Origin of the sequence: Granulicella arctica, from assembly GCF_025685605.1 — a bacterium.
GTDB lineage: Bacteria > Acidobacteriota > Terriglobia > Terriglobales > Acidobacteriaceae > Edaphobacter > Edaphobacter arcticus.
In genome coordinates, this window is the sequence record NZ_JAGTUT010000001.1 from 115,037 (window position 1) to 172,707 (window position 57,671).

General features: G+C 54.7%; 47 protein-coding genes, 1 tRNA gene and 1 pseudogene (1 of these 49 cut by a window edge). 30 read left to right on the plus strand and 19 right to left on the minus strand.

The annotated features are described in order from the left end of the window. Positions 1-2,857, plus strand: partial view of a glycosyl hydrolase gene (locus OHL20_RS00485; protein WP_263381257.1) — the 3' portion only. The gene continues 659 nt to the left of window position 1, outside the view; only the last 2,857 of its 3,516 coding nucleotides appear in the window; its start codon lies off the left edge, out of view; the stop codon is at positions 2,855-2,857. Between the two features lie 62 nt (positions 2,858-2,919). Beyond that, positions 2,920-3,906 (plus strand): amidohydrolase family protein, encoded by a 987-nt coding sequence (locus OHL20_RS00490; protein ID WP_263381258.1) that lies wholly within the window; start codon positions 2,920-2,922, stop codon positions 3,904-3,906. A gap of 32 nt (positions 3,907-3,938) precedes the next feature. Here OHL20_RS00490 and OHL20_RS00495 read toward each other — a convergent pair whose 3' ends face one another. Together OHL20_RS00495 and OHL20_RS00500 are read right to left on the minus strand one after the other, a co-directional pair. Further along, complete coding sequence (locus tag OHL20_RS00495; RefSeq protein WP_263381259.1) at positions 3,939-4,571, minus strand: class D sortase; 633 nt, start codon at positions 4,569-4,571, stop codon at positions 3,939-3,941. 2 nt (positions 4,572-4,573) lie between these two features. Next, positions 4,574-5,290 carry a hypothetical protein gene (locus tag OHL20_RS00500; RefSeq protein WP_263381260.1) on the minus strand — a complete coding sequence of 239 codons (717 nt, stop codon included), beginning with the start codon at positions 5,288-5,290 and terminating at the stop codon, positions 4,574-4,576. Between the two features lie 428 nt (positions 5,291-5,718). Between OHL20_RS00500 and OHL20_RS00505 the strand changes: the two genes are divergently transcribed. From OHL20_RS00505 to OHL20_RS00550, 12 genes are all read left to right on the plus strand, one after another. Beyond that, on the plus strand, positions 5,719-7,179 hold the full coding sequence (locus OHL20_RS00505; protein ID WP_263381261.1) for an exopolysaccharide biosynthesis polyprenyl glycosylphosphotransferase: 1,461 nt from the start codon (positions 5,719-5,721) through the stop codon (positions 7,177-7,179). A gap of 53 nt (positions 7,180-7,232) precedes the next feature. Then, positions 7,233-8,321: an NAD-dependent epimerase/dehydratase family protein gene (locus tag OHL20_RS00510; protein ID WP_263381262.1), complete on the plus strand. Its 1,089-nt coding sequence runs from the start codon at positions 7,233-7,235 to the stop codon at positions 8,319-8,321. Further along, entirely contained in the window at positions 8,318-9,118 is an 801-nt protein-coding gene (locus OHL20_RS00515) for a WecB/TagA/CpsF family glycosyltransferase (protein ID WP_263381263.1), read from the plus strand. Before OHL20_RS00510 ends, OHL20_RS00515 begins: the two co-directional genes overlap by 4 nt. Positions 9,119-9,312: 194 nt before the next feature. Beyond that, positions 9,313-9,522: a helix-turn-helix domain-containing protein gene (locus tag OHL20_RS25095; protein WP_396272518.1), complete on the plus strand. Its 210-nt coding sequence runs from the start codon at positions 9,313-9,315 to the stop codon at positions 9,520-9,522. A gap of 75 nt (positions 9,523-9,597) precedes the next feature. Continuing rightward, positions 9,598-11,058: a UDP-glucose dehydrogenase family protein gene (locus OHL20_RS00520; protein WP_263381264.1), complete on the plus strand. Its 1,461-nt coding sequence runs from the start codon at positions 9,598-9,600 to the stop codon at positions 11,056-11,058. Between the two features lie 93 nt (positions 11,059-11,151). Beyond that, entirely contained in the window at positions 11,152-14,352 is a 3,201-nt protein-coding gene (locus OHL20_RS00525; protein ID WP_263381265.1) for a polysaccharide biosynthesis tyrosine autokinase, read from the plus strand. Between the two features lie 111 nt (positions 14,353-14,463). After that, positions 14,464-15,693 (plus strand): O-antigen ligase family protein, encoded by a 1,230-nt coding sequence (locus tag OHL20_RS00530; RefSeq protein WP_263381266.1) that lies wholly within the window; start codon positions 14,464-14,466, stop codon positions 15,691-15,693. A 77-nt stretch (positions 15,694-15,770) separates the two neighbouring features. Then, the gene (locus OHL20_RS00535) at positions 15,771-17,048 is read left to right on the plus strand and encodes an MATE family efflux transporter (RefSeq protein WP_263381267.1); all 1,278 of its coding nucleotides are present in this window, start codon (positions 15,771-15,773) and stop codon (positions 17,046-17,048) included. A 20-nt stretch (positions 17,049-17,068) separates the two neighbouring features. Continuing rightward, positions 17,069-18,010: a glycosyltransferase family 2 protein gene (locus OHL20_RS25100; RefSeq protein WP_396272520.1), complete on the plus strand. Its 942-nt coding sequence runs from the start codon at positions 17,069-17,071 to the stop codon at positions 18,008-18,010. Between the two features lie 70 nt (positions 18,011-18,080). Further along, a complete protein-coding gene (locus OHL20_RS00540) occupies positions 18,081-19,268 on the plus strand; it encodes a glycosyltransferase family 4 protein (protein WP_263381268.1) in 1,188 nt (395 codons plus the stop codon). A gap of 935 nt (positions 19,269-20,203) precedes the next feature. Then, positions 20,204-20,356 carry a hypothetical protein gene (locus OHL20_RS00545; RefSeq protein ID WP_263381269.1) on the plus strand — a complete coding sequence of 51 codons (153 nt, stop codon included), beginning with the start codon at positions 20,204-20,206 and terminating at the stop codon, positions 20,354-20,356. Then, the gene (locus OHL20_RS00550) at positions 20,353-20,982 is read left to right on the plus strand and encodes a tyrosine-protein kinase family protein (protein WP_263381270.1); all 630 of its coding nucleotides are present in this window, start codon (positions 20,353-20,355) and stop codon (positions 20,980-20,982) included. The genes OHL20_RS00545 and OHL20_RS00550 overlap by 4 nt, the downstream gene beginning before the upstream one ends. Positions 20,983-21,129: 147 nt before the next feature. Here OHL20_RS00550 and OHL20_RS00555 read toward each other — a convergent pair whose 3' ends face one another. Next, positions 21,130-21,324 (minus strand): hypothetical protein, encoded by a 195-nt coding sequence (locus OHL20_RS00555; RefSeq protein ID WP_263381271.1) that lies wholly within the window; start codon positions 21,322-21,324, stop codon positions 21,130-21,132. Positions 21,325-21,710: 386 nt separating this feature from the next. Here OHL20_RS00555 and OHL20_RS25105 point away from each other — a divergent pair, with 386 nt between their 5' ends. Then, positions 21,711-21,992 (plus strand): helix-turn-helix domain-containing protein, encoded by a 282-nt coding sequence (locus OHL20_RS25105; protein ID WP_396271450.1) that lies wholly within the window; start codon positions 21,711-21,713, stop codon positions 21,990-21,992. Positions 21,993-22,257: 265 nt separating this feature from the next. Continuing rightward, positions 22,258-23,571, plus strand: coding sequence for a glycoside hydrolase family 6 protein (locus OHL20_RS00560; protein WP_263381272.1), 1,314 nt, complete (start codon positions 22,258-22,260; stop codon positions 23,569-23,571). Between the two features lie 174 nt (positions 23,572-23,745). Here the strand turns inward: OHL20_RS00560 and OHL20_RS00565 are convergent, their stop codons facing one another. Then, positions 23,746-24,810, minus strand: a complete 1,065-nt coding sequence (locus OHL20_RS00565; RefSeq protein WP_263381273.1) for a uroporphyrinogen decarboxylase/cobalamine-independent methonine synthase family protein — start codon at positions 24,808-24,810, stop codon at positions 23,746-23,748. 126 nt (positions 24,811-24,936) lie between these two features. Between OHL20_RS00565 and OHL20_RS00570 the strand changes: the two genes are divergently transcribed. Both OHL20_RS00570 and OHL20_RS00575 read left to right on the plus strand, forming a co-directional pair. Beyond that, the gene (locus OHL20_RS00570; protein WP_263381274.1) at positions 24,937-27,138 is read left to right on the plus strand and encodes an alpha-N-acetylglucosaminidase; all 2,202 of its coding nucleotides are present in this window, start codon (positions 24,937-24,939) and stop codon (positions 27,136-27,138) included. Further along, positions 27,135-28,355 (plus strand): acyltransferase family protein, encoded by a 1,221-nt coding sequence (locus OHL20_RS00575; RefSeq protein WP_263381275.1) that lies wholly within the window; start codon positions 27,135-27,137, stop codon positions 28,353-28,355. The genes OHL20_RS00570 and OHL20_RS00575 overlap by 4 nt, the downstream gene beginning before the upstream one ends. Positions 28,356-28,361: 6 nt before the next feature. Here OHL20_RS00575 and OHL20_RS00580 read toward each other — a convergent pair whose 3' ends face one another. Both OHL20_RS00580 and OHL20_RS00585 read right to left on the minus strand, forming a co-directional pair. Then, positions 28,362-29,507 (minus strand): tetratricopeptide repeat protein, encoded by a 1,146-nt coding sequence (locus OHL20_RS00580; RefSeq protein WP_263381276.1) that lies wholly within the window; start codon positions 29,505-29,507, stop codon positions 28,362-28,364. Between the two features lie 86 nt (positions 29,508-29,593). After that, a complete protein-coding gene (locus OHL20_RS00585) occupies positions 29,594-33,118 on the minus strand; it encodes a TonB-dependent receptor (RefSeq protein WP_263381277.1) in 3,525 nt (1,174 codons plus the stop codon). A 325-nt stretch (positions 33,119-33,443) separates the two neighbouring features. Here OHL20_RS00585 and OHL20_RS00590 point away from each other — a divergent pair, with 325 nt between their 5' ends. The 6 genes from OHL20_RS00590 (at position 33,444) to OHL20_RS00615 (ending at position 41,686) form a co-directional block, all read left to right on the plus strand. Continuing rightward, complete coding sequence (locus tag OHL20_RS00590) at positions 33,444-34,571, plus strand: LacI family DNA-binding transcriptional regulator (protein ID WP_263381278.1); 1,128 nt, start codon at positions 33,444-33,446, stop codon at positions 34,569-34,571. A 111-nt stretch (positions 34,572-34,682) separates the two neighbouring features. Further along, complete coding sequence (locus tag OHL20_RS00595; RefSeq protein ID WP_263381279.1) at positions 34,683-37,568, plus strand: glycoside hydrolase family 38 N-terminal domain-containing protein; 2,886 nt, start codon at positions 34,683-34,685, stop codon at positions 37,566-37,568. Then, on the plus strand, positions 37,565-38,581 hold the full coding sequence (locus tag OHL20_RS00600; RefSeq protein WP_263381280.1) for an L-rhamnose/proton symporter RhaT: 1,017 nt from the start codon (positions 37,565-37,567) through the stop codon (positions 38,579-38,581). Before OHL20_RS00595 ends, OHL20_RS00600 begins: the two co-directional genes overlap by 4 nt. Before the next feature lie 2 nt (positions 38,582-38,583). Then, positions 38,584-39,537, plus strand: coding sequence for an ROK family protein (locus OHL20_RS00605; protein WP_263381281.1), 954 nt, complete (start codon positions 38,584-38,586; stop codon positions 39,535-39,537). After that, positions 39,534-41,288 (plus strand): class I mannose-6-phosphate isomerase, encoded by a 1,755-nt coding sequence (locus OHL20_RS00610; protein ID WP_263381282.1) that lies wholly within the window; start codon positions 39,534-39,536, stop codon positions 41,286-41,288. Before OHL20_RS00605 ends, OHL20_RS00610 begins: the two co-directional genes overlap by 4 nt. Before the next feature lie 323 nt (positions 41,289-41,611). Next, positions 41,612-41,686: transfer RNA gene (locus OHL20_RS00615), tRNA-Asn, on the plus strand. 223 nt (positions 41,687-41,909) lie between these two features. On the opposite strand, the gene OHL20_RS00620 is transcribed toward OHL20_RS00615, so the two are convergent. Beyond that, positions 41,910-42,371, minus strand: coding sequence for a hypothetical protein (locus tag OHL20_RS00620; RefSeq protein ID WP_263381283.1), 462 nt, complete (start codon positions 42,369-42,371; stop codon positions 41,910-41,912). A 3-nt stretch (positions 42,372-42,374) separates the two neighbouring features. After that, positions 42,375-42,554 (minus strand): annotated as a pseudogene (locus OHL20_RS25110) (TetR/AcrR family transcriptional regulator); the annotation flags it as partial. A gap of 62 nt (positions 42,555-42,616) precedes the next feature. Between OHL20_RS25110 and OHL20_RS00625 the strand changes: the two are divergent. Next, a complete protein-coding gene (locus OHL20_RS00625; protein WP_263381284.1) occupies positions 42,617-43,783 on the plus strand; it encodes an FAD-dependent monooxygenase in 1,167 nt (388 codons plus the stop codon). A gap of 154 nt (positions 43,784-43,937) precedes the next feature. On the opposite strand, the gene OHL20_RS00630 is transcribed toward OHL20_RS00625, so the two are convergent. Together OHL20_RS00630 and OHL20_RS00635 are read right to left on the minus strand one after the other, a co-directional pair. After that, the gene (locus OHL20_RS00630; protein WP_263381285.1) at positions 43,938-44,138 is read right to left on the minus strand and encodes an amidohydrolase; all 201 of its coding nucleotides are present in this window, start codon (positions 44,136-44,138) and stop codon (positions 43,938-43,940) included. Between the two features lie 292 nt (positions 44,139-44,430). Beyond that, entirely contained in the window at positions 44,431-45,432 is a 1,002-nt protein-coding gene (locus OHL20_RS00635; RefSeq protein WP_263381286.1) for a substrate-binding domain-containing protein, read from the minus strand. A 170-nt stretch (positions 45,433-45,602) separates the two neighbouring features. Between OHL20_RS00635 and OHL20_RS00640 the strand changes: the two genes are divergently transcribed. Beyond that, the gene (locus OHL20_RS00640) at positions 45,603-46,082 is read left to right on the plus strand and encodes a MarR family winged helix-turn-helix transcriptional regulator (protein ID WP_263381287.1); all 480 of its coding nucleotides are present in this window, start codon (positions 45,603-45,605) and stop codon (positions 46,080-46,082) included. Between the two features lie 226 nt (positions 46,083-46,308). On the opposite strand, the gene OHL20_RS00645 is transcribed toward OHL20_RS00640, so the two are convergent. Next, the gene (locus OHL20_RS00645; protein ID WP_263381288.1) at positions 46,309-46,944 is read right to left on the minus strand and encodes a TetR/AcrR family transcriptional regulator; all 636 of its coding nucleotides are present in this window, start codon (positions 46,942-46,944) and stop codon (positions 46,309-46,311) included. A gap of 152 nt (positions 46,945-47,096) precedes the next feature. Between OHL20_RS00645 and OHL20_RS00650 the strand changes: the two genes are divergently transcribed. The 3 genes from OHL20_RS00650 (at position 47,097) to OHL20_RS00660 (ending at position 48,374) form a co-directional block, all read left to right on the plus strand. After that, positions 47,097-47,522: a DUF6640 family protein gene (locus OHL20_RS00650; RefSeq protein WP_263381289.1), complete on the plus strand. Its 426-nt coding sequence runs from the start codon at positions 47,097-47,099 to the stop codon at positions 47,520-47,522. Between the two features lie 62 nt (positions 47,523-47,584). After that, complete coding sequence (locus OHL20_RS00655) at positions 47,585-47,983, plus strand: DoxX family protein (protein WP_263381290.1); 399 nt, start codon at positions 47,585-47,587, stop codon at positions 47,981-47,983. A gap of 61 nt (positions 47,984-48,044) precedes the next feature. After that, complete coding sequence (locus OHL20_RS00660; protein WP_263381291.1) at positions 48,045-48,374, plus strand: amidohydrolase family protein; 330 nt, start codon at positions 48,045-48,047, stop codon at positions 48,372-48,374. Positions 48,375-48,812: 438 nt separating this feature from the next. Here OHL20_RS00660 and OHL20_RS00665 read toward each other — a convergent pair whose 3' ends face one another. Beyond that, positions 48,813-49,169, minus strand: a complete 357-nt coding sequence (locus OHL20_RS00665) for a hypothetical protein (RefSeq protein WP_263381292.1) — start codon at positions 49,167-49,169, stop codon at positions 48,813-48,815. Positions 49,170-49,292: 123 nt separating this feature from the next. On the opposite strand from OHL20_RS00665, the gene OHL20_RS00670 reads away from it, so the two are divergent. Next, the gene (locus OHL20_RS00670; protein WP_263381293.1) at positions 49,293-50,225 is read left to right on the plus strand and encodes an AraC family transcriptional regulator; all 933 of its coding nucleotides are present in this window, start codon (positions 49,293-49,295) and stop codon (positions 50,223-50,225) included. A gap of 200 nt (positions 50,226-50,425) precedes the next feature. On the opposite strand, the gene OHL20_RS00675 is transcribed toward OHL20_RS00670, so the two are convergent. The 7 genes from OHL20_RS00675 to rfbH all read right to left on the minus strand — a co-directional run bounded on the left by OHL20_RS00675 (position 50,426) and on the right by rfbH (position 57,488). Further along, positions 50,426-51,121 (minus strand): DUF4386 domain-containing protein, encoded by a 696-nt coding sequence (locus tag OHL20_RS00675; protein ID WP_263381294.1) that lies wholly within the window; start codon positions 51,119-51,121, stop codon positions 50,426-50,428. After that, positions 51,118-51,744: a DUF4386 domain-containing protein gene (locus tag OHL20_RS00680; protein WP_263381295.1), complete on the minus strand. Its 627-nt coding sequence runs from the start codon at positions 51,742-51,744 to the stop codon at positions 51,118-51,120. The genes OHL20_RS00675 and OHL20_RS00680 overlap by 4 nt, the downstream gene beginning before the upstream one ends. Before the next feature lie 27 nt (positions 51,745-51,771). Beyond that, a complete protein-coding gene (locus tag OHL20_RS00685) occupies positions 51,772-52,497 on the minus strand; it encodes a DUF4386 domain-containing protein (RefSeq protein ID WP_263381296.1) in 726 nt (241 codons plus the stop codon). 1,089 nt (positions 52,498-53,586) lie between these two features. After that, a complete protein-coding gene (locus OHL20_RS00690) occupies positions 53,587-54,108 on the minus strand; it encodes a GtrA family protein (protein WP_263381297.1) in 522 nt (173 codons plus the stop codon). Continuing rightward, entirely contained in the window at positions 54,105-55,055 is a 951-nt protein-coding gene (locus tag OHL20_RS00695; RefSeq protein WP_263381298.1) for a glycosyltransferase family 2 protein, read from the minus strand. The genes OHL20_RS00690 and OHL20_RS00695 overlap by 4 nt, the downstream gene beginning before the upstream one ends. Then, positions 55,052-56,119, minus strand: a complete 1,068-nt coding sequence (locus tag OHL20_RS00700; RefSeq protein WP_263381299.1) for an NAD-dependent epimerase/dehydratase family protein — start codon at positions 56,117-56,119, stop codon at positions 55,052-55,054. The genes OHL20_RS00695 and OHL20_RS00700 overlap by 4 nt, the downstream gene beginning before the upstream one ends. Before the next feature lie 31 nt (positions 56,120-56,150). Continuing rightward, entirely contained in the window at positions 56,151-57,488 is a 1,338-nt protein-coding gene (gene rfbH / locus OHL20_RS00705) for a lipopolysaccharide biosynthesis protein RfbH (protein ID WP_263381300.1), read from the minus strand. Positions 57,489-57,671: the final 183 nt, after the last annotated feature.

Here is a 57,671-nt window from a genome sequence, read left to right on the forward strand (position 1 = left end):
GGTTCTAAACCCGAAACTCTCGACCTCCAGCAATACGTCGGTCGACGGTAGAAAGCTTTGGGATAACGACCTGAATAACAGTGTCAGCTTCCCTGCTGCCGCACCTGGCCAGACTGGATGGTTGCTCTATGAATTTCCGCAGCCAGTTGCGATCCAGGCGGTCACCTACGTTCCAGGCGGCCCCGGTGATCCAATGCAGCAGTTCCGCGGCGAGACCAGTGAAGGCCCGATGCTGCAAAGCAGTACAGACGGCGTGAACTTCACCGACATAGTCCGGATGCCACTTGCCGGTGCCGCCGAGCATACCCTCAGCTTTGCGCCAATCACCGCTCGTTTCTTCCGGCTCTCCTATGCTGAAAGACCGCCGCGATCGAACATGCAAGGTGATATCGACCTCAGCGAGTTTGGTGGAGGTGCATCGAAGGGCCCACCGATGCACAGCGTCGCCGAGTTCCAGTTACACACTGGTCCGCGCATTCATCGCTTCGAGGAGAAAGCAGCCTTCGCAGCCCTGCCCGATCTTTACGCTTTCGCTACTCCGCAGGCCGCGCCCAACACTGCCATCGCAAAGAGCGACATCGTCGATCTCACCGCAAAGATGGCTGCGGACGGCACCCTTGACTGGACACCTCCTGCCGGGCGCTGGACTGTGCTCCGCATGGGCTATTCAATAACGGGCATCACAAATCATCCTGCACCGCCTGAAGCTACGGGACCTGAAGTCGACAAGCTGAACCGTGCTGATGTGCAGGCCTATTTCGCTCACTATCTTGATAACTACAAAGATGCTACCGGCGGAAACATGGGCACCGAGGGCCACGGCAAGGGACTGCGTTTTGTGATCACCGACTCCTGGGAGGCAGGCACCCAGAACTGGACCAACGATATGCTCGCAGAGTTCCGCAAGCGTCGAGGCTATGACGCGACACCATGGCTCCCTGCCTTGGCCGGCCGTGTGATCGGCAGCTCAGCCGATAGTGACCATTTCCTGTGGGACTACCGCCGCACCATCGAGGAACTCCTTGCCGAGAATCACTACGCGGTCATCGCGGATTTGCTCCATGCCCGAGGAATGGGGCAGTATGGCGAATCCCACGAGTCCGGCAGGGCAACCATCGGCGATGGAATGGAGATGAAGCGAGCTGATGATGTGCCCATGTCCGCCATGTGGGTGCAGCGTCCAGGCGTCAACGAGAATAACTTTGGCTACAACGCCGACATTCGCGAATCTGCTTCCGTAGCACATATCTATGGCCGCCCTTTTGTTGCTGCTGAATCTATGACCGCGGCAGCAAATCCTTGGGGCTGGTCGCCGGCCACGCTCAAGCCCACTGCAGACAAAGAACTAGCCATGGGTCTCAATAGATTCGTGATTCATTCCTCCGTTCATCAGCCACTCACCGGACCCGGCGGGTCAAATACCGGCAGCCCTGCCCCGGGTCTCACCCTTGGACCTTTCGGTCAGTGGTTCAACCGCAACGAAAACTGGGCCGAACAAGCGACCCCATGGATCACTTATCTTTCGCGCGCCTCCTACATGCTTCAGCAGGGCAGCTTCGTCGCGGATATCGCCTACTACTATGGTGAAGACAGCAATGTCACTGCTATCTTTGGCGACCACGCACCCGACGTTCCTTCCGGCTATAACTACGATTACGTGAACGCCGACATACTCGAGCACAAGCTTCGTGTGGACAAAGAGTCACTCGTCACCGACAGCGGCATGCGGTACCGTGTCCTTGTTCTCGACAAGTATGCCGGACATATGTCGCTGCCCGTCCTCCACCGCATCCAGGAACTTGTGAAGCAAGGTGCCATTGTTATTGGTAAAGCACCGACCGACGATCCTTCCCTCGCCGACGACACGGCCGCCTTCTCTGCAGCCGTTCGTGAACTATGGGGATCGGGCAGCGAGTCGGACCGCAAAGTTGGTAAGGGTCGTGTTCTCTCCAGCGATACTGTGGATGCCGCGCTCAAGTCTCTCGATGTCGCCGCTGACACGACGTACACGAAGGCCGCTCCGAATAGCGAGATCCTTTTTGTGCATCGCCGCACTGCAGGCGCCGATATCTACTTTGTTGATAACCGTTCCGCTCAGGCGATTGATACCAACGCCAGCTTTCGAATCACAGGCAAGGCTCCCGAACTATTCCATCCCGATACCGGCGTCATCGCACCGGTTGGTTTTGTAGCCAGTAACGGGCGAACCTCATTGCCCTTGTCTCTCGAGCCGTGGGGCACCGTCTTCGTCGTCTTTCGGCATGGGACGAAGGAAAGCTTACGACCTGAGCCGAAGCGAACCGAGACCGAACTCGCCACGATGTCTGGACCCTGGCAGGTTCACTTTGATGAAAAGCGAGGCGAACCAGAGACACTTCAACTCACCAGTCTCGGCTCATGGAGCGACCAGACCGACCCGGGCATCCGCTACTTCACCGGACACGGCACCTATAGCAGGCACATCATGGCGCCTCCAGAGTGGTTCCAAGGCCACAGCGCGATTCATCTTGATCTTGGCGATGTAGCAAATCTGGCCGAGGTTTCGGTGAACGGCAAGGCACTTGGAACGGTGTGGAAACCGCCATATCGTATCGATGTTACTGCTGCTCTGCATTCAGGAGACAACCTGCTGGAGATCCGTGTCGCAAACCTTTGGGTCAATCGCCTCATAGGAGATGCCCAGCCGAATGCTACGAAGAAGTACACCTTCACCGCTCGCAATCCATATAAGGCTGATACACCATTGGTTCCTGCTGGCTTGCTCGGACCTGTACGCTTACTTCGTGAGGAGTCTACAGCTACCTCGCTGGATGCTGCTCAGCTCGGCAAAGTTCAAGGAGGCGCGAGAGGCCAGTAAGTAGTTCGCCTTGGTCTAACGGGAGTCGTCGGAGCCTGATCAACGCAGCCTAAGATGACCCAATGACTAACATGTCACGTCGTCGCTTCGTCCATCATGGTGCAGCGATGGCCAGTACTCAAGCTCTGCCGTCGCTCGTCACTCGGTTTGGCTTCAATGGCGATCTTTCGATTGTCGACGCACATATTCATCTATTTGACCCTACCCGGCCGGGTGGAGTGCCATGGCCTAGCCCCACGGATACCGTGCTCTACCGTCCTGCTCTACCCGCACGCTATAGTGCCTTGGCACGGCCAGAGGGTGTCATAGCCGCCGTTGCAGTAGAGTGCAGTCCCCTCCTCTCAGACAATGACTGGCTTCTACGTACGGCAGCAGACAACGAGATCGTCGTTGGTGTAATTGGTGACCTTGATCCTGCAGATAAGGGCTTCCCTGCCCAATTGGATCGGCTGGCAGACAATCCTCTTTTTCGAGGCATCCGCTACGGCAATCTCTGGAATCGCGACTTAGGTGCTCAGATCACCAATCCTATGTTCCTAGCCAATCTACGTAAGCTCGCTCACCACAGCCTTGTTCTGGAGAGCGCAAATCCGACACCTCAGCTTGTCTCAGACCTGCTGCGCATTACCCGGACGATCCCTGAACTTCGCATCGTCATCGACCACCTCCCCCAGGCGCTTCCTCCAGAAGATCGCGCTATACGTTCGCAGTATCTCTCTACACTCAAACAGCTAAGCGAGTCTCCGCGAGTATTTATCAAGGGATCAGAGATCCTTAGGAAGGTCGGTGATTCGGTCCCACTCGTACTCTCCGGCTATAAGGGTTGGCTCGATACTCTATGGGAGCTCTTCGGTGAAGACCGTCTCTTTTTCGGGAGCGACTGGCCAAATAGTGATCAACTTACTCCGCTCAACGATGTGTTTGCGGTCGCCAGAAGCTACCTGGCCACCCACAGCGTCATTGCCGCACGTAAATTCTTTCTGAACAACTCCGTGTCGATCTATGGCTGGAAGCCGCGCAACGATAAACAGAAGATAACGGCAACCTGAGAATGTGAGGAAGGTATCCAGACCATCTACATCTAGTCGTGATGCGACATCGACGGCTCAATGGACCGAATGTGCGCACGGACAATAAAGCGTTGCGGGGCGGAGCCAATGTAGTCAAAAGGAAAGCACGTAATGAGAGTCAACTCAGGAACATCGTGGATTGCCAGAACCTCTACCTCATCAGGCACGACGACCTGTGTTGAATCAACCTGGTAGTCGTAGCGACCATTCCGCGTAAACACAGACATAATCATCCCATTCCTGATGTTCCGAAGCGGCCGAAAAAACGTATCGCGATGCCCTGCGAGAGCCATGTTCCCGAGGCCTCCGGGCATAGCCGTGCCATGAATATGCCCGACACCCTTTCGCAAAGACGCAGGATCGAAATCATCAAGTACAGGTACAGTAAGGCCGATTGAAGCTATCTCCAATCGGCCCATCACCGTACTTGTCGCAGGCGTGTCGCTGTTCTCGACGGGAATTGTATCGATTCTCCGAACCGGGTCGCCTGAAATCTGGGAGTTCTCCTCCCGCGATGACCCGATCTGTGCAGCAGACCTTTGTGACACATCGGCCTGCAGCCTCACGGAAAGCCAGCACAGCCCGCATAGAAGCGCCGAGCCCCACAGTATCGCTTCCAACACGCTGTTGAAGTGCTTCTTCAAGATCAGCTCACCGCGCTGCGCACGCGAACGAAGGTCATAAGCATCGCTGCCCCGAATGCACAGAATCCGAAAACACACAGAAGTGGATAGTCGCTCGCAGTCTTAGGTAGTCGAGCCAGGACTGCAGGCTTTACCTCCGCCAACCTGCCGCTATCAGATGGAGCCTGGTACTTAGCCGCTTTGATTGCCGCCTGCGAATCGTTAGAGCCGACGGGCGTCGGGGTCAACATCCAAAGCGTTACAATTCGGCGATCTTCTGCACTTAGTCCCTCAGCCGAAGTCATACCTTCCGATGCCGGATCGATAGCCAGAACTGTGGATCCGCTCGCCTTCGCCAAGGCGACCGCATCGTTCTTCGGATATACAAATTCGATGACACTATTTTTCGCAAATGCGAATCCACGAAGTGCTGGCTTCCCCTCACTACCGGCCACTACAACCGGCCCGGCTGGCGATGAGTTCGATATGTTCTTTGCAGGCACACCAAGAAACTTCTGGCTGACGCCACCCTCCTTGCTCTGAACTTCAATAACGACCCGGTCGGCCAGATGGTCGCTGATGCGGATGGAGTAGCCTCCCGCCTGTAGTATCCCGGTCGGAGTCGTTGTTTCATCTTGTAGCTGGAAGCTCGCCGCAGATGTCCCTAACTTATCCAAACCATTGGAAGCGAATGCGACTTGTGTGACTAGTAGCGCTGCTGCAAAAATTGTGCCTTTCATAGAGAACCTCGTTGTGAGAGTCAAAACAACCTACTGTCACTATCTCCGATTAGCCACCTGCAGAGCGTCGGCCATCGCCGATATTTCCCAAACGAGCAACATCCCTGATCGACCGACCTACTGTTAAGTAATCTGTAGCTAGCTAATCAACGCGCATGCTAGTAATCACACCGTTGTTACTTTGTAGGGGATAACCCGAATGAGGCTTGTTGCCGACACGGTCTTGAACTCCATACGGCATAGTTGATTCAGTAAAGAAGAAAGAGCCTTCCGCTGGCAACCTGCACAAGCTAGCTGTAGCTCAACAGCAGCATCGGTCTCAATAGTTCCCTTTGGAGCAATGGCGATCTAGCCACTGCATGTATCACTTCACCTTTCCTGCTGATATCTACTAGTCCCAGCAACACCGGGATTGACGAGGTACCTAGTTGCTCTCAACAACACTCAACAATCCCCTGCCACACGTAAGGGAATCCGGAAGCCGGCAGGCATACGGAGACACCCTTAAAGCGTTGCCATATATGCACGCTCTTGAGATAGCGATTGATCTTGTTACGGCTTGTCTATCTTTCGCCACCATCTACTATATATTTCATCGCATATCTCACCCCAGTTTTATGGCTCAGCCGATGCGCCACGTAGTTGCTGTTGGACTACTGGTGTCTTGCGTCGCCGTTCTCTTGTTGGATCGCGCCGGAGCTTACAAGGCTAGCGGCGGACTGCTCCAAGTTCGAGAGACCGCATCGATCTTAGAAGCAGCCACCCTCAGCGCCTTCGTCCTTCTCCCGTGCCTGTTTCTCTTCGGAAATCACAGCTGGGCAGCGCTCTGCGGCGCTGAGATTCCAACTCTCGCGATCTGTCTCATTGTGCAAAGACACCTAATGCATTCAGCCCTGGGTTCTTTTCGTAAAAAAGTCTATGGCATGAGTCGCGTCCTGATATATGGCGCAGGATGGAATGGCAGAATGCTCTACTCTGCACTCTCCCGTTCCCCCAAATTGGGCCTGCTTCCCGTTGCAATCATCGACGATGGCAGTGGCAACGAAGGTCTGCATATTCACGAAAGCTCATATCGTCGCAGACGCTTTCTTGTAAGTACGGGTGCGGCTTTCCGCGAATCCCTGATTCGTAATCACAGGGCAGACCTTGTGATCGTAGCTTCAAGACCCAACTCTGAAGAAGAAATACAGTTCATTCTCCAGGAGAGTGAGAGTGCCGGTGCGGCCGTGGCCTTCGCAGCCGATCCGAAAGCAATGGAGTTTGGAGAGGTCGACTACGTTGATCTGGATGGACAACTGCTTTACAACGTTCACAGGCCAAGACGAAAACACCTTCACGAAGCTGCATCGAGAATCTTTGACCTCATTGTGAGTTGCATTGCAATCACGGCCTTCACACCCCTCTTTGCACTGATCTCCGTACTTATTAAGATCGACTCTCCTGGTCCAATATTTTTCCGGCAGGTACGCATCGGGAAGCATGGGCATCCCTTCCGTATATTCAAGTTCCGCACAATGCATGCTGCCCAATGTGGTGATGGCGTCAGTCCCAGGAACACCCTTGATCCCCGTATTACAAGGGTCGGCAGATGGCTTCGCAAATCTAGCATTGATGAACTGCCACAACTTCTTAATATTCTTCATGGGTCCATGGGCTTCGTCGGCCCGCGGCCAGAAATGCCGTTCATAGTCGACCAGTACACTGTCGAACAAAGTCAGCGGCTTACAGTCAAGCCTGGCCTTACAGGCATATGGCAGATCAGCGCTGATCGCTGCCGGCCTATTCATGACAATCTCCACTACGACCTTTATTACATCAAGCACAGATCCGTATTCATGGATATTGCGATTATCTTCCACACACTACTGTTTGCAATGCACGGAACCTAACACGCTTCCTAAAGCACTCAGTACCACACTTAGCCCAGCATAGAGGAGACGAGATGAGTATAGGAATAGTAACTGGTTCTGCAGGCCTTATAGGATCCGAAGCTTGCAAGCATTTTGCGGCTAAGGGTATGGACATCATCGGGATTGATAATGATATGAGATCCGTCTTCTTTGGGGAGGAGGCATCCACATCGCGGATGAGCGATGCGTTGAAAGCAACACTACAAAACTATCGCCACTGTCCAACCGACATTCGTGATCGAGAGTCAATCTTCAGGATTTTCCGAGAGCATGGCGAGGAGATTAAACTAGTCATCCATACAGCTGCTCAGCCTTCTCATGATTGGGCCGCCCGCGACCCATTTACGGACTTCGGAGTCAACGCACTTGGAACACTTACGATGCTTGAGGCCACTCGTCAGTACTGCCCAAACGCTGTCTTCATCTTCACGTCCACAAACAAGGTCTATGGAGATTCTCCCAACCGTCTTCCGCTGGTAGAGCACGAAACCCGTTGGGAGATAGACCCAAAGCATCCTTATGCAATAGGCATTGACGAACAAATGTCGATTGACAACACGATGCACTCTGTTTTCGGGGCCTCCAAAGTGGCAGCCGACATCATGGTTCAGGAGTATGGACGCTATTTCGACATGAAAACCGCATGTTTTCGCGGGGGTTGTCTCACGGGACCAGCGCACTCTGGTACCCAGCTTCATGGATTTTTAGCCTATCTAATGAAGTGCTGTGTTACCCGGACTTCTTACAATATCTTTGGATACAAGGGCAAACAGGTTCGGGATAATATCCACAGCTACGATCTCATCCAAGCCTTCGATGCCTTCTTCAGCGCGCCGCGCTCAGGTGAAATCTACAATATCGGCGGCGGACGCTTCAGCAACTGCTCAATGCTCGAGGCTATTGAGATCTGCGAGCAAATCTCAGGAACCACGATGAGTACAAGCTACAAAGAGGGTAATCGCATGGGCGACCACATGTGGTGGGTCGGAGATCTGTCCAAATTTCAGTCACACTACCCGAACTGGAGGCTCACCTATAACATCGCCGACATTCTAAGGGAAAGCTACGAATATAACTCTGCGCGCTGGCTTCAGGAAATTCGGGAAGGGGTAGCAGCTTGATCAACAAGGGCAGGAATAATGTTGTTGGCATCATGATTAGCGCCGTAGATTATGACGCGGCGACGACCTCTATTATAGAAGCCGCGAAGCAAGGCCGGCCTTTCGCAGTGTCAGCGTTGGCCGTACATGGGGTCATGACCGGAGTTCAAGATGCTGCCCATAAATATCGACTGAACTCTTTTGATCTTGTTGTACCTGATGGCCAGCCAGTGCGCTGGGCTCTAAACCTCCTTTACAGGACTAAACTTGCGGACAGGGTCTACGGACCCTCACTCACCTTACGCCTACTGCGAGCTGCAGCAGACGAAAGTGTGCCAGTCTATTTCTACGGAACAAATCCGGAGATCCTTCACGGCCTCTTAGATAAAGTAAAATCACTCTTCCCGCGCCTGGTGGTAGCTGGATATGAGCCATCGCGCTTTCGACCACTGGACAATAACGAACGTTTAGAACTTTCGATGCGTATCAGAGAATCAGGAGCGAAGCTGCTGTTTGTGGGGTTAGGTTGTCCTCGACAGGAGATCTTCGCCTACGAGATGCGTGAACTCATCTCCATGCCGCTTATCGCTGTTGGTGCGGCATTTGCATTTATTGCGGATCAACTTCCCCAGTCCCCTCCCTTGCTGCAAAAATACGGATTAGAGTGGCTGTATCGACTCAAGCAGGAACCAAAACGGTTATGGCGAAGATACCTCTACCTGAATCCTCACTATCTGCTGCTACTTTTGCTTCAACTTCTCGGTAAGAGTTTTCCTACAGATGGAGTAAGGCCGTCCGCCGTGATAGGGCCTGGGTAGCGTCTCTGAGTAGCGCGTGCGGCGCATACAGGATTAGTTGAAGGCAAGATCGTCTGGCAGCAGTATTGGACAGCACCCACTTTGTTTATGATCTAAAAATCGGAGAAGTTTAGGAAATGGCGGATGAATTATTCAAAGCGTCACGATCCCCGAAACTAGCATATAAGGGTTCAGAAGCGAGATACCAAACTCCAATGGATGTGAGTGGTCGGTTTGGTGTTCGACTCAGGCAGCTACGATTAGAACGAAGCCTTACTCAGTTGCGTATGGCAATCGAATTTGGAATAGATCGCAGCTATATCAGCGATGTGGAGAGAGGTCGCAAAGCAATCTCATTACCCATGTTAGAAGTATTGGCACTCGGGCTTAAGGTTTCGCTCTCAGATTTACTAAAGGAAATATAAGCGTTGCACGTAAATCCCTTTACGAGTAAGCAATCCCCTGCAATCTTTTAGATCTACTAGCCTTGGAGATCATTTATGAAAATATCGGTTGTTGGTGCTGGGTACGTTGGCTTGGTCTCCGCGGCTTGCTTCGCGGAGATCGGACATGATGTTATCTGTGTGGATAATGATTCTGACAAGATTCGAAGGCTAAGCGCAGGTGAGATACCGATTCACGAGGAGCACCTTCCTTTGCTGCTTGAACGTCACCTGGGCCAACGTCTAAATTTCTCCAGTGATCTTGGCGAAGCCGTTCGGTTCTGCGAGGCAATTTTTATCTGTGTTGGAACGCCACCTTCTCCTAATGGAGAAGCAGACCTTTCCTATGTTGAAGGGGTAGCACGAGAGATTGCACATCTACTGAACGGCCCCAAAGTGATTGTCGAGAAAAGCACGGTGCCTGTCGGCACGTGTGAGGCCGTTTCGCGCACACTCCTACTAAGTGGGGTCAGTCCGATGGATTTCAGTGTCGCGTCTAATCCAGAGTTTCTTCGTGAAGGAACTGCCGTCAGTGATTTCCTTTTTCCTGATCGCATCCTGCTCGGCGTTCCGGATCAGCGGAGCCATTCAATCATGACGCAGATTTATGCTCCCATCTTGAACGGAAGCTATTACCTATCTCCGGATGCGATCAAAGGTTCGACGTGTACATCTACAAAGCTGATTATCTCGAGCGTCAAGAGTGCAGAGTTAATTAAGCACGCCTCGAATGCCTTTCTTGCCCTGAAGATTTCCTTCATCAATGCCGTTTCGATCGTATGTGAGCGGGTCGGAGCGGACGTACGGCAGGTTTCGGAAGGCCTCGGGGCGGACTCCCGAATTGGTCCTCGGTTCCTCAATCCAGGCATAGGTTACGGAGGATCCTGCTTCCCGAAAGATGTCTTGGCATTTCGCTCAGTGGCACGAAGCGTTGGTTACGACTTTAACCTGCTAACGGAAGTCATTGCTATCAACGAAACACAGAAATCACTGTTCATAGCTAAAATTCGAAACGCACTATGGACGTTACGCGGCAAGAAACTTGCAGTCCTCGGCATGGCATTCAAGGGAGGCACGGACGATGTCCGAGACTCCCCGGCTTTGGATATCATCCTGAGCCTTAGAGCTCAAGGAGCGGAGGTCCGCGCTTTCGATCCTGCCGCAATGAAACGCGCAGCAGCATTGCTCCCTGAAGGGACCGCCACCTTCACCCCGGATGCTTATTCGGCCTGCACAGGGGCAGACGCCCTGATTGTTCTTACTGAGTGGCCAGAGTTCGCAAATCTAGATTTCGCTCGCGTTCGTAAACTTCTAAGATTTCCAATCGTTCTGGACGGGCGCAATCTTCTGAATGCGCAGGCAGTGCGCGACGCCGGCCTCACATACTTCGGCATCGGAGGTGACATCGAGCAGCCATTGTCACCGCTGAACCAGTTCGAAGACATCTTTGACCCTGTCCATGTGCTCTATGAGCAGGCACCCCCACAAGTCGTCAATACAGAAACACAACTTGCATAGACAGGATACTTAAGCTTCATAAGTATCTTGGCTCCAACGGAGGACCGCATGTTAGACAATCACAGTCTTGCCACCCGCTCCAGTAGAACAGGAATGCAAGAACCACTGCTCGACCTACCAATGGCTCCTAAGGAGTTCAGCGTTGTAGATCTGTGGAAGGTAGTTCGACGGAGAAGAACCGTAGTACTGGCGGGAATATGTGGTTCCATTCTGCTAGGTGCTGTCGTGTCGCTGGCAACGCCACGTCTTTATCGTGCAGAAGCGAAGTTACAGATTCTCAAGCAGGATGCGGCGGCAGGTCTGTCAGATCCGGCTCAGGCGTCTGCATCGGCTGCAGCGGACGCTCTTGATTTCAACCTTGCTGTTCAAACCCAGGTAGACGTCCTTAAATCTAGAAACATGGCACTGCGTATTATTCGCGAACTCGGGATAGATAAGGAGGCAGACTATCAGCTCAGAGGCGGTAAATATTTCGATGAGAATCGAAAATCGCTCGAGCAATCCCCCAAGCATCTTGCCTATGTGCTGTCTAAGTACGACAAAAGACTCCATGTTGATTCTGTTTCTGGATCTCGCTTGATTTCAGTTAGTTTCCTTGATGCCAGTCCCGCGCGCTCAGCACAGGTGGTCAATCAACTACTTGCGGATTTCATTGAATACAACTACCAGGTTCGTCTTACGGCGAGTTCTCAGGCCAACTCTGTGCTTGCGAATGAGCTTCAATCCATGAAAGCTCAGGTAGACAGTTCGCAAGCAAACGTGGCGAAACTACAGCAACAGTCCGGGATCTACGGAGTCGATGAAGCTAATAACTCGACCAATGCGAAGCTTGATCAGCTGAATGCTCAGCTGACTGCCGCGCAGGCAAATCTGGCCGTAAAACAATCCATCTATAAACTGGCAACCACTCGCAGCCCAGAGGTTCTTGCTGGCATGCTCGGGGCGCAGGCAACTGGGGCAAACACTACCAACGCTCCACTGCAACTTCTGCGTCAGCAGCAAGCTGATGCCGCAGCCAACTACTCAGAACTAAACGCTCACTACGGGTCTCAATATCCGCGTGTCCTACAGGCAGGACAACGTCTGCAGTCTATCCAAACATCGATCAATGCCGAGATTGACCGTCTCGTCGGCCAAGCAGCCGCGGAGTACAAAGTTGCGGTAGATACTGAGGCCTCCGCAACACGAGCTCTGCAAATGCAGAAGAATGTAGCAGCGCAAATGAATCGCGATGCAACTCTCTATACCTCTGCCAAGCATGAAGCTGATGCGAGTCGCGATCTGTACGAGCAGTTGCTCCGACGCTTGAAGGAAGCTGGTGTGCTGGCTGGATTACGTTCCACAAACCTCAGTGTCCTTGACCCTGCGATCCTTCCAGACAAACCCTCACAGCCAATTGTGCTGCTCTATTTGTTGATCGCGGCTCTAATCGGCTTGGTCGTTGGTGTAATTGGTGCATTTCTGATTGACGCCATCGATGAAACCATCAGAGATCCCCAGAAGATTGAAGACCTCCTAGGCTATCCTGTTCTCGCGCTGATCCCGCCTGTCGAAAAATCGCTCTCTCACGCAGCTGTCCAGTCCCTCCAGCGGAGTTCTCATGGGTCGATTTGGCAATATCAAGTTACAGCGAAGGCACCGCGCTCCGCCGTAGCGGAAGCCTTCCGCGTACTCCGTACCGCTGTCCTTTCTACTCTCCGAAAGGACAAAGACACGGTGATGGCGATCTCAAGCACCTCCGAGTCAGAAGGGAAAAGCTTCATCACCTTCAATCTCGCTGCGGCGTTGGCGCAATCAGGTCGCACGGTTCTCGTAATTGATGCAGATCTTCGTAAACGCACCTTGACCCACGCTCTGGCGCTCGAGAATCGGGACGGCTTGGACGAAGCCGTAGGGGAACAGAATTGGCAGAAATACATCACAACTTACGAAGAGGTTCCTGGACTCTTCGTCTTGCCGGCAGGCCACCAGATTCACTTCCCTTCCGATGTATTGGGTTCCCCGGCAATGAAAGAGCTGGTCGATCATCTCCGATCGGCTTTCGATTTCATCTTGATTGACACTCCATCTATCCTTGACGTCACCGACACGGTGTCGCTTTCGCAGTCTGTGGACGGGATCGTATTGGTTGCAAAGTGCGGAAAGACTCCGCAGCATTCTTTAGCCCGAACCCTTTCAGTGCTTCAAAGGGCAAACGCTCGGGTTCTTGGTGTCGTCATGAACAACATGGACTTCCGGTCTGCTGACTTTTATTACTATTGGGGTAAACAGAGTTCCGGCTACGCCCCTACCAGCGCTCAGATCTTCTCTCCGGCCGCAAGGATTGTTTCAAGTCGAACAACTATCGCCTTGCTAGCCCTTTCCACCCTGTTCGGCACAGCGTTTGGCCAGGGAGTTTCCGCCCATCCTATATCTGTTTCGTCGCAAAATGATGCTCCTTTCAGCCAGCCCGGTTCAATGGCCAATATTGCACCGCAAAAGACGATCATCGGCACAGGGGATCTTCTGAGCATTGGGGTTTACGACGCTCCTGAACTAACACAGGAAGTTCGCGTAAATTCAGAAGGGTCGATCCATCTAACTTTGCTTGGCGATATCACTGCGGTTGGTCTTCAGCCAGACAAGTTGGCACATTCAATTGAGGCGGACTTAAAGGATCGAAATTTTATCCGAGATCCTCATGTCTCCGTCAGCGTCAAGGAGTTCACAACCCAGGGAGTGACGGTCGAAGGTGAAGTAAAAAAGCCAGGCCTCTACCCGGTATTTTCCTCGAGGTCGCTCGTAGACGTGATCGCCCTGGCCGATGGCGTAACTAGCACCGCCGATACGCACATTACGATTCGCCGCCAAGGCGGTAGCAAAATTGATCGCGTCACGCTTTCTCAAGACAACGGCCGTGAGGTTGCGGATAACGATGTCCGCGTCTTCCCCGGTGATACCGTCATCGTTCCACGAACAGGACTCACCTACGTCTTGGGTGACGTACAACGTCCAGGGGGCTACATGATGCGGGATAACGGCTCGATGACGATCCTGCAAGCAATCTCCGAGGCGCAGGGCACCACTCGCAACGCCTCTCTCAAACACGTGATGCTCCTTCGCAAGGAAGACGGGGTCACACACACGATTCCGATCGAATTAAAGGCAATTCAACGTGGCCAGCAGCCGGATCAAGCGCTATTGGCAGGAGATATCCTTTTCGTGCCTACAAGTGGTTTGAAGAGTTTTGCTAATAGTACTGCGGGCATTGCCGCCTCTGTGTCTGGTGCTGCACTCTACGCAGTGGCACGGTAGGCGACTCCTAGGACTACTACTCACAAGATCACCCAAGTGGGAACCCAATTGAACAGAAACTTTTACAAAATGGTCGTTGTCGCACTCCTACTCACGCAAATGGGGATAGTGATGGGTCTGGTCTCTCCCGGTCTTGCAGATACCGATCTTGGTGTTGTCTCAAATCAGGTTCATCTGCCAGTAGTAATCAGTACCGCTATCCTGTACTTACTTGTCCTCACTCGCCTTGTCTCGATGCCCGCTCGCATGATCTTGGCCGTTCGAAGCATTGCTGTCTTCCTTCCGCTTATTGGCATGGTGATCCTGTCTGCGGCCTGGAGCACTGACCCATCGGTAACCCTCCGCCGAGCTGGGTTTCTGTTGTTGACCACCATCATCGCTCTTATCCTCGGGACAGATTTTGAGGTAACTGAGCTAGTACGATTACTGGCTGCAGCGAGCTTCATTCACATCCTACTGTGTGCCGCTTTTTTTGCCGTAGCCCCGCACACCCTCTACTCTCCTTCAGATGCCCATGCACTTAAAGGCCTCACCACACACAAGAATATCTTTGGATTTGAACAGGGCCTGGCGTTTCTAGCCTTTCTTTTTGTCCCGTTTCAGAGGTTTACCAAGTTTCGCCTACCCTTGGCCGCAGCAGCCTTCGTGCTTCTATTGCTCTCTCACTCGTCCGGCTCCCTGGTAGCCACAGTTAGCGCTCTTGCGTGCATACCCTTTCTCTTTGTCCTAAAGTTTAGTCATGCGCAACGCCTTCCACTTTTGCTTATCGCGGCGACGATCTGGATCTGTTTGTTCTATCTATTGCTGACAAACGCTTCTATCATCCCGACACTTTTATCGAAAGACGCCACGCTAACAGGGCGCACCCAACTCTGGAGCCTGGTGCTCATCGCGATCAGCAACCATCCACTATTGGGCTATGGCTTCGATTCGTTCTGGCAGGGTCTTCAAGGAGACTCGCTCGTCATTATTCGTGGCGTAGGCTGGCTAGTGCCGACAGCCCATAACGGTTATCTTGATCTGCTTCTCAGTATCGGATATGTCGGAGCATCGCTGTTTTGCGCAACTCTCTCCGTAGCAGCCATCCGCGCTGTAAACTACGTGAAAAGCGGGGTCATGCCCACCTCAGCACGTTTTTTCCCATGTGCATTTCTTGTATTCCTGCTTGTCTATAATCTTAACGAGAGCGCACTCTTGACTCGAAGCGGTATTCCTTTTCTACTCTTTGTCGCGATGAGCGCGTCGCTTAAGCTTCATCAAACAGTTGGCCAATCTTTACCAGTCGCCCAAGGATTATCTAAGAACTATAGAGTCCCTGTTCATCTTGCAAGCACTCCATAAGACCACGGCAATGCAGCCACAAAGCTGCTAAGCATAGCGCTTCATCCCATCACGACACGGCACATCACAGGTTCTCATTGCTTAAGAAGCTCATCCATAGCGAGACAGTTGCTTCAATCCTCGATCAAGCGGTAGTGAGCGGCGGCAACTTCCTGACTACACTTGTTCTTGCTCGGGTACTTATCCCGGCCGACTACGGTATATTCTCGCTTCTTTTCCTGTCACTTTTTGCAATCAACACCTGCCACTCATCACTTGTTGTTTATCCTCTCACGCTCAAGGGTGCTGCTGACCCCGCAGACTTGAGCCGTCTCACCTGCGCCGCGCTCCTCCACACGCTCCTACTTGCAGCACCGCTATCCCTCATCCTTTTAGTCATTACAATATTCCTGCATCACGTCTATCTCTGGCCCGTATTAGTGGTGGCGATGATCGCTTGGCAACTTCAGGAAACGGTGCGTCGCGCACTACTTAGCGTCTTGCGCTTTCGTAGTGCGATCATGCCCGACATCCTCTGCTACGTGGGCCAGGGCCTCGTATTTGCCATCTTGCGGCCCCACAATCTCTCAACGATCTTCTCGATCGTTGCTGGCACCTCATTTATTGCTGCACTTTGGCAATTCATCTTGACCGACGCGTGGAGCGCCAGACATTCGCCCGCACTCCTCACTTTCGTTAAAAGTCATGGAGTCTACTCGTGGTGGATGGGCCGCTTTGTCCTTGCAGGAAACGCGCTAAACATGATTGCATTACAAATTCCCGCCTGGACGCTGGCTTTCGCCTTCGATGCCACCAGGGTTGCCAATTATCAATCACTACTCAACCTTGTAGGAATTTCGAACCCGGTCATCTTCTCTATTAATTCTCTTCTAATTCCCACTGTTGCAAGAGAAGCAGTACATGGATATCGGCGAGCCCGCAAGATAGCTTTAGACTATGGCTTTCGCTACGGAGTCCTCCTGCTTCCAGCCTTCACAGCGATGATGTTGGTACCTCACGCTATTATGAAGTTGGTTTACGGCGGCGCATCACCTTACACGCTTTTGTCACCGCTTTTGCGAATCTTCGTAGCTGCTTTCGCGCTTCAATACATCGCAACTGTTGTAGGAGCGTATGAGGGAGGCATGTCGCGCCCGAAGACTTACATGTGGGTGCAGGTCATGGGCACAGGACTTCTTCTCACCGTGGGTGTAGCAATGATATTTAGATTCGGCGTAACAGGGGCAGTCAGCGCGATGTTTGTTGCCAGTGCCGCACGACTGGTTACTTTTCTTGTCTTGGCACATCAGGCTGACAAGCAAGCTACCGTTGCCGATATCTATATAACAGACACGCACCTGGGAGAATACCAATGAGTGCCTGTGCTCCAACTACTATGCGGGCAGCATCACCCGGCGATATTACGGTTCAGATCTGTGTTCTAACTTACAAACGTCCAGACCTGCTCCGCTCTACTCTTGAATCCTTGATGCAGCAGGCGACTTGTCTATCCCAGAGCCGCAGAACACTCCAGTTGCATTTGCTTGTCGTAGATAATGATTCCGCTCAAAGTGGTCACCACGTAGTGGACGAGTTCTCGCTGAATTCTCCACATCCGCTCCGTTACATCTCTGAACCTGCTCGAGGACTGTCAACTGCCAGAAATCGTGCTCTTGATGAATCCACGTGGGCAGACTTTGTCGCCTTTATCGACGATGATGAGACAGCGAATCCCGATTGGCTCGTGACTCTTGTCGCCGGGGCGTTATGTTTCGAAGCTGATGTCGTAACCGGACCAGTTCATCCTCGGTATAGTGACGCCCCTCACTGGATCAAGCAGGGTGGCTTCTTCAGCCCGGTCCAGCGTAAGACGGGCTCGGAAGTTCCTTTCGTCGCCACAAACAATGTGCTTCTAAGCAGTTCTATAGTTCAAATCTTTCGATTCGATAGTCGCTTCGATCAGACGGGTGGAGAAGACACCGAATATTTTATGCGTGTTGCACACAACGGGCATCGAATCGTCTGGGTTCAGGAAGCTGTTGTCACTGAGGCGATTCCGCAAGAGCGAACAAACCTGCGTTGGCTTCTAAGTAGAGCTCGCTCTGACGCAAACAGGTATACCCGGAGTTGTCTATCATTCGATAGAGGTCCGCGGACAATTGCACTTCGCCTTTTCACTGCCTCCGGCGGCTTTCTAAAGGGAGCGCTACTCTTGCCATGCGTAGTCTTCGGGAGACACTGTGCTGCTCGTGGCCTTCAGCTTATCAGTCGTTCCATCGGGACACTAGCTGCCCTGCGCGGACAAGCCCACGTTTACTACCGGCCTGCCAATGACTGACCGATCGCATCCCCCATCCGAGTCGTCACGGCCTCACGCAAGTAAATCTGCTCCCGGCAAGAAGGGACCAGTGACTGTACTTGTTATCGGGCAGATACCTCCGCCGGTCAACGGACAATCGCTGATGATTAAAGCTTTTCTGGATGGACACTATGATTCTCTAAAGCTCGTGCACGTTCCCATGCGTTTTTCGCGCTCTACCTCGGAGATCGGCTCATTTAGTCTTAGGAAGCTCCTGGTATTAATGGCGATTCTGTTGGAGATCATAGCTAAGCGTTTTTCCTCGGGAGCGACGATCTTGTACTACCCGCCGGCAGGAGCAAACCTGACTCCCGTGCTGCGCGATCTTTTCCTCTTGATTCCTACGCGATTTCTCTTTGGCTATACGGTCTTCCATTTCCACGCTGCTGGACTCTCCGGAATCTACTCGCGCCTACCAAGGGTTCTTCGCCCGTTGTATCGGCTCGCCTATAACGATCCCGACCTTGCGATCTTCACGACTGCAGCGACATCGGCAGAGTCACAGAGCCTCCGAGCGAAGAGGTCGGCCATCATTCCCTGTGGCATACCCGACAATGCTCTGGAGACTACAGTCCGATCCGATCCCGCGACGAAGGTGCCGTCTATTCTCTTCGCTGGCATTCTGTGCGAAGAGAAGGGTGTCCTGGTTCTTCTCGAAGCATGTCGCCAGCTTACGTCAGACGGACTGCGCTTCCACCTCACCTGCATAGGCGCCTTCCAATCCGCTGACTTTAAAATAAAAGTTGAAGCCCTGTTAAAGCAGGAAGGTCTGGAGGAATTTGTGCATTTCCCTGGTGTAATTACAGGAAAGCCAAAAGATGAACTCTTCAGCCGGTCCGACATCTTCTGCTTCCCGAGCCACTACCCAGCCGAGAGCTTTGGTGTTGTCTTGATTGAAGCGATGAGTTTCTCCCTTCCTATCGTCGCGACCGATTGGCAGGGCATTCCAGAGGTAGTTGGTCAGTCCTCGGACAAAGCCAACCCCCCAGGAGCACTCCTCGTGCCACCTCGAGACGCACCTGCGGTGGCAGCAGCCCTAGGACAGCTTATCCGGTCACCACAGCTACGATCCTCGATGGGCAAGCACAATCGAGCACGCTACCTGGAGCACTTCACGCTGGCGAAATATCGAAGCAACCTAGAAACCGCTCTCACCGATATCAGCGCAGACACCTGTCAGACTGCATCCCGCACAAGCTCCACCTATGCACAAGAACCTATGAAGAAGATGAGTTAGAACAATCATCCCTTTGCAACTTTGAACTGCACTCTATCTCTATCAAGCACTTATTCATCTATCTGAAACCAGATCGCATGCAAAGTAGAACTCACATCATCGTACCCCGGTGTCTCCGCCACAAGCATAAGCTTGCTGCTATCTCCTTTCTAGTAGTCACGGTCATCCTATTTGGTGCTCTCTCGAGTTCGCAGACATTCTTCGCTGCGTATAGTCGAAAAATCTACGAAAAACAAGCGGAGCTCGGCAAAGGCGAGCTAGCCAGTGCACCTAACCACACTGACGTAGAGCCTTCTAGCAGAGCCGTTCCCGAGCGCCAAAATCCTTCAAGGGAGGAACTGGAGCTCAGAAAATTGCTGCTTCAAAGAATTCACGATATCGGGAGACAAAGGGATAGGTTTGAAGAGAGCCGGCAACACCTCTTACACTTGGCTGGACCCGTTGCGACACGTCCGGCCGGGTCGCGGTCTGCCCCTTCGCCATCCGATGTGCGGGGGCAACTTCGTGAAGCCCTCATACGCCTGCTGCTTCTCGAAAAGGATCACACTGACAGCGCTCCGGAAATTATCGAGATCCGTAAACGTATCACCTCACTTCAGGCGCAGCTAGCCCGCAACCCGCAGACGTCGCGCATACCCCTTCCAGTTGCTTCATCTGGTCCGACCTCCAACTCGAGGGCACAACTTGAGCTGCTCAACAGTCAGATCTTTCATTGCGATGAAGAGGTCGAGGGGTACCTACAGCAATTGTCTCAGGTGCTCAATCCTGATTCGACGAGCTTGCGGCCGCAGGCTAGTCAAAACCGCGTAGGTGACACTTCTGAACCAGAGCTCCAGCCAAGGGTCACTTCAACCGGAGCGTTAGCCAGATTTAAATCAGCTGGTGCGAGCACTTTGCTGAAAGCGTCAAACTTGTCCCTATTTCAAAGAGCAGCGATGAGCATCGTTCTTGGCCTGCTTTCCACTTGCGTCATCGTCATGATTGCTGTAGCTCGCGACACGACGATCCATGACGCCGAATCACTTGTGAGCCATCTGAATGGAACAGCAGAATATATCGGCAGTATTCCAAGGATGAAGCTGTCATGAACGTCCTATCGGCTCCGAAATTAGGTATACCCATTGAAGGAGATCTAACCCATTCGAGTGCAGGAGAACGTTACGCTCAGGTCGTTGACCGCCTGCTACAGCGAGAGCCTTCCTCTCACCAGATCTTAGTCACGAGTCCCAACGCTGGTGATGGGAAAACTGTGACAGCAGTCAATCTCGCATTCGCCTTTCATGCGCGCCGAATTTCCGTGTTGCTGGCCGAATTATCCTTCAAGCGCCCGTCATTTTCCGGGATCTTCACAAGATCGCCTCTGTCGAAAGGGATTGAATCTGTCCTCACGGAAGGCATTCCGCTTGAGAGCACGGTATGTGTTCGCAATGACAACAATCTCCGGATGGCAATGGTGAACAACTGCCAGCCGAACGATGATCTTTTAGCTCCGAATGAACGATTGGGAAAACTTCTCGAAGATGCACGTACAAGTAACGATTGGACGATCTTTGATGGGCCATCTACTGACGCGATCCACATAAGAACCTTAGCCTCAAGCGTCGGACTGGTACTTCTAGTAGTACGGGCAGGACGCACTCGAACAGACGACTTGCACCGCGCGCTGGATCGGATCGCATCACGAAATACCTTAGTGCTGTTTAATGATGACTAATGACCCATGCAGTTTAGTCGAATCATAGCTATCTTTACAGTACACTTGGGCATCAACTAAGAAGAAACCCAAGAAGAGAACGAAAACATGTATGTATTTCGCTACGCTGATCGAGGAGATCCGCGTTTCCTGAGCACCTTCGCATGCTCAACCTTTTCTCTTAGGCTGAACAGGCAATTTTGCCATAGTACACAAGGAGGGATCATGGCTAATAAAGGTTTGAACTGCAAGTTCCTCCTTGCGGTCAAACAACATCCCTGCTTCGTAATAGCAGATGGACCTGTCGTCGAACACCACGACAATGCCATCACTTGCAATGCTCACATCTCTTATCGTTCTCATGTCTTTTATATCCTTAGTAATTAGAAAAGTAACTACCCGTAACATACGCGAATTAATCAATAGATTGGCTCATTGTCGTCTACAGACAACATAAATAGTAGGGTCGATTCGGGTATTCACGTCTATGTTGTAGAGAGGGGAGGCCAATGTCACCCATCAGCCAATCCGGTTCTCACTCTCCTACGTAGTCTATAAACGATACTTCTGCACGATGAGGTACGTAGCCGGAATGCTCTTCGCTCGCAAGGTGTATGCGGGGAGAGAGATGACAAACTCCGGTTTACCTTGAAAGTAAGCCTGGGCCATTTCGAGAGATAGAACCTGCGGAGTTGTGAGCAGGCAAGCTCGAAAGGTTAGAAGACTTCACATCGGGAGAACACATCGTCTTGAACACTCATCAGATTACACCCAGTTCGCCTCCGCCAAACCCTCATCAACTACCTGACTATTTTCTACCTCGCGATGTAAGTAGCAGATTCGGTCGGCGGCTTCGACAACTCCGTCGGGAGCGGAATTTGACACAGCTTCGCATGGCAGTCGACTTTGGCATAGATCGTAGTTTCATCAGCGACGTGGAGCGAGGTCGCAAGTCTATTTCCCTGCCCTTGCTCGAAGTAATAGCTTTGGGAATGAAGGTATCTCTTTCAGATTTGCTGAGGGACCTTTAGCCGATATCACACCAATTCTGCAGCGATATCAACTATAGGCACGTTGGCTGTGGCCGACAGCGTGGATTTACTGCTTGATTTTATTACTAAGGTTTATTACCTTAAAGTTGTTAGATAGCACTGGCAAGTCTCAAGCAGTGTTGTTGCCACTTGTCCCAGTCACATCCATTTGCCAATTGAGCTTTCATCGCTCCTCAGGAAGGTTTCGTTCCTGTAGGGGGAAGACGCTCCTCATTACCACTGCAAGTTTTGGAGAGGTCCGTCAATGAAACGCCAACTCTTTCTCTTGTTGCTGACCTGTGCTTCATCGCATGCACAGGTAACGAATGTGAGCTCTACGTCACAGACGGGTGTGGATGTCACCCATTATGCAGCAGCTTCTAACTACACGCTTTACTCAGGCAACCCGTCAGAATGGGGAAACCTTGGGCAAGGCGGTTACGTCGACTTTCCGATCTCCAGCGCAGGTGGAAGCTACGCGCTTCAGTTGTACTATTCAAACGGCGGTAGCAGTGGTGCGGCGAATGTCTACGTCAACGGCGTTCAGCAACCAGCAGCGCTTACATCCGGAACTGGTGGATGGGGCACGTTTAGCCTGAGTGCTGCCACGTCCGTAACTCTGCCAGTCGGCACATCGACCCTGCGGCTTGCCGCCACAAATCCGGTGCAAGCCTTCAATCTTGCGGGGGTTCTTTTCGGTCCATCGAACCCCCTGAGTAAGACCTCCTTCTATGTCAGTCCGTCAAGCCAGGCGGCAGAAAACATAAGCCAGTCATGCTCAAACGGCGCTTCCCTTAGCACGATCGCATCTCAGCCGCAGGGTGTGTGGTTCGGCGACTGGAACAGCAATCCCCAGGCCGACGCCGCCTATGTGGTCAAGCTGGCTCAGAATCAGGGCACGGTCCCGATCGTCGTTGCCTACGACATCGTCAACCGGGATTGTGGTGGAGGGTCAAGTGGCGGCGCGGCGAATGCAGCGGCGTATCAAGCCTGGATACAGGGGCTTGCTCTTGGCCTCGGGAACTCTAAGGCCGTCGTTATTCTGGAGCCCGACGCACTCTCTCAGTTGAACGTCCAGGGATGTCTTAGCTCGGCTCAACAGAATGAGAGATTGTCTCTTTTCCAGTACGCCATCTCCATGTTCACGCAGCACGCTCCTAACGCTCTCGTCTATCTGGACGCCGGGCACTCTGGAGCGATCGATGTGAACACGATGGCTGCAAACCTTCAATATGCGGGCATCTCCAACGCGACCGGCTTTGCCCTCAATGTCAGCAACTATGAAACGACCGGCGACAACACGACCTATGGCCAGCAGATCTCGTCGTTGGTGAACAATAAACACTTCATCATCGATACCAGCCGAAATGGCCAGGGTCCTACGGCGGACCACCAGTTCTGCAATCCTCCGAATCGGGGTCTGGGCTCTGTCTCTACCGGCTTCGCCAGCGGGGTCGTGGACGCCGACCTCTGGGTTCAGAATCCGGGAACGTCCGATGGAACCTGTAACGGCGGGCCTCCAGCTGGTACGTTCTCGTTGCCGATCGCCTGTACGCTCATCCAGAATGCAAAATTCTGAGACTTCGGTGTTTGGGGCGAAGAATAAATTGTTGATTATCCGGTGAAAATGCGGTGGAGATGCTAGCCATAACCCCATTTAGATTGATAGAGTTACGCAAAACATGTGCCGCTAAGTATAGCAATCTAAATGGGTTAGGGAAAAATATAAGATAACAGACAACTGACATCCGTTTTAGATGCCTAACTGTCGCGCAGCCATCTCCGTACCGTCTACTCGCGCTCGAATCTTCGAGAACGCAATCTCGCGGGCGGTTGAAATATCGTCACCAAACGGTGAGAAGCCGCAGTCATCGGTCGTGCCGATCTGGTCGTGCGGCAGGTATTCGGCGACTTCCATCACCCGCTCACACACCTCCGCTGGAGTTTCAACGGTCGGGTTAATCGGATCAATGACTCCGATGAAGACCTTGTGCTGAGGCTGTAGTATCGTTGCGATCAAGTCCAATACGAGTTTGCGGTCCGGCTCACTGGCCATCTGTAGATAGAACCTCCCGGCGTTCATCTGGAACAGGTCGGGGAGCAATCCTGCATAGTCGATGTCGGCGCTGTGGGTAGAATCGCGATCTCCGCCGGGACACACGTGGACGCCGATCCGGCTGCGATCTGCCGCCGTGAACCGCGCCAGCACTTCGTTGTTGATTGCAATGAAGTTTCTCAGCAGGTTTCCGGATGGATCGAGTTTGAGCGAGAGCCGTGCCTCGGTAAAGTCGATCTGCACCGTTGCCGCCCCTGCTTCAAGAGCTCCCCGGATATCGGACTCAGCTTCATCGATCAGATCTGCAAGGAATTCCTCTCGCGAGTAGCTGGCGATTCCGGTTGCCGGATAAAGGAGACTGAGCGCGGATGCAGAGATGACGGCCTGTTTGATCGGCAGGCTCGTGTACTCCTGCGCCGCCTTTACATAGCTGGCAGCGTGGAGACCATATCGGAACGGGCCGGAGGTCAATCGAGGAAGCTGGCGCTGGTGACCGTCCGCAAAGGGAATCGCTACGCCATCGGGAGCGAGATTTGTGGCGCCGGCAAGTGGATAGCCGACAAAGCTTGGCTTCGTCTGCTCCCCGTCACTGAGAATGGGCGATCCCGTGGCCTCGAGCCGAGAGATCGTGTCCCGAAGAGCGTTCTGCTGCTCCGCCTGCACGTGCTCAATCGTAGTGTCGTTTGCCTGAAAGGACGCTACCGCTGCAATGAGGGAATGAGGTCGCGGAATGCTGCCAATCAATTCTGTAGGAATCGCCATCCCACGACCCTACCAATACCCTTCTAGAGACACATCCATCGAAGGGATGAACTCCTTGTGTCCATCCGCGCTTCATGAACCTGCTTAGCGCTTCCGCATCGAGACACACTTGACTACAGTAAGAAGATGCTCCGCAGAACCCTCTTCACTTCCGTCTTCTGTCTGCTCGCGTTCCATCAGGCCCTTCACGCTCAAGGATCGATCGACGAAGCCCGCGCAGTCCTCCAGCGAGAGATGCCGGCTCTCACAACCCAGATTCACCTCTCACTTGCGGCTGGCGACTACGCAGGAAAGCCAGATGGGTTTCGCGTGTCAGGGCAGAAGGGGAATATCCGGGTTGAGGCAGCCACCGTGCCAACGCTGCTCTACGGAGTCAACTGGTATTTGAAGTATGTGGCCCATCTTAATATCTCGACCAACGGAGGCCAGTTGGGCGCGCCCGGTCTGCGCCTGCCGGAGATACCGGTCGCCATTGTTAAACCAGCTCTTTATCCATTTCGGTATGCCCTGAACGAGAACACCGACGGCTACACCACGCCGTATTGGGATCTCCCTCGCTGGCAACATGAGATCGACATACTTGCCTTGTCGGGGTTCAATGCAATTCTCATCCAGCGCGGAAACGACCTTGCGGTCTACCAGGCTTTTCTGGATGTCGGCTATAAGGACGAGGACATTCGCAAGTGGATCACCTACCCCGCCCACCAGAACTGGGAGTGGATGGGGAATATGTGCTGTTTCATCGAGCCCATCTCGCTCGACCTGATGAAGAAGCGAGCCGCATCCGCACGGCAGATTATGGACGAGCTTCGGAAGTTAGGCATGATGCCCGTTCTGCCCGGCTTCTACGGAGTGGTGCCCGCGGACTTCAGCAAGCATGTTGCGGGAGCGCACGTTGTCATCCAGACAGACCCGTGGAACGGCTTCGAGCGACCCGGCTGGCTCGACCCGCGAGACCCCGCGTTCACTCGGCTGGCGGCGGCTTTCTACCGACGTCAGCACGAACTCTTCGGCGACAGCACCCTCTACGATATGGAGACCTTCCAGGAGGGTGGCATGTCTGGTGATGTGCCCATCGGCGATGGTGCTAAGGCTATCCAGAAGGCGCTGAACACGGCGCATCCTGACGCACTCTGGTTCATGATGGCGTGGCAGGACAACCCCCGTAAGGAGTTGGTCGATGCTGTGGATCGGAGTCGCATCCTGATTGCAGATATCGAACAGGGGCGTATCCCGCGCGAGAGCCGCGAGGCTGACTTTGAAGGCGCACGCTGGCTCTATGGCGGGCTCTGGGAGTTTGGCGGCCGGACGACCATGGGTGCTCCCCTCTATGACTATGCGCAGCGGATGCCGCCAATGGCGAAGCAGCCGGGTAGTCACATCTCCGGCACGGCGCTGTTTACCGAGGGACTCGACACCAATCCATACGCCTTCGATCTATATACAGAGATGGCGTGGCGCAGCGATGTCGTCGATCTCGCCGAGTGGACGAAGGCATACAGCCTGCGCCGCTATGGCAAGAACGATATACATGCGCAGAATGCGTGGCAGATTGTCGGGAAGACAGTCTATGGATATCGGGCCGATGGTGTGAAGGACCACGGCGAACGCGACGCCGCCCATGAATCCATCTTCAACGCGCAACCTTCGCTCACCGCAACCCGCACCGGGCATTGGGCACCAGATGTGCTTCGCTATGACGCCGAAGCTTTGAAGCCTGCGCTGACTGAGTTGTTGCAGGTAGCACCGGCGCTGCGTACGACGGCCAGCTACCACTATGACCTTGTGGATGTGACGCGCCAGGTGCTGACAAACGATGCGCGCCGCCTGTTGCCTCTGATCAAAGCAGCCTATGAAGCGAAGGATCGTGGTGCGCTGCGCCTTCTGACTGCCGAGTGGCTGCACGATATGGCGATGGAAGATCGCTTGCTCGCCACGAACCAATACTTCCTTCTGGGAAAATGGCTTGAGTATGTGCCAGCATGGGCCTCCACCCCAAAGGATCTTGAACGGACTGAGTACGATGCCCATTCCATTCTGACGACGTGGGGGGATCGTACCGCCAGTGAGAGTCTTCACGAGTACGGCAACAAGGATTGGGCTGGCCTGGTCAGCGGCTACTATGCTCCACGGTGGAAGCTGTACTTCGCTTCGTTAGAAGCTTCCCTGAATACAGGGACGCCGTCGAAGCCGATCGACTGGTACGCTTTTGGAGATACGTGGAATCGATCGACGAAACACTACGATTCCACACCAATCGGTGACCCCTACGCCGTCAGCATGGAGATTGCACGATCGCTACAGTTACAGCCAAAGGATGGACGATGACCCAGGACCCAGACTTCTCGAGGACGGTCGATAGCGACGTCGTCCGCACGTCGACCATAAAGAAACCGGAGCGGTTGCTATCACTCGACGTGCTGCGCGGCCTCACGATCGCCTTTATGATCATCGTCAATAGCCAGATGGGGCCTGCTCCCTTCTTTGAACTCTCGCACGCTGCATGGAATGGGTTCACCGCCACGGATCTGGTCTTTCCGACCTTCCTGCTGCTCGTTGGACTGTCGACGGTGCTCTCGACTGCAGCTCGACTGGCGAAGGGCGCCACGCGTCGCGAGCTCTTCCTTCACACGCTACGCCGTGCCGTTGTGCTGTTTGTTGCGGGCTTCGTGGTAAACAACTTTCCGTTCTTTCACCTGCACACGGTTCGCTACTATGGCGTGCTGCCGCGCATCGCGATCTGCTACCTCGTGGTCGCAACCATTTACCTGATCTCGCCATCGTGGAAAAACAAGGTTGCGATTGCCGTTGCATGCTTGGCTGGCTATTGGATTCTTCTTCGATTCGTAGCTGTACCCGGCTTCGGTATGCCGACGCATGACCTTCCGATCAACGATCCGACCGGCAACCTGACCGCCTACATCGACCGCAAACTCTTCAGCCCGTCGCATCTCTACGAGCGTGTGCGCGACCCGGAAGGTCTTCTCTCGACGATCCCGGCGATTGCCACCGCCCTCTTCGGCCTGCTCGCAGGGCTTTGGCTGCGAAGCACGCGCTCGACGGGGCGCAAGGCAGCAATGCTGGCGGTCACTGGCATCCTGTTTCTGGCTGCGGGCTTGGCTTGGCATCCCTTCTTTCCCATGAACAAGAAGCTGTGGACGAGTTCCTTCGCGCTCTTTGCAGGGGGTTGGAGCCTGCTGCTGCTTGCGGCAGCCATCTACTTTATCGATTTAGTACGCGTGGGCCGCGCTGCTGCTGAGTCGAACGATCCAGCATCGCCGCTGCACCCCGCGCTCTATCGACCGCTGCTGGTGTTCGGGACAAACGCCATCCTGGCCTACCTTGTTTCCGAGCTGGGAGACAGCGTCATCTCGCAGATTCATCTTCCGTCCGGCCTCAGCATCAAGGCTGTCTGGATGCGCGAAATTGTGCATCTCGTGCCGAACCTGCAATGGTCGTCTCTGCTGTACTCGCTATCGTTCATGCTTCTCTGCTGGCTGATCGTGCTGCCGTTCTACCGGAAACGCATCTTCCTGCGAATCTGACCGCCCTTACGGATTTGCCCGGATCACGTCTGCCGCATGCTTCTCCTGCCCGGCATGCTCGGCCTGCAGGAGTTGTTTGAACTTTGCGTCCGCTGCAGCTGCCTCGGTTGGATTGCCCAAAGCCCGGTAGACCTTTGCTAAGAGGATCTGGATCGATGGTTCATCCGGTGCGGTCTTCTCTGCGGTAAGCAGGTCGGGTAGCGCATCTGCAGGTTTGCCGAGGCGCAGGAGAATGCGTGCGCGTTCCACGCGCGCCTGCCCCAGGGTTGGACACGTGGCGAGTGCCACATCCGCATACTTCAGAGCCTCCGGTGCCGACTCGTTAAGCTCATCCATCGAATTTGCCAGCTTCCACTGGACGAGGCAGTTCGATCCGCCCTGCTTGAGGATCGCCTGAAAGCTATCCCGTGCTTCGTTCCACTCCCCATCGTGCCAGTACACATCGGCAAGATGTTCCATTGCAGAGGGGTCGTTCGGCGCAAGTTCAAGAGCCCTCTTGTACTCGGCTATCGAGCCGGCCGTATTCTTCATGCTGTCCATGATCTCGCCGGAAAGCACGTGCGAAAGCGGCGAGTCCGGGTCGATCGAATGGACACGTGCGAAGGCATCCTGCGAGAGCTGGAGCTGCAACTTACCGAGTAGATACCAGGCTTCCTGATCCTTCGGGTCGATCGCCGTAAGCTTGTGAAGCTGCTGAATCGCCGCGTCATTGCTGTTCTGCTGAATCAGGCTATGGACGAGCGTGATTCTGGCGAAGCGGTCGTCCGGCAACGCTCGTAACGCGGCCTCAAGCGATGACACGGCCTTATCGTAGACACCCGTTTGAAAGTAGCTGGCTCCCAGGATAATCTCTGCCGGGTGCATCGACGGGTCGATCTTCAAGCCGCGTACAAGCACCGGAATCGCATCGGAGTAACGCCCTTCGTTGTAATAAAGACGGCCTAGATTGTTGTAGGCTGCTCCGAGCTTTGGATCGAGACGAAGAATCTTCAGGTAGTCCGCGATTGCCGCGTCGGTTTGATCCGCTGCCTGTGCTCCCCGAGCGTGCTCGTACAGCGTCTGCACCTCCGGCGAGATCGCCTGCTGCGCTGCCAGCGGGCCGGTGCTGTAGATGGAAAAGCCGCAGAGGAGAATCTTCGCTAAAAGCTTCATCGTGACCCAGTATAGGAGTGAGCAGCCGCAAAAAGAAACCGGACTGCGAGAGTATCGCAGTCCGGCAGGTTCAACCATGGAACAGCCTAGAAGGTGAGACGACCGCTGATCTGACCCTGACGCGGATTGTTCTGTTGACCGGAAGGAACCAAGCCGTAGTTCGACGTGTTGTCGATGTTCGAGTTTGGATTCTCAAAGTAGGTGCGGTTGAGGATATTGAAGTAGTCCATCTGGAGAACGAAGGTGACCTTCTCTCCGAGAGCGAACTTCTTGCGAGCATTGACATCTTCGTCGTAGATGCCGGGGTTGCGCAATTCGCTGTAGTTGCGAACCGCGTTACCAAGCGTGTACGACTGGCTGGTGCTGGCAAATGCGCCGGTGGAAAAGACAGTCTGTGCGCTCTGGCCATTGACGAAGACCAGGTTGCCGTAGCCCTTGGTGGAGCGAGCCGTACCTGATACTTCGTTTGGACGATTGAAGCAACCTGCGCAGCCGAGTGGGTTGTCGTTCTCAGAGATACCAAACGGCGTTCCTGTCTGGTAGGACAGAATGAAGCCGATCTGGAGGCCACCAATGATCTGCCCGGCAACTCCCTTGTTGTTGACAAACTTCTTCCCTGGGCCGAGCGGGAGTTCGTAGGTTCCAGCAAGCTTTGTGTTGTTGCGGATGTCGTTGCCGGCAACCGTCCACTCAGCCTTCTGGTTGTACTTGTTCTCTGGCAGCGCAGCGAAGGTTGTGAAACCACTGTCGACGTTCGACATGCTCTTCGACAGGGTGTACGAGGTGAGGAACGAAAGACCGTTCGAGAAGCGCTTCTCAAGGCTGGCCTGGAGACCGCTGTAGCTAGCCGCTCCGCTCAGATCGAAGTTGTTATAGACATTCGAGTATTGCGGGAAGGGTGAGAGGGTGTGAGCGACAGTGGCCGAACCGCCAAGATCATTGTTGTAGTTGGCGTAAGGAGCACTGACCCCTGCAGCGATCGCGGTCGGCGAACCTACCAGCGACTTCAGCACGGTGCCACCCAAAGCCAGGATGGACGGGTTAGGCTGGCTGAGCGGATTGAGTTGCCCGTTCAGGTGAACCGCCTTGTTTCCAAGATAGGCAACCTGCAGAAAGGTGTTCCATGGCAACTGGTGCTGAACGTTGATGTTCCACTGCTGCACATAGGGAGCAAGTCCGCTCTGCTTCGGATCGAAGGCGCGGATCGTTGTACCGAGACCAAGAGCCGGGCTCAGCACACCATTTGCCGGCGCGGGAATAGGATGATTGTCCCACTCGCCATACGACGGTGTATTGGTACCGGTGCTGTTGCTGTTGAATGACCCCTGGAGCAGGTTGCCGTAGCTGGTAGCAACCTTGCTGGTTCCATACTCGTACGCGCCACCATTCAGGAATGCAAGGCTGTAGCCGGCCTGAATGACCGTCTTGTCGCTGACGGCATATGCAAAGCCGAAACGAGGACCAAAGTGCTTGTAGTGGATATCCGCGTGAGTGATACCGGCGCATGCTGGGCAGCTACCGAACTGGGTAGCCACACCTGGCAGATTTCCTGCCGCTGCGTTCAGGCCAGTCTGGTTGAGGAAGACAATCTGGTTCTTATCCTCGGTGAAGGGCCGCATGATGTCCCAGCGAAGACCGACGTTCACCGTCAACTTCGGCGTGACCTTGATGTCGTCCTGGATGTACGGCGAGATCGACAGATTGCGCAGCTTCAGTTCGTTCGCGAAGATGCGGTCTGCGCTATCAACTTGGCCAAGGAGGAAGCTGGCGAATGAACTTCCGGTGGAAGCAAAGGCGTCTGAGCCGTCTGGGTTCTTGACTTTGCCAACAGGTGAAGCCGTTGTGGCATGGCTGAAGTTGATCTGTGCCGAGCAAGCCTGGCACTCGTTGTCATCCTGGTAGGTGCGTCGGAATTCGCCGCCGATGTTGATCGTGTGACGGCCCTTCGACCAAAGCCAGTTGTTTACGATCGCAACGCCCAACTTGCGGTTGATCGACTGGACCCATCCGCTTGAGGTGCCATAGTTTGTCGGCTGATACTGACCATCAAATGTAATGTTCGGAAACACATCACTGATCGGGCTGGCAACAACACCAGCAAAAGGGTTGTTACGTTTTACGTTGAACTGGTTGCCGATTTCGCCGATCCAACCGAAACCTGCAGTCGCCACCAGCTTGGGGGTAACCGCATTGGTGTAGTTGAGCAGGAAAACAGAACCGAGAGCAGGGTTGTTCTTCACACTCTGGAGAATGTTTGTAATCGGCACAATCGGGTCATTGTCGAAACCCTGTGAGACATACGAATTGCGCCACTGAGTGTAGTGGATCGACTGCGTAGGTGTGATGTTGTGATCCACAACGAAGCCGAACACATGCGCGACTTCTGGAAACGCATTCGGTACCGCGGTCTTATTGCTTGAGAGACCAGGACGATCCGGGTCCGGAATTGAGGGAAGAATGGAGGTAGACAGCGTGCTGAAGCGAGACGCGGGAATCTTATTATTCGGGAACGGATTGCCCGTCAGGGGATCGTAGATGGGAATCAACTTACCGCTGGCATCGACGAAGTCAGAGAAATCACCGGTCTTCTCAAGTGCGGTCGGAACACTACCAATGTTGTTGTTCGACGTCGCAGTCTTTCCATAATCAAGTGAGAAGTGGAAGAACGTACGGTTCTTACCGTTGTAGATACCGGGGATGATCACTGGACCGGCAATGGTAAAGCCGTAGTTGTTCTCTCGGCTGACAGGGGTGGTTGAGTTGAAGTAACCCTTGGCATCGAAGAACTCATTGCGGTTGATGTAGAAAGCATCGCCATGAAAAGCGTTGGTCCCGGATGCCATCTGGTACGTCGTAGCGCCCTGTGCCAAGCCATATTGCGCGGAGAAGGTCGAACGCTCAACGCGGAACTGGTTGACCAACTCAAACGGAGGATTGATGCCCGTCTGGTAGCCCTCGGTCTCTGCCTGGGGGGCAGGAATACCGTTGAAGACAATCTCGTTTTGGAAGTCGACGCCACCGTTAATACGGTGAGAGAAGGTGCTTCCCTGTACGCCCGGTGCGAGGAAGATGAAGCTGTCGATCTGACGTCCGCGACCACCGCTCACCTGGGTCGGAAGCGCGCTTACGACCTCTGGTTCAATCGTCGTTCCAAGCTCCGGCTGGGTCGTGTTCAGAGCGATCAGCGGCGAGGTCACCTCGATCGTCGTGTCGGAACCGCCAGCGGCAAGTGTGATGTCGATCGTCGCGTCTGTACTGACTTCAACGTTGACCTGATCGCGTACAGCCTTGCTGAACCCGGCGGAGACCACCGTAATGGTGTAGCGGCCAGGCAGAAGACCACGCGTGGCGTAAGTTCCAGCGGAGCTGGTAACGGTGGTGGCGGTCTGTCCGGTGCTGATGTTCTTAACGCTGACGCTCGCCCCGGGAATGATCGAGCCGCTCGAGTCTGTGACCGTGCCGGTGACTCCGCTCGACGCCTGCCCGAAGGAGGGCAGAGCCGCAACAAAAAGAAGACAAAATGCGAAAAGAACACCGTAAATCGTGTGCCTGCATCCTGCGGTCAAGGTCGTTTTCACACCTGGGCGGGTGCGGGTAATAGGTTGTTGCATGACGTGCCTCCAAAGAAATAAATAAACCGATCTCTACGGATCGTTCCGTGTTTTCAGTGACGATAATTGGAAACGATTCCAGCGGGACCTAATGTAATTGTCCCCACTAACGAATGTCAACCTAAAGTTGCAGATGCCCATGCAACCTTGTTGTCAGAAGACCGATATCGTCAGAAATAAACATAAATTTGGAGGTTTCACCAACGAATCTTCAACTTTGCGCTCGGAGTCATGCGTTTCTAACATAGCCCCATTCGTTGTGCGTCAGCGTGTAAAGGCTAGCTGCGCTCAGCCTGTAGGAGGGTTCGCGTCTATCATCCATTCCATGGGCTTGAAGACAGGAGTGACGCTCGGCGATATCGCATCGAAACTCGGGCTCTCCATCTCTACGGTCAGCCGAGCATTACAGGATCACTCTGGCCTGAGCGCCGAGACGAAGGCTCGTGTTCTTGCCGCGTCCGCGGACCTCGGCTACCGCCCAAATCTGGCAGCCCGCTCCCTCGTCTCGGGTAGGACCCTGCGAATTGCGGTCAATACGCCGCAGGAGATCCTCTCGGTCTACGATCTCGTACGGAAGGGTATCCGTGATGAGGCTGAACCCTTCCTGGCGATGGGCGTGGAGCTGGTCGACTTTACGTTTCCGCGTCTGGGCGAAGGAGAGGCAGAGGCCTTCGAAGGGGCTCTCGATGCCGGTGTGGATGGAGTCATTCTCGTTCCTGGTGCGCCCGCGTCCCTGAAAAACAGCTTTGCGCGGGCCGCCAGCATGAAGGTACCAGTCGTTTGTCTCCTGACCGACGCCCCAAGCGAACAGAAGCTCTCCACCGTCTGCGTCAACGCTGTCTCCTGCGGAGCGCTGGCAGGGGAACTCATGAGCAGATTGCTTCCCGCCCACGGCTCGCTTGCGGTCACCACGGGAGACCTGAAGGTGACCGACCATCAAGAGAAGTTCAGCTCCTTCGAGCGTTGCGTTCAGCGCAACCGAGCCGACACGCTGCTCTACGACCCGATTGAGAACCATGAATCGGAGAGTGAGGCTTACGAGAGGACTTTGGCGTTCCTCAACCAACACCGGGATCTAGGTGGGCTTTACATCAGTACCGGAAACGGTGCTCCAGCGTTGCGCGCAGTCGAAGACGCTGGATTGCTCGGGAAGCTCACTATCTTCAGCACGAACCTCTTTCGGGAGGTCGTCCCACAGATCCGTCTTGGCACAGTCGCGGGAACCTTTTACGAGCGTCCTTACAGTCATGGACGCATTGCCTTCAGCCTTCTTTATAAGTACCTTTCAACCGGCATCGTCCCGCCACCCAGGGTTTCGTTGGAGCCATTTCTGATCATGCGCGGAAATCTGGATTGCTTTGTACATCAGCAAAATCATCCGGAGGCAAACGAGACGGATCGCGGCTCCATCGAAAGCATCCTGCTCGGCGAGACGCTTGCCAGCATGCAGTAAGGTATTTTCGATCCGATTGCGGGGAACTTGACGATCACTGCTCAAAGAGCGTAAACATTATCCTGTTTATGCAAACGTTTGCGAAGCCCGGCAAGTTTGCGAAGGAGATGTGTGAGACGCCGAGACCTACTCAAGAATCTGACGATGGCTGCAGGGGGCGCATTTTGCTCGAATGGTGCCTGGCAATCGGCGAACGCTGCCGTAGTGCCAGAGACCAAAGCGGCGCTCGCAACCCCCATACGCGGCCTCGCGCGCCGGAATGGCAGGTCCGTGCAGCCCATAGAGCTTGTGTTTGAGCACTCCGGAGCGAACGCAACTGCTGTGATCAACGTGGATGGCGTGGAGCTGGAGCGACGCCCGGTACAGAGCGGAAGCAATCGCTTCGACATCTTCGTCGCAGCGGTCACCGCCAATCGGCAGTCTGTCGTCACCCTCGACATAGGCGGCAAGGTCCAGACGGACACGGTTGAACTGAAACCCGTCCGGAAGATGCAGGTATACCTCCTGCCGCACTCTCATCACGACCTCGGCTACACCGATCTGCAGGCGGATGTCGAAGAGAAGCAGATGCAGAACATCACGCGCGGCATCGCGCTGGCCCGCAAGACCGCCGACTACCCGGAGGGCTCGCGCTTCGTATGGAACCTCGAGGTACTGTGGGGCGCCGACCTCTACATGAAGCGGCGTTCCCCAAAAGAAAAGGCAGAGCTGATCGAAGCGGTACGCAAGGGATGGATCGGCCTGAACGGCTCTTACGCCAACGAACTGACAGGCCTCTGCCGTCCCGAAGAACTTGCACAGCTCTTCCGCTACGGAACAGAGTTGGGCGCAGAGTGCGGAACCAAGGTCAACTCCGCCATGATGAGCGACGTACCCGGCTTCTCCTGGGGAACCACCACGGCGATGGCCCAGGCCGGCATCCGCTACTTCTCCGCCGCGCCGAACTACTTCGACCGCATCGGCACCTTCATGGTCACATGGCAGGACAAGCCCTTCTGGTGGGTCTCCCCCTCGGGCAAAGATAAGGTCCTCGTATGGGTTCCATGGACCGGCTATGCCATGTCGCACGTCATGAAGCTTGGAACAGATTGGGTCGGCAGCTATCAGCAGCGCATGGACGATGTGAACTATCCCTACGACATCTCCTGCGCCCGCTGGTCAGGCCACGGAGACAACGCCGAACCCGACCCGGAGCTAAGCGAGTTCGTAAAATCCTGGAACGAAAAGTATGAGTGGCCGCACTTCGTCATCGCCTCCACAACCACCGCCTTTGCCGCCTTCGAGGAGCGCTATGGCAATCAGCTCCCCCAATACAAGGGCGACCTGACCCCGTATTGGGAGGACGGTGCCGGTTCATCCGCGCTCGAGACCAGCATGAGTCGTGTCGCCGCCGACCGCCTCACACAAGCAGCCGCACTCACCGCGATGACCTCCCCCGCAGCCTACGTTCCAGCGACCTACAACGATGCCTGGCGGGACGTGCTGCTCTACTCCGAACACACCTGGGGCGCATGGTGCAGCGTCTCCGACTCCGAGAATCCGTTCACCACGAAGCAGTGGGACTACAAGCGCGCATTCGCCGTGCAGGCCGAGAAGAAGTCACTTGAGCTCTTGAGGCTAGCGCTTCCCCCGACACCATCGACCGCCTCAATCGACATCCACAACGCGACATCGTGGAATCGATCTGAAGTAGTCCTCCTCTCCAAAGAGCAATCGTCCCTGGGCGATCACGTCGCCGACCATACCGGCCATCCAATTCCCTCGCAGCGACTGTCGACCGGAGAGCTAGCCATTCTGGTAGCCGACGTACCCGCCTTCGGCTCATCCCGCTACACCCTCTCCGCAAAGAAACCCCACACCGCAGAGTCTGCCGTAACGATCCACGACAACACCCTCCAAAACAAACTCCTCCGCGCCAGGATCGACCCCAAAACCGGCAACATCATTGACCTCCACCTGCACGGCAGTTCGCAAAACCTCATCGACCGCAGCAACAACAGCGCCGCCAACGAATACCTCTTCCTCGCCGGTAAGGACCTCGCCAACATCGAGCGCAGCGCCACCCCCACCATCACCATCGAAGATCACGGCCCTCTCGTCGCCACCCTGCGCATCGAGTCCGCCGCCCCCGGTTGCAACAAGCTCACCCGGCGCGTTCGCCTCGCGGCAGGCTCCAGCCACCTCGAACTCAGCAACATCGTCGACAAGAAGCGTGCCGCGCTCAACCCGCACCCGGGCAAGGGTGATCAGGGCAGCGAGTTTGCCCAGCATGGCTCCAAGGAGAGCGTTCAATTCGCCTTCCCCTTCTCCGTTCCCGACGGCAAGATGACGATGGACATCGCCCTCGCGGACATGCGGCCTGAGCTTGACCAGCTTCCCGGCTCCTGCAAGAACTGGCTCCCCGTCGGCCGCTGGGTCGACGTCTCGAGCCCAACCCAGGGCGTCACCTGGGCCACCCTCGATGCGCCGTTGGTCGAGATCGGCGGCATCACTGCAACCATGCTCGGCTCGCAGAAAGACCCGAGCATCTGGCGCAAGCACATCGAGCCAACCCAGAGCTTCTACTCCTGGGTCATGAACAATCACTGGGGCACCAACTATCGCGCCTACCAGGAAGGTCCGGTCGAGTTCCGCTACGCCCTTTGTCCGCACGGTGAGTGGAGCGCCGATGCCTCCAGCCGCTTCGCCATTGGCCTCTCGCAGCCGCTGATCGCAGCACCATCATCCAACGAAGCTCTCGCAAAGCCCTCGCTGTTGAAGGTAGAACCCGCAGACATCCTCGTCCTTGCGCTCAAACCAAGCAACGACGGCAAAGCATGGATCGTCCGCCTCTTCGGTGCATCCGGCGAATCACGACGAGCCAAACTCACCTGGTCCTCCCCTGCCATCGGCAAAACATGGGAGAGCAATCTAGCCGAGGAGCCGCTCCACCCCCTCGAAGGCGATATCCCCATAGCCGGTTGGGAGCTAACCACCCTCCGCGTCGAGCGGGCATGAGCAGCCTCGCCACAGGAGGCTTGCTCATCCTCCTAGCCGCAGTGATGAACGCAAGCTTCACCCTCCCCATGAAGCGCATGCCCCACTGGCAGTGGGAGAACATCTGGCTCGTCTGGTCGGGCACGGCCCTCATCGCCCTTCCCTTCCTCGCAGCTATATATACAGTCCCGCATTTATTCGCTGGATACAAAACCGTCGACCCCGCAACCCTCCTTCGCGTCGTCCTCTTCGGTGCAGCATGGGGAGTAGCCCAGGTCCTCTTCGGCCTCAGCGTCTCCGCCATCGGCATAGCCCTAACCTTCTCACTCGTCCTCGGCATCTCTGCCGCGGTCGGCACCGTCGTCCCCTTCGTTCGGCTGCACCCCGACCTCCTGCTCACCCGCATCGGCCTCTACGTCTGGTGCGGCGTTGCCGTCGTCTCGCTCGGCATGGTCCTCTGCGCCATCGCAGGCAGGCTGCGCGAGAAGGAGGCGGGCCAACTCGTAGCTGGTTCAACAACACCATCATTCGCCCGAGGACTCCTGCTCGCCTGCATCAGCGGCCTCTGTGCGAGCTTCATGAATCTCGGCATCTCCTTCGCCAGCCCGTTGATCGCCATGGCCGCGGCGCACGGCAGCCAACCCTACTGGCAGTTGAACGCCGTCTGGTTGCCACTCCTCATCGGCGGCGCAGTCCCCAATATTCTTTACTGCATCTTCCTGCTCCAACGCCGCAGCACTGCTCGCAAATTTGCAGAGACCAGCACCTCCTCCTACTGGCTTCTATGCGTCCTCATGGCGATCCTCTGGTTCGGAAGTTCCTTACTCTTCGGCATGGCGAACTTCTATCTCGGCAGCCTCGGCCCCGTCCTTGGATGGCCCATCTTCATGTCTCTGATCGTCATCCTCGCAAGCCTTCTCGGATGGGTCACCGGTGAGTGGCGCACCACGAGCGCGCGTCCCTTCCGCTTCCAGATCGCAGGCATCACCCTGTTGACCCTGGCAGTCTTCCTCTTCGCACGAGCAGGCAGCTAGCCATGACCAAAGCCATCGCCATCGACCTCGGCGGCACGCATGCGTCTATAGCAATCGTCGCCAACGACACGCTGCTCGCGACCACCCACATCGAGATCAAGGCCACCCACGGTCTAGCCTCCCTCCTGCCCCAACTTCAGACTGCCGTCACCGATCTACTAGCCTCCTGTTCCACGCGAACTACGGACTGCATCGGCCTCTCACTCAGTCTTCCAAGCCTCGTAGACTTTCGTCGCGGCAAGATCGTCTCCTGCAACGACAAGTATCCCGACGCCACCGAACTCGATCTGCAGGCATGGTCCCGCACCACCTTCGATCTCCTACTCGCCGTAGAAAACGACGCCCGTGCCGCCCTCATCGGCGAGCATTACTGCGGAGCCGCCCAAGGCATCGCCGACGTCCTCATGCTCACCTTCGGCACCGGCATCGGGTCCGCCCTGCTCGTCGGCGGCAAGCCCTTCCGCACACGTCAGGCGCAGGGTGGCAACCTCGGCGGCCACATCCCCGTTTCCCTCCACGGCAGGCCCTGCACCTGCGGAGCCATCGGCTGCATGGAGGCCGAAGCCTCCTCGTGGGCGCTGCCCCTCATCATCCGCGACTGGCCCGGCATCGAGGCCAGTTCCCTCTTCGATCATCCTCACCTCAACTTCGAACTCCTCTTCGACTTGGCGAGCGAGGGTGACACGATCGCGCAGAGCATCGCCGCACACTGCATCCATGTCTGGTCCGTCGGCACCGTAGGCCTCATCCATGCCTACGGGCCCGAGCTTGTAATCTTCGGAGGAGGCGTCATGAAAAGCGCCACCCAGATCCTTCCCCCACTCAGGCAGTACGTGCATCAACACGCCTGGGCACCCTCCGGTCCAGTAACTCTTTCCCCGGCATCGCTAGGCAACGATGCAGCCCTGTATGCGGCAGTCCCACTCCTGCAAGAGTTCCTCAAAGGAAACGCGTGACGTCAAACTACGATAAGCATCCCTACTTCGACTCCGGTCTCAGCTCGAACGAATGTGCCTCTTGCTGGAATGAGGTAACATCGCGCCTCACACTCCAACAGACTGCTGGGCGCTACATCCTCTGCATCGAGTGCTATCCCGGCGCCTTCGAAGATGAGATCGAGCGCGAGATCGTCAGTCGCCTGAAACCGGCAATCGTCATCCGGGCCAGCGAAGCATACAGAAGCCCCGCAGCACTACAGGCCCTCTTCGCACGCGATCTCACCACCGACCCGGTCTTCGGCAGGATGAGCGGTGCCGTCATCGCCGACTTCTTCGACGAGGCTCTGTTCCAGTCCCATCAAGCCCTCATCGCCCAAAGCGAAGGCGTCATACTCGTCATCGGCACAGGTGCAACACTCCTCGCACCCAACCGCGACTGCTTCATCTACGCAGACATGGCACGATGGGAGTTACAACTAAGACAGCGCAAGAATCTGATCGGCAACCTCGGCTTGGGCAACTTAAGCGACCGCGCAGGCGACAAGTACAAACGAGCCTTCTTCCTCGACTGGCGAGCCGCCGACCGTCTCAAACTGCAGCTTCTACCGCGCGCAGACTGGGTCCTCGACACCAACTCTCCAGATCAGCCCGCCATGATCTCAGGCATTACCTTCCGTGCCACACTCGCTCGTGCCGTCCACTCCCCACTACGCCTGGTTCCCTTCTTCGACCCCGGCCCATGGGGCGGCCAGTGGATGAAAGAAAAATTCGACCTGCCCCCCGAAGCCCCGAACTACGCATGGTGCTTCGACTGCGTCCCCGAGGAGAACAGCCTGATCCTCAGCTTCGGCGACCGCCGCTTTCAACTCCCCGCAATCGACCTCGTTTTCTTCCAGCCCGACGCCCTCATGGGTCCTGCCGTCCACGCTCGCTTCGGCCTCGACTTCCCCATTCGCTTCGACCTGCTCGACACCATGGGCGGAGGCAATCTCTCCTTCCAGGTGCATCCGCTCACGGAGTACATCCAATCGAACTTCGGCATGGCCTACACCCAGGATGAGAGCTACTATCTCCTCGATGCCGGCGACGATGCAGTCGTTTATCTAGGCTTGCGACCCAACATCGACCCGATCCAGATGGCCTCAGACCTCGCACACGCGCAAGACACCGGAACCTCGTTTCCGGTGGATCAATACGCCAACAGGATCGAAGCAAAGAAGCACGACCATTTCCTCATTCCCGCAGGCACCCCCCACTGCTCCGGCGCGAATAGCATGGTCCTCGAGATCAGCGCCACCCCCTACATCTTCACCTTCAAGCTCTTCGACTGGGAGCGCCTCGGCCTCGACGGCCGCCCCCGGCCAGTCCACCTCGATCACGGCCTCAAGAATATCCAGTGGGATCGAGACGAAGCGTACGTGCACTGCGAACTCGTCAACGTCATCGAACCGATAACGTCCGGCCCGGGTTGGCAGGAGGAGCGCACCGGCCTGCACGAGCGCGAGTTCATCGAGACGCGCCGCCACTGGTTTACGGAGCCCGCAGAGCACGACACCTGGGGAAACGTAAATGTCCTCAACCTGGTCGAGGGTTCCGAAGCTGTGGTCGAAAGTCCTTCTAATGCATTTCAGCCATTCACAGTCCATTACGCAGAAACCTTCATCATCCCCGCCGCAGTGGGCCGTTACACTATTCGCCCGGTTCACCCCAACGAACGCTGTGCAACCCTCAAAGCCTTCGTGAGAATTGGCGTATCGTCGCAGCGCTGAGACAAAGTCCAACAACTTGACAATCCTCGATCTCCCAGAGGGTAGCCTTGCGAACGCCCAGCCCTGACCGCCTGGACTCGAGAGCGATAGGTCCAGACCTAAGTGGCCTGTTTTGTTAGACCTTGGACTTCAGAAAAATAAAATAAGTCAACGCACTTAGATCTATTCGGAATATTTGTAGCCGAAACAGGTCCAAACCTCAGCGCTCACAGTCTTCGCCTCGCCCTCCAAAACCTCAGGCAATCCAGCACACTTTGACCCTGCCCCCAACCTTTGCTATAAAGGATGAGGAGCACATGCGCGCCAGCGCAATCCACAAACACTCCTGAGTAGCTCAATGGCAGAGCATTCGGCTGTTAACCGAAGGGTTGTAGGTTCGAGTCCTACCTCAGGAGCCATAAACACTGTAAGAAACTAAAGTTACAGAGACGACCCAAGAGGTGGTCTTCTTCGTTCTGGTCCAATGCCTGTTGGGCTGTGCGGTGCCCAAAAAACAACTCCTGCGATGCTCGACAGAGGCCGCTTCTCTATCAGAGTTCAGGAGAAGACACTCGCATCGAAACCACTCTTTGCTTCCTCAAGCCAACGTAGTGATGCTGGCCCGTGCTCAGTCCCATGTCTTCATGAATAGGGGGAGCCTTCCACGGCGGCGTTCAAACCTCGGGTGCCCTGGTCAACAATTGCGAGAAAGGCCTTATTCGCCTTCTTGATATCCCGGCTCTGATGGAAGACTCGATGTGCTTCGAGGAAGGCTACCTCCCAAGTGGCCACGAGCAGCGTAGCCGCCAGGTTGGCGGCAGGATCGGGTTGCCGACGATCTGCAGCTTTCGCCAACGCGATAGTTAGCATACCCGTCAGTTCGTCGCGTATGGCTCTGGCGCGAGCCTTGAGCGCTTCGCTGGATCGGATTGTCTCCATGAATCGTTCGCTCCCGCCTTCGAAGAAGCAGATGTAAGGGCGCTGTTCGGCAATAGCCCAGTGGGCGAACAGGCGCAAGGCTTCGATGGGAGAAGTTTCAGCGTCTCTTTTCTGCAACGCCGCGAGCAAATCTTCGCGGCCTTCCTCGTCGAGATCGAAGAACATGTCTTCTTTGCGGGAAAAGTGATTGAAGACTGTCATCCTCGCTACGTCCGCCGCATCGGCGATCTGGTCTACGGTCACTTGATCAAATCCGCGCTCGACGAAAAGACGTGAAGCAACATCCGAAATCCTCTGCCGCGTGGCGAGGCGCTTACGAGTGCGGCGATCTGGAGGCGTTGTCACCATCGTTTGGTGTTCTTATTGTACAAGGTATATAAATAGACTCAGTCTAAAAACAAGAGGTGATCATGATGGAAATTAACACCGCACTAGAAACTGACATCACCGGAGAAAACGAACGTCGGCATTTGAGTGTCCTCGTGTCTGGAGCAAGTTTCGCTGGGCTTGCTACAGCTTTTTGGATGAATCGACTCGGGTATAAGGTGACGGTCGTCGAGATTGCAAAAGGCCTGAAGATGGGAGGAACGCCTGTCGATATCAAGGAAGTTACGGTGGACGTCGTGAAGCGCATGGGGCTACTGGAGCGAATTCAACGCAGTAGTCTGAAGGCGAAGACGGTAGATTTCCTGGATATCGAAGGACAGTGCATCGCGAGGATGACAGCTCAGGCCAGCGATGCGCAAGAATCGAATCCAGAATATGAAATTGAAAGAGACACCCTTCTCCAAATGATGTTTGACGAGGTGAACGCTGATGTCGAGTTCCTTTTCAATGACAGTATCGCGCGTGTCGATGAATCCGCACACGAGGTCGCCATTACCTTCAAGAGCGGAAAACAACAATCCTTCTCTCTCTTGTTTGGCTGCGATGGCAATCACTCCAGCGTCAGACGGATGTGCTTCGGTGAAGAGTCTGCCTACTCCTATTTTCTTCAGAACTACTCTTCAATTAGCATCGTCAACAAACTTCTGATCGAAGAAGACACAGCACAGATGTACAACGTCCCGGGCAAGGTCGTAATGCTGAATGCCTATAACAACAAGACGGATATCATCTTCTGCTTCCACTCTGAAAAGGAAATTCCATACAGTTATCGCGATGAGGACGAACAGAGACGCATCATCCTCCAGCACTTCAGCGGCGAAGGCTGGCGCACACGCGAGCTGCTGGAGGAAGTGAGCCGCTGTAGAGGGTTCTACTTCGACAAGATGTGCCAGATCCGGATGCCCTCCTGGACCAAAGGACGAGTTGCCCTGGTAGGCGATGCTGGTTATTGCGCTTCACCTGCAGCGGGGATGGGAGGGTCGCTGGCGATTGTCGGAGCAACCGCGCTGGCTGACGCGTTCCAGAAATATCCTGAGGATTTTGAGGAGGCCTTTCAGGAGTACAACGACAGCTTGCGTCCCTTCGTTGAAGACGTTCAGGCGAATGCTGTCAACTTTGGGCTGAAAATGTTTGTGCCGAGTACGGAAGAGGCGCTTCGGGAGAGAAATGTAAACTTCGGCAAAAATTGATCCAAGGCGTGCCAGAAGCAATCGGTTGTGCCAATCCGCTTGCTTAGCTTCAGCGACGGATCTGGTCGCGTAGCAACTGCCAGTTTGTCGAAGCAATTTTTGCGCGGTCTATATCATCAAGCTGCGCAGCTTCCAAGAATTTACGAGCGGCGCCTTACAGCGCCTGCCCGAACGGACAATCTGTCGCAAACAGAATGCGACCGGGACCGAGAACCTCCAGCGCCCATTGCAGATATCGCTGGCTGAAGATGCCGCTGGCCGTTACGTAGACGTTCTGCTGGACGTACCCAGAGATTTTGCGAGGCAGCTTTGCGGCGCTACTCAACATGTCGATGCGGTCGAGATAGAACAGCACCACCTCGCCCCAATGACCTCTAATGATTTACAGATCGGGAAATCGATCGAAGACACCAGCAAGAACCAACCGGATGATCTGGATGCCCGTCTCAAAATGCCATCCGATGCCCGCGTGAGCAAAGAGTGACTCCCTGTCATCTCAGAAGCTTTGAGCGCAAGATCACGCCAGCGAGGATCGACATTCTTCCATGCATCCATGATCTCGGATATCGCGAAGTGCTCCTCAAGTCCGATGATCTTCATCGATTACCTCCTCCTAAGATTTCATTCGCGGATAGGTATGGAACAGCTTAGGTTGTCAGGAACTCTGGTAGAAAGATGTCCTCGATTTTGAAGAGGCGATCTGTGATCCCTTGTTCATGGTGATAGCGGAGCACCGCGTCGATGGACTTCCGGTTTGCCTCGATACCGTACGGCCACCAGTCCTCGCCCAGGACAGCCAAATCCTCTTCGACCAACTGACTGAACCACGGGAACATCGTTCCCATGCTGTTGAAGATCAACCCATGCTTGTACTTCTCTTGGGCGGTCTTCTTTGCATCGCAAAAACCTTTGTAGATGAACTGCGACAGCTCAGGGTGCTTCGCCAACAGGTCGCGGCGGACCACCACCGTGTGCATGATCGGGAAGATGCCAGTGTGCTTGTAGTAGTCGCTCTCCACCTCCCTGAAGTTGGGAAACAGCCTGCCGACCTTTGGCGAATGTTCGAGCATGCATTTAGGCACATCTGCCGAGATCAGTGCATCGATCTCGCCTGCTTCCAGCATTGCGCCCAATTCTTTGCCTTTCGCAATATCAGTGACCTGAACGTTGGCGGAATGAGTGTGTGGAACGAAGTCGATGGGCTTGAGCGGCCAGTCCAAACCGCCGATGACCCATTTGCAGGTCTCTGGCTTGAACCCGAACTCGTGCATCAACATGCCCTTAGGCATGATGCCGGCATCGTGGCCATACAGCGCAAGTTCACCAATCGTCTTGCCGTTTAAGTCTTGAGGCGTCTCAATACCACTGGCTTTATTGATGAAGATGGCAGAGTGCCGAAAAGCACGATTCGGAAAGACGGGAATCGCAACGAAAGGTGATTCTCCGTTCTTGAACGTGCGCAGAAAGTAAGTGAATCCAAGCTCCGAGACATCAAAAGAGCCGTCGGCAATCATGCCTCGGAAGATCTCTGTGACGATCGGCGCGCTGTGAAACTTCCCATCAACGCCATCGATCTTGACTGTGCCATCAACCAACGGGCGGGTCCGATCGTAATCCCAAAATGCAATGTCGAGCTTGGTGTCTGCCATCTGTTGTGCCTCCTTTAGGCTGCTGTTCATCTATCGTTCCGCAGGCTAGGGCATTCCCCCTGTCTTCGGCCACGGTAAATAAGATAAACATGTTTATTAAAAGGATGCATGAAAATGATATTTCGCTCTAACATAAAGGAGTGAAAGACGATGCGAAAGCTATCCGGAAGATGTTCAAAGAGGTATCTCTTGGTGCGCCTGAGAATGCCGTTGGATTCGTCCTGTGGCGAATCGGTGCGCGCTATCAACGCGAAGTTGACCGCGGTCTTACTCTCATCAACCTCACTAATCTGCAGTTCATCACACTAGCTCTGGTTGCGTGGTTCGGTCGTGAAGACCAGCCCGTCACTCAGGTCGAACTGGCCCGTTCCGCGGGCATACATCCTATGCAAGTTTCTCAGACACTGAAAGCTTTAGAGGCGAAGAAGATGGTGTTTAGGAAGACAAGCAAGTCGGATACACGCGCAAAGCGAGTGGAAGTCACGAGCAGCGGATTGCAAGCCCTACAGGAGGCGTTTCCGAAGGTGATCGAGGTACAAAACCGCCTCTTTGGCAAAGCTGGACTGCCTGGCGGAATCCTACTCAGAGAACTTCTTCGAATCGACGAGTCGCTGGACAAGACAGTTTGCGAAGAAGAAAGCCGTCACTGATCAGAAGCTCGCTTGTATCACTTACGGATTACTGACGACTCAACCTCGCAAGAAAATAATTTTTGTGTCGACGGAGACAGGCATTGAGCGCACAACAGCAATTGACACTGGTCGTAACGCAAGGCTGAAGCCCTCGGTCGGCTTACATCATCTCTACGAAGGCGAAGTACAAAGTCGTCTGATGGGTTCACACTCGCCAAAGTCAAAACACATTCCTAAGAGATCGTTACGCCTTCCCGTAGATCTTCAGAAAGGCATCCACGGCTGATGTCGCCCTTGCGTCGAGGAGCTTTTGAGATCGAGGGACGGCAATTCCGAGCATAGCTCGGTGTATCAAGTCGCCTATTAGGAGACCAGCGAATTGTTGCGCGGCCAAGAGAGCGTCCCCCGCAACGAGAGTGCCACTGCTCATCTGCTTCTTGAGGTGCGCGGCAAGATTCACAATGCCGCGATCCGGACCTCGTTCCGTCAAGTATTGAGCAGCCTTTGGAAATTGAAGGGCCTGCGTGTACACCAGGCGCATGAGAGCGACATGTTCATCGCTCAGAAGTACGCCAAGAAGCTCTGTGGCGATTTGTGAGAGCAATGGTCGAATGGATTGGCCATTCTGGAACAGCACGGTCACCTTGTCCGCAATCTTCGATGTTCGATAGTCGATGACCGCCAAGAACAGATCTTCCTTGCTCGGGAACCGTGAGTACAAAGCTCGTTTGGAGGAGTGCGAACGAGCTGCTATCACGGCAGTGCTGGCTGCTTCGTAGCCCAGCTCTAAGAACACCTCTGAAGCTACATCCAGTAGTCGCGTGTGAAGCAGCCGTTCTACTTCTTCCTTCGGGAGTCCGGTCGATTTTGGTCTCGGCATATATCCATTCAACGATAGGTGCGACGTGCACCCTTTTTCAGAAACTCTCATCCAATGATACGGTACCAACTAGTACCGTTATTGCTGGTTGGTACAAACGGTGCTGCCAGGCTTCCCTTAGAGCACTATAAATTTTCTCAGGAGCTGCACTCATGCGCTTACCACTCATCAGTCGTGTCGTTTTTTATTTCGTCAGTGTCTACCTCGTGGTTGGTGCTCACGTAGCCGACTACAGCCGGACCCATCTTCTTGATCCCCGATGGCCGCCACATGCAAAGTTTCACGACGGTCAGACCCTAATGTTCTCAATTTTCCTCGGCGCTCTGACGATTTATTTCGCAAGCGTTAGGACACAGGATAAAGCTTTGACCTTGACTGCCACGACCTCGTTTGCCGCACTCTATTGGGTGACCCAGGCATTGGCCATTGTGTACCCAGGCACGGCATTTATGGATCCAGAGTTCGACGGTCCTAGCGCGTATCTATTGGGGATCCCGGCTCAAGTCGTCGTCGACGTACTTGCCTTAAGCCTTATTGCCTTTGCCACAATCTATGCTGCACGCAAACAATCAAGTTAGATCGATCCTCGACTGGAAACGGCTGGAGCAGCTTCAGCGCTGCGAAAGGAGCACACATGAACATGTCAAAGCGAACTAAGGTTCTCTATTGGGTGATTACCCTTATTGTCCTCTTGCCAACGGCACTTTCGGGCCTTCCGGAACTATTCACGAATGGTCCTCAGAGTACGGTAGATGCGTATCAAACGCTCGGCTACCCTCTTTACCTGATGAAGATTCTTGGAGCAGCAAAGCTCGCCGGAGCCGTTGTCCTTCTCCTAGAGCGCTCACAACGACTCGGGGAGTGGGCCTACGCCGGATTCACCATTCTATTTCTTGGAGCAACAGCGTCCCACTTGTTCGTGGGTGACTTGGCCCATGCTCCGATACCGTTCGCATTTTTCCTTCTGCTCCTCGCATCCTATGCACTTCACAACAAACTACGCACCCAACTTTCGGAATCGGTCGCTGTAGAACAATAAGCCGATCGAATTGAATCCATCCAGCATTTCCAAAGCGCGGGCAATCGATAAGGAGACAACAATGATAAAGCCGATCGCGATTGAAGAGCATTTCCTAACTACGGAAATCCGGGCGGCCAGGGCAACATCTGTAATCGGACAAGAGGGCACAGGCGGGCTCGATCGTAGGGAGATCGACGAGCGAGTCAACGACCTGGGAGAGCAGCGACTAGCGTTGAAGGATAAGAGCGGTGTCGACATCCACGTGCTGTCCGTGACCACGCCAGCGCTGCACAACCTTGAGCCGGAGGAGAGCGTGGCTCTGCCCCGGCGTACCAACGATCTCTTCGCCGTTATGATAGCGAAGTACTCCACACGCTTTTCAGGATTTGCGAGCTCGAGCGAGGAGTGACCCGACTCGGTCTGATGGGGTCCGTGCTCTGTGGCCGGACAGGTGACAAGAACCTCGATCACTCAAACTTCTTCCCAATATTCGAGACCGCCGAGAGACTTGTTGTTCCGCTTTTTATTCAACCGCAGGTACCGCAATGCGCGGTGAGGGATGTCTACTACTCGGGCTTTGGCGATCCAATTGATACTGCCCTCGCGGCCCTCGGACTCGGGTGATGCCATATTGTTTGGTCCGGTTCCCCGGTTAAGCCGTAGTTTCGGACGGCACTCAAACGCGCTTCTCAGCCAACTTACTGACGACAAGCCAATTTCTCGTTTGTGATCGAGACAAGGCTTCAGATACAAGGCATCCACTGATTCTCGATACCTTTGTCGCACCGCAAAGGAGAACGAGCCGGCCAGAGCCAGGCTCGTTCGCTGTTACTCAGCGCTGCCATTCTTAGAGCTTCCAGAACCCACCCAGGTAGGTAAGGCGTTCCTCGTCATTGAAGCAGGCATAGCTATGTGCTGTCAGAAACTCAGAACCATCCTTGTTGAACATCGTCCACTCCGAGAGCAGTTGGCCATGCTGTTCCAGCAGCCGATTGCTTCGAAAGTAGGCGCCCGGGAACTGTGTTTGAAACTCCCCGATGTTTGTCAGTAGATTCTGGAGGCCTTGTCCCTTGGTGCTTGGATTGGTGAAGACGACATCCTCGGCCACGCTCGCGCGAATCAGACGCTGCCGCTCGGCGAGAGAGATATCGGCCCAGGCGTCCTGATAATTTTTCCAAAGTTGCTGCATGTTTTCTTCTGTCATTGCAATCTCCTGGTACTTCCCTGTTGAGTGTGGGAAACCACTCACTTAGGCGACGATAGGCTGCTGCAGGCCAAACGTCGATAATGAGGAAGCCAGATTGCTTTATCAATAGTCCAATTCAACATGGATCCTTTTCTTGACCTCATTCAGCTGTTGCGGCCGCAGGCCGCCCTTTGGTCTCGCATTGATGCGGGAGGCCGCTGGGGCGTTTCGTTCCGCCAGAGAGATGACGTGCTCTTCTGCTGGGTGCAAAGTGGGGAGTGTCACCTTGTGAGTCCGGCGATGCAACCGCTCCGGCTGAGTACGGACGATTTCGCGCTGGTGCGAACATCCACACCATTCGTGCTGGCTTCTGACCTGGCTGTGGAACCCGAGGATAGCGAAAATATTGTGGCGGCCACGGGAAACACAGCCATGAAGCTGGGTGATGATACGAATTTTCCTGTGATTCTCCGTGGAGGGCGGTTTGTTTTCGATAGCGCTAATCAGGAGTTGCTGCTTGGGCTGCTGCCGCAGGTGGTGCATATCGCTTCGAGCGATCCGACCTCGAGACAGTTGCGTGCTCTGCTCTCGATGAACGAAGTGGAGTCCAGATTGCCGGGGCTGGGCAGTGAGTTCGTTACAGCGCGTCTCATGGAACTGATCTTTGTAGAGATTTTACGCAGCGAGGCACTGCGACTGAACCCCATGCAGACGGGGTTGCTTGCAGGCATGGCTGACCCGGTGGTGGGCCTTGCGCTGAGGGCCATGCACGCCAAGGTAGCGCAGCCCTGGACCGTAGCCTCGCTGGCGCGATACTGCGGTATATCGCGCTCCGGTTTCAGCCAACGCTTCAATCAGGTGGTAGGTATTTCACCAATCGAGTACCTGCAGCGGTGGCGCATCGCGCTTGCCAAGGACCGACTTCTTCGGACTACCCGCAGCGTGGGCGAGATCGCACTATCCATTGGGTTTCAGTCGGCTAGCGCATTCAGCACCGCATTCACTCGCGCCGCTGGCTGCTCGCCTAAACGCTTCGCCGAAGAGGCCCTGAGGGCCGGGCTGGCCGCAAAGTAGCTAGAGCGTCTGGGACAACGAAATACTTCGTCTTGATAAATGTGCTTTTCGTCAGCGATAGATTAATGACGAAAAGCCGACTTATCGCGACTAGAAGTTCGCATCAGCGGTCCTGTGGTTACTTCCTTCACTTACTTGTAAGGTCGTTGTGGAATCTCCGCCACGCCCGTCCTAACGGTTGTAGCGCGGCGGCACTGGCCTCAAATATCGCTTTTTCCGCTGGCTACGGGAGCGCATACGCATGGAGTGCCCCTCATGATGAGCCAAATCCCCAAGGGAATTTCATATAGGAGGATGGGCATCCAGAGCATGTCAACAACGGATCCCGGAATGATCATGGCAATGTGAAGGGGAACGCAGATCAACTGCGCCCCGATCGTCACCACTCCAATCCAACCAAGCCACCGAGGGATCAACCTTCCACGCAGGAACAGATAGGCGAACATAAAGCCGCCAACAACAAAGCAGAATTGACTGAACCCGTCGTCGGGTCGGTGCAGGTTTTCGTTGGCAAGCAATAGAACGCTTGATGCATTTGCAAACGCCACAGAAGGATCCGTTGCGAGCCGCATCAGTTCAAGCTTGCTAAGTAGCGGCAGAAAGCCAAGTAAACCTTCCCCAAGCCGGAAGAACATGGCTAGCAAGGCGATGGTGGGATTTACGCTACTCACCAGCCTATACAAGGTAACGGCGAGTACCACTGCACAGACAATTTGTAAGAGGTCTAGCAGGACGGTGACGCGCGCTTGCGAGATCGTGCGTGAGAGATTCGCTAGCGCTTGCGAATCACTTTCCCCCGCAGTCGCTCTCCCGTAGAGGATAGAGCTCGCCATGGTGAAGACGACATAGCTGAGATAAGCGCAGCCGGCAAGCCTAGAGTCAAAACGGTGCGTCATCGTATATCCCTTCTACGCTCCTGAAAGATCCCTAGGGGCAGCGTTTCCCGTGCGACATCATCCTGCTGCTTCCATCTAACGTTATTGACACCCATGATGAGGAGCCAAAGGGTCAGAGATGCTTCACCGACAACAGCAGGCACCACGATCCACGGGATAAATAAGCGACCTCCTAGCCTAGGCCACAGGAAAATGAGGTAAGCGGCACCGGCCGAAACCATCAACACACCCAGTACACGTGGCAAAAATGTTGATTTAAAAATTAGACATCCGATCAGGATGCAACTCATCCCGAAAGGCACCAGAGCCATACCATAAGCGGCATCGAACGCCGCCGCAGAGTGATTGTGCTGAACCCATTCCGTCACACCGAAATAATTGAGCGAATTTACGGCCATCACGAGGACAAAGATGAGTCTGAACAGCGCCGCCAGGAGAGATACCGTTTTACTTACCGGTCTGAGTAGGTCATAAAGAAGGATAGCAACGCCCAGGTCGCAGGCCAGGTTGATCACCATCCTAACAGGGGTTGCGCCTGCAGCACCGCTGGGCGCCGAGAGGAAGACCATCAGGTATATGAGTCCAGCGATTCTCGCCTTGACATGCGGATGAATTTCTTGCACAGCATCACTCCTGCCCTTGGCTCATGCTTATCGCTTGTGTTCAGAGGTTGCAAGTGCCGGCTGCGTTGCATCCCATTGCGCGCGATCGATTCCCTTGATTAGCATCCAGAGCGACATGGAAATCAAACTAAAGAACATAGGAATGATTATGAATGGAGAGTCGTGCCGCGGCGCGGCCACAATGAAGAAGTTTTTGGCGATGAAGCTGGCCCCGCCGAGTATGACAATCGCGCCTAGCGCGCGCGGCAGATAGCCAGACCGCATAATCAAATACCCGCGGACCGCCGCCGCGACGCCATAGAACATCGCGAAAATGCCAAATCCGTATCCGTAGACTGTGAGGCAAAGATAGGTGAGCGTCGCTTGGGCCTCCGGAGATATCACTCGGGCAACATCGGTATCCACCGCCGGTAGAGCGGCGGCGAAGTAAAGCATCTCTCCTGCGGCAAAACTGGCCGTTCCCATCAGACCGAAGCACACCGCAAGTAAAGCCAAGTTGCGGTTGATGGGTCGAAGCAAAGCATAAAGCAGCACATTGAGAGTGATGTCGCAGGCAGCTTCGGTAAGGTACGCCGCGAAACTGGTCCGAAACAATCCCACGGAACTCGCCATTTTGTGGGCGGTCCCGGCCAAGTCGTTAGCGAGGAGAAGCGTATCTGGCACGTGTGACTCGCCCCATCCGCCAGCCACGATCGTAATCAGATAAAGAACCCCGATCCATCGCGCGTACTGCTGTGCTGTGCGTGCATTCATCGCGTCCCTCAAGGTGTCTTATACGCTCCCCTTGGCAGACAGTTCCGTGAATCAACGCGAATACTCCGCAATCCGCAAGGCTGGACCCGTGTCTAAGAACTTAGCGCGAGATCGCTGCGGCTCCGCACACCGAACGGATGACGGCTGGCCAGCGGCACTGATCGCTTACGATAAAGGCTCTTGTCTTCATTAATACAGGATCAGACCTTTGGCGGCTTCTGAATCGTGTCTCTGAGCCGACTCTGAAGGTCAGAAGCGTGGATCTCAAGCTAATGACCATTAGGGTCCAAGAAGTAAAATGACCTTCCGTGACTATGGTTCTCCCGCCAGGAAACCACCTCGGCGACCTGTAGCAGTTCGCGTATGTCATCGAACTTTGTGGATCGAATTGCGAACGCGACGTGAGTGAACTCAGGCAGGGGACCCAGAGAGAGTTTCAGGGTCGCGTGTGATGCACATCCAGTCAGTTCCAGACAAGAAGTATGCTCCTTTACACCAACGCGCGACAGGCATCAGCCCAAGCATCCCCGTATTAAGCAGAAAGTGTTCAAGCTGCGCTATGACTTAGCAAAGCAGCCAGTTCCGAATGTAGGGTGCGGTAATGCTGATTTTCTCGCGTCATCAAGCCGTGGAGGGAAGCCGATGCCCTCAGCGCCCACGTCAATCTATACGGATTCTGGAACGAAACTGCTTTTCTCGCCAGGAGCGGCGATCTCGGCATGGTGTTGAGACTTGCGTGCATTGGCTATGAAAACCTCGACAACGAGGAACAGAAATACGCGGTGAAGCACCTCGAATCGGCCCTGAAAGCTTTCACGTCTATCAGTATTCTTCAAAACGAATCGTCCCGAGATCCCATTGGCCACCTACGATAACGAACTGATCGACGAAGCCATAGACCAGCGGCGGCAATACTTCGAGTCAAAGCGAGAGGACTATTTGAGGGTGGAAGTTTCTATGTGATTTGAACTGAGCAACCGTCCAACTGCGAGATGCAGGGATTCCGGCGAATACTTTGCAGGAATTCCTCGCTCGCTGAGGCCAAGAGGCGCGTATGCGGTCTTCGATACTGAATTGCCATGACGCAGTCTAGAGAATCTGCGCTGGAGTACCTTCCGCATTCGGGTTTGCAGGCATAGGAACCACGGCTGTTTGCCGAAACGAAAGATGCTTGTGTCCGAAGAAACTGCTCACGACGGTGAAGACGGCGACGATCGCTGCGGCGATGTACGGGGCTTGCGTCTGGTATCGGGTGCTATGTCGAATCAAGCCAACCAGCGGCCCCAGGGCGAGCGCCGAAAAGAGGATGGTTCCGCTATAGACAATCAGGCTGCGAAGCCATTCTTTGACGTAGTTTCCCTTCGTTTGGAAGACAAACCACTTATAGCCCAGAAAAGCCACGGTAATGCTGATCAGGTTTGACGCCACACTCGCCACAATGTAGGAGTAGGCATGCATCACATGCGACAGCCACCGATTCATCAGGAAGAAGCAGGTGTATCCGAAGAGTGTATTCCAGCCTCCAACTATCAGGTAGCGCAGAAGTTGGGCCGGAGGAATGTGCTTGGCCAGTCCGTTACGTTCAGGTGCCGCTATGATCGGGTCGCTCATCCCTGGAGGGTTTCCTGGAAGTTGATTCGTTCCTTCTCAATAACCAGCGGACGGTTTTGAACCATCGTGTGGATGGATCCGATGTACTCTCCGATGACCCCAAGAGCCACGAGTTGCACGGAGCCGAAGAAGAAGAGGCCGACCACAACGGGAGCGATCCCGATATCGAAGTGGTTCCAGAAAAGTATCTTTGCGATGAGGTAACCGACGCCAATCAATGCGCTCAAGAAGGCAAGGATAAAGCCGGTGAAGGTCACGATGCGAAGGGGCACCTTCGATAGATTCGTGATGCCAAGCATGGCCAGATCGTAGAGCGTGTAAAAGTTGTTCTTTGTGATCCCACGTTCGCGCCGCTTCTGGTTGTAGTACACAGCTTTGTGTGGCAACCCGATTTCAGCAATCATGCCACGGAAGTACGGGTACGGGTCGCGAAAGCGGGTGCGAAGGATGTCGATCACCTTGCGGTCGTACAGACCGAACCCGGTAAAGTGCTCGAAGACCCGAACATTAGTGAGGCTGGCAACCGTGCGATAGTACAAGGTTCGAATCTTGTACATCAAGCCGCTCTCGTCACTGGTGTTCTTGATCCCTACGATGACGGGCGTCCCACGCTCCCACTCCTCGATCATCTCGCCGATCAACTCGGGCGGGTCTTGAAGATCCGAGAGCAGCATGGCCACTGCATCGCCTTCTGCGTTCATAATGGCGTGCTGTGGAGAACGAAGATGCCCGAAGTTCCGCGCATTAACGATGACCTTAACGTTTGCATCGTTCGCCGCAAGACCGCGAAGTATCTCGACCGTGTTGTCCGTCGAAGCATTATCGATAAAGATGTGTTCGTAGCGATACTGGGGAAAGTTCGCAAGTGTCTGCCGGGTTCGCAGGTACAGTTGCTCGACGTTATCCTGCTCGTTATAGCAAGGACTGACAATGCTGATCAGCTTCATAGATGATGCTCCTGGTCTCTCGCCCACCCGTGCCACGCTGCAGTGCGCTGAATCGCATCTCTCAATTCTACCGTCTGCCGCAGGCCAAGTTCATCGAATGCTCGTTGGGTGGATGGAACATATCGCGATGGCAAGACATCGGGTAGAGGCCGGCCAACAACTTCAATCGTCAGTTCGGGATTTAGCGCGGCTTGGACCTCTCGTGCAAGGTCGCCGATGCTCAGCGCTTGATGGGAGCCAATATTGATCGGCTGTAGCGCCGGCGCTTTGAACAAGATGGTCCACAGCCATACAGCAAGATCTGTTGCGTAAAGGTAAGATCGCAACGGCGTCCCGTCCCCGCTGATGCGGATAGTCTGCGAGGCAATTGCACTTCGAATAAAATTGCCGATCGCATAACTGCCCTGAAGAGGGAGATGCGGACCGACAAAGGCGAAGCAACGGGCTATCTTCGGGACTAGGCTGGAAGATCCGGCATAGGCCGCGCACAGTGCTTCTGCAGCACGTTTTGCCTCGCCGTAGGCGCTTGCTGCCTGGCACGGATCAGGAGCGCCGCGGTAGTCTTCGGGAAGATGGGTGATGGAGGTCGGCTGCGCGCCATACACAGCGCCTGAGCTGACCATCAGGAATTTGCGGGTGCCATGAGTCGCGGCGAATTCCAACGTGCGGTGGGTGCCCTCGAAGATAGTGGAGAGTGTGCTCAGGGCTCCATTGGTTGTATTTCCGGTACGTACGTCCCCGGTATCAGCGGCAGCATGAAGTACGAAGGCAAATTCACCTTCCGGAAAAGGAAACGAACGCACATCTCCTTCGACCGCTGCGAGGGCAGGGTTGTTCGCGAGATGAGGACAGCGAAGAAGAAAGTTCGGCCATGACCTAGTAAGGACAACCATCTCCGCATTGAGGGAAAACTTTTGATTGGCCCTAAGAAAGCTCTCGATGAGCCAGCAGCCAAAAAAACCCGTCCCGCCAGTGAGGAAGATGCGCTGGCCGCGCACCTCCTCCCAAAGCGGTTCAGTGAGGCTGACGATCTCTTCAAGATCGCGTGGATCAAGGGGAGGCATGGTCAAGAAGTTAAGTCCCTAGGGTTCAACTTCAGGAAAGAACCGGAAGCGCCTTCGCTTGCGATGCAAACTGCGCGATCGTTGCGACGATATGGTCGAGCATGGCGGAGTCGAGACCAGGGAAGACTCCCAGCCACAGAATATTGCGCATCACGAAATCTGTGTTCGGAAGGTCACCGATCTGGCGGAATTCGATCCCTTCGTAAGCCGGCTGACGGAGCAGATTCCCTGCAAACATCAGGCGTGTGCCGATCTTCTGCGACTCCAGTGCCTTCACGAGTTGATCCCTGGTAAACGGTGCGCTCTCACGTACACCAAGGGGGAATCCGAACCAGCTTGGGTCAGAGCCCTCGGTCGCCACCGGCAGCATGAGAACATCCTGCAGTGGCTCGAGTGCCTTCCAGAGGTACTGGAAGTTATCGCGACGAACCTGGATGAAGTGCTCCACCTTATCGAGCTGCGATAAGCCGAGCGCCGCTTGCATATCCGTAGCCTTGAGGTTGTAACCAATATGCGAGTAGGTGTACTTGTGGTCGTAGCCGCAGGGGAGCGAGCCGAGCTGCCAGTCGAAACGCTTGCCGCATGTGTTGTCGACACCAGGCTCACACCAGCAGTCACGTCCCCAGTCGCGGAACGACTCAATCAACGTCTGGAGCAGCGGCGTATTGGTCAGAACAGCTCCACCTTCACCCATCGTAATGTGGTGCGCAGGATAGAAGCTGAGGGTGGCGAGATCGCCGAATGTTCCGACTTTCTGACCCTTGTAGGTCGCGCCGAGAGCATCGCAGCAATCCTCGACGACCCACAGATTGTGCTTCTTCGCGAACTCCATCACGGCACCGAGATCGAAAGGATTGCCGAGGGTATGCGCAATCATGATGGCTCGCGTCTTGGGGCTAAGCGCTTTTTCGAGTTGAGTGACGTCGATCTCAAAGGTCGGAAGAGCCACATCCACAAAGACCGGGATGAGGCGATTCTGAATGATCGGATTGACCGTTGTGGGAAAACCAGCGGCTACCGTGATGACCTCGTCGCCTGGCTTGAGTTGACGATCGCCAAGCTTGGGCGACGTAAGAGCAGTGAGAGCCACCAGGTTTGCCGATGAGCCTGAGTTCACGAGCGAGCAACCACGCACCCCTATAAAGCGGGCTAGTTTCTTCTCGAATGCCTTGGCAAAGCGGCCCGTAGTGAACCAGCAATCAAGCGCAGAGTCAACCAGTAAACTGAGATCTTGTCCATCAATGACTTTGCCAGAGACTGGAACGAAGGACTGACCCGCAACGAACGTTTTCTGAGGGAAGGCCTCTGCATGGTACTCAGCCGTAAGTTGTAGGATTTGGGTGCGAAGCTCGTCAGCGCGCTGGCTCATAATTAACAGACTCCTTCATAAGGTGATAGGGGCGAACGCTATCTGATTTGAAGTTGCCAGCGCTGTATACTACAGCTAAAAGGAACTAGGTTGTCGTTGTGTAACCTGGCCCTAACTTGCAAGATTCTAAGTAATTATAGCGTGGCTGGTACTCATCGAACTCCAGCATGTGTTTCGCAAATA

Bases quoted from the DNA above. Each gene is read 5' to 3' on its own strand.
- OHL20_RS00490 (WP_263381258.1), top strand. From the start codon at position 2,920: ATGACTAACATGTCACGTCGTCGCTTCGTCCATCATGGTGCAGCGATG.
- OHL20_RS00500 (WP_263381260.1), bottom strand. From the start codon at position 5,290: ATGAAAGGCACAATTTTTGCAGCAGCGCTACTAGTCACACAAGTCGCA.
- OHL20_RS00510 (WP_263381262.1), top strand. From the start codon at position 7,233: ATGAGTATAGGAATAGTAACTGGTTCTGCAGGCCTTATAGGATCCGAA.
- OHL20_RS25095 (WP_396272518.1), top strand. From the start codon at position 9,313: ATGGATGTGAGTGGTCGGTTTGGTGTTCGACTCAGGCAGCTACGATTA.
- OHL20_RS00520 (WP_263381264.1), top strand. From the start codon at position 9,598: ATGAAAATATCGGTTGTTGGTGCTGGGTACGTTGGCTTGGTCTCCGCG.
- OHL20_RS00525 (WP_263381265.1), top strand. From the start codon at position 11,152: ATGCAAGAACCACTGCTCGACCTACCAATGGCTCCTAAGGAGTTCAGC.
- OHL20_RS00530 (WP_263381266.1), top strand. From the start codon at position 14,464: ATGGGTCTGGTCTCTCCCGGTCTTGCAGATACCGATCTTGGTGTTGTC.
- OHL20_RS25100 (WP_396272520.1), top strand. From the start codon at position 17,069: ATGCGGGCAGCATCACCCGGCGATATTACGGTTCAGATCTGTGTTCTA.
- OHL20_RS00545 (WP_263381269.1), top strand. From the start codon at position 20,204: ATGAGCATCGTTCTTGGCCTGCTTTCCACTTGCGTCATCGTCATGATT.
- OHL20_RS00550 (WP_263381270.1), top strand. From the start codon at position 20,353: ATGAACGTCCTATCGGCTCCGAAATTAGGTATACCCATTGAAGGAGAT.
- OHL20_RS00555 (WP_263381271.1), bottom strand. From the start codon at position 21,324: ATGAGAACGATAAGAGATGTGAGCATTGCAAGTGATGGCATTGTCGTG.
- OHL20_RS00560 (WP_263381272.1), top strand. From the start codon at position 22,258: ATGAAACGCCAACTCTTTCTCTTGTTGCTGACCTGTGCTTCATCGCAT.
- OHL20_RS00565 (WP_263381273.1), bottom strand. From the start codon at position 24,810: ATGGCGATTCCTACAGAATTGATTGGCAGCATTCCGCGACCTCATTCC.
- OHL20_RS00570 (WP_263381274.1), top strand. From the start codon at position 24,937: ATGCTCCGCAGAACCCTCTTCACTTCCGTCTTCTGTCTGCTCGCGTTC.
- OHL20_RS00575 (WP_263381275.1), top strand. From the start codon at position 27,135: ATGACCCAGGACCCAGACTTCTCGAGGACGGTCGATAGCGACGTCGTC.
- OHL20_RS00580 (WP_263381276.1), bottom strand. From the start codon at position 29,507: ATGAAGCTTTTAGCGAAGATTCTCCTCTGCGGCTTTTCCATCTACAGC.
- OHL20_RS00585 (WP_263381277.1), bottom strand. From the start codon at position 33,118: ATGCAACAACCTATTACCCGCACCCGCCCAGGTGTGAAAACGACCTTG.
- OHL20_RS00590 (WP_263381278.1), top strand. From the start codon at position 33,444: ATGGGCTTGAAGACAGGAGTGACGCTCGGCGATATCGCATCGAAACTC.
- OHL20_RS00600 (WP_263381280.1), top strand. From the start codon at position 37,565: ATGAGCAGCCTCGCCACAGGAGGCTTGCTCATCCTCCTAGCCGCAGTG.
- OHL20_RS00605 (WP_263381281.1), top strand. From the start codon at position 38,584: ATGACCAAAGCCATCGCCATCGACCTCGGCGGCACGCATGCGTCTATA.
- OHL20_RS00620 (WP_263381283.1), bottom strand. From the start codon at position 42,371: ATGTTCTTCGATCTCGACGAGGAAGGCCGCGAAGATTTGCTCGCGGCG.
- OHL20_RS00625 (WP_263381284.1), top strand. From the start codon at position 42,617: ATGATGGAAATTAACACCGCACTAGAAACTGACATCACCGGAGAAAAC.
- OHL20_RS00635 (WP_263381286.1), bottom strand. From the start codon at position 45,432: ATGGCAGACACCAAGCTCGACATTGCATTTTGGGATTACGATCGGACC.
- OHL20_RS00640 (WP_263381287.1), top strand. From the start codon at position 45,603: ATGTTCAAAGAGGTATCTCTTGGTGCGCCTGAGAATGCCGTTGGATTC.
- OHL20_RS00645 (WP_263381288.1), bottom strand. From the start codon at position 46,944: ATGCCGAGACCAAAATCGACCGGACTCCCGAAGGAAGAAGTAGAACGG.
- OHL20_RS00650 (WP_263381289.1), top strand. From the start codon at position 47,097: ATGCGCTTACCACTCATCAGTCGTGTCGTTTTTTATTTCGTCAGTGTC.
- OHL20_RS00655 (WP_263381290.1), top strand. From the start codon at position 47,585: ATGTCAAAGCGAACTAAGGTTCTCTATTGGGTGATTACCCTTATTGTC.
- OHL20_RS00660 (WP_263381291.1), top strand. From the start codon at position 48,045: ATGATAAAGCCGATCGCGATTGAAGAGCATTTCCTAACTACGGAAATC.
- OHL20_RS00665 (WP_263381292.1), bottom strand. From the start codon at position 49,169: ATGACAGAAGAAAACATGCAGCAACTTTGGAAAAATTATCAGGACGCC.
- OHL20_RS00670 (WP_263381293.1), top strand. From the start codon at position 49,293: ATGGATCCTTTTCTTGACCTCATTCAGCTGTTGCGGCCGCAGGCCGCC.
- OHL20_RS00675 (WP_263381294.1), bottom strand. From the start codon at position 51,121: ATGACGCACCGTTTTGACTCTAGGCTTGCCGGCTGCGCTTATCTCAGC.
- OHL20_RS00685 (WP_263381296.1), bottom strand. From the start codon at position 52,497: ATGAATGCACGCACAGCACAGCAGTACGCGCGATGGATCGGGGTTCTT.
- OHL20_RS00690 (WP_263381297.1), bottom strand. From the start codon at position 54,108: ATGAGCGACCCGATCATAGCGGCACCTGAACGTAACGGACTGGCCAAG.
- OHL20_RS00695 (WP_263381298.1), bottom strand. From the start codon at position 55,055: ATGAAGCTGATCAGCATTGTCAGTCCTTGCTATAACGAGCAGGATAAC.
- OHL20_RS00700 (WP_263381299.1), bottom strand. From the start codon at position 56,119: ATGCCTCCCCTTGATCCACGCGATCTTGAAGAGATCGTCAGCCTCACT.
- rfbH (WP_263381300.1), bottom strand. From the start codon at position 57,488: ATGAGCCAGCGCGCTGACGAGCTTCGCACCCAAATCCTACAACTTACG.